This window comes from Devosia sp. 63-57 (genome assembly GCF_001899045.1).
Classification (GTDB): Bacteria; Pseudomonadota; Alphaproteobacteria; order Rhizobiales; family Devosiaceae; genus Devosia; species Devosia equisanguinis.
Map to the genome: position 1 here is coordinate 57,672 of NZ_MKUY01000003.1, position 56,868 is coordinate 114,539.

The 56,868-nt window shown below is 63.5% G+C and carries 52 protein-coding genes (2 of these 52 running past the window's edge); 21 read left to right on the forward strand and 31 right to left on the reverse strand.

The window, feature by feature from the left end:
* Positions 1 to 2,030, forward strand: partial view of an Rne/Rng family ribonuclease gene (locus BGO80_RS00300; protein WP_286717949.1) — the 3' portion only. Its footprint begins 694 nt before the window's first position; 2,030 of the gene's 2,724 nt are visible here — the last part of the coding sequence; the start codon falls outside the window, past its left edge; the stop codon is at positions 2,028 to 2,030.
* A 448-nt stretch (positions 2,031 to 2,478) separates the two neighbouring features.
* Here BGO80_RS00300 and BGO80_RS00305 read toward each other — a convergent pair whose 3' ends face one another.
* Entirely contained in the window at positions 2,479 to 3,639 is a 1,161-nt protein-coding gene (locus tag BGO80_RS00305) for a pyridoxal phosphate-dependent aminotransferase (RefSeq protein ID WP_286717950.1), read from the reverse strand.
* 153 nt (positions 3,640 to 3,792) lie between these two features.
* Between BGO80_RS00305 and BGO80_RS00310 the strand changes: the two genes are divergently transcribed.
* The 6 genes from BGO80_RS00310 (at position 3,793) to BGO80_RS00335 (ending at position 8,774) form a co-directional block, all read left to right on the forward strand.
* Complete coding sequence (locus BGO80_RS00310) at positions 3,793 to 4,641, forward strand: DsbA family protein (RefSeq protein WP_286717953.1); 849 nt, start codon at positions 3,793 to 3,795, stop codon at positions 4,639 to 4,641.
* 121 nt (positions 4,642 to 4,762) lie between these two features.
* Positions 4,763 to 5,200: a type II 3-dehydroquinate dehydratase gene (gene aroQ, locus BGO80_RS00315; protein ID WP_126152234.1), complete on the forward strand. Its 438-nt coding sequence runs from the start codon at positions 4,763 to 4,765 to the stop codon at positions 5,198 to 5,200.
* A 34-nt stretch (positions 5,201 to 5,234) separates the two neighbouring features.
* Entirely contained in the window at positions 5,235 to 5,735 is a 501-nt protein-coding gene (gene accB, locus BGO80_RS00320) for an acetyl-CoA carboxylase biotin carboxyl carrier protein (protein WP_126152233.1), read from the forward strand.
* 12 nt (positions 5,736 to 5,747) lie between these two features.
* Positions 5,748 to 7,094, forward strand: coding sequence for an acetyl-CoA carboxylase biotin carboxylase subunit (accC, locus tag BGO80_RS00325; protein WP_286717958.1), 1,347 nt, complete (start codon positions 5,748 to 5,750; stop codon positions 7,092 to 7,094).
* Between the two features lie 271 nt (positions 7,095 to 7,365).
* Positions 7,366 to 8,001, forward strand: coding sequence for a leucyl/phenylalanyl-tRNA--protein transferase (gene aat / locus BGO80_RS00330; RefSeq protein WP_286717961.1), 636 nt, complete (start codon positions 7,366 to 7,368; stop codon positions 7,999 to 8,001).
* Positions 7,998 to 8,774: an APH(3') family aminoglycoside O-phosphotransferase gene (locus tag BGO80_RS00335; protein WP_286717963.1), complete on the forward strand. Its 777-nt coding sequence runs from the start codon at positions 7,998 to 8,000 to the stop codon at positions 8,772 to 8,774. The genes aat and BGO80_RS00335 overlap by 4 nt, the downstream gene beginning before the upstream one ends.
* Before the next feature lie 10 nt (positions 8,775 to 8,784).
* Here the strand turns inward: BGO80_RS00335 and BGO80_RS00340 are convergent, their stop codons facing one another.
* The 3 genes from BGO80_RS00340 to BGO80_RS00350 form a co-directional block, all read right to left on the reverse strand.
* The gene (locus tag BGO80_RS00340) at positions 8,785 to 9,279 is read right to left on the reverse strand and encodes a GyrI-like domain-containing protein (RefSeq protein WP_286717965.1); all 495 of its coding nucleotides are present in this window, start codon (positions 9,277 to 9,279) and stop codon (positions 8,785 to 8,787) included.
* A gap of 89 nt (positions 9,280 to 9,368) precedes the next feature.
* On the reverse strand, positions 9,369 to 9,770 hold the full coding sequence (locus BGO80_RS00345; protein WP_286719577.1) for a DUF2155 domain-containing protein: 402 nt from the start codon (positions 9,768 to 9,770) through the stop codon (positions 9,369 to 9,371).
* A gap of 37 nt (positions 9,771 to 9,807) precedes the next feature.
* Positions 9,808 to 10,194 carry an NADH:ubiquinone oxidoreductase subunit NDUFA12 gene (locus BGO80_RS00350; RefSeq protein ID WP_286719579.1) on the reverse strand — a complete coding sequence of 129 codons (387 nt, stop codon included), beginning with the start codon at positions 10,192 to 10,194 and terminating at the stop codon, positions 9,808 to 9,810.
* Positions 10,195 to 11,025: 831 nt separating this feature from the next.
* On the opposite strand from BGO80_RS00350, the gene BGO80_RS00355 reads away from it, so the two are divergent.
* On the forward strand, positions 11,026 to 14,727 hold the full coding sequence (locus BGO80_RS00355; RefSeq protein ID WP_286717966.1) for a vitamin B12-dependent ribonucleotide reductase: 3,702 nt from the start codon (positions 11,026 to 11,028) through the stop codon (positions 14,725 to 14,727).
* A 462-nt stretch (positions 14,728 to 15,189) separates the two neighbouring features.
* On the opposite strand, the gene BGO80_RS00360 is transcribed toward BGO80_RS00355, so the two are convergent.
* The 8 genes from BGO80_RS00360 to BGO80_RS00395 form a co-directional block, all read right to left on the reverse strand.
* Complete coding sequence (locus BGO80_RS00360) at positions 15,190 to 16,770, reverse strand: alpha-L-fucosidase (RefSeq protein WP_286717969.1); 1,581 nt, start codon at positions 16,768 to 16,770, stop codon at positions 15,190 to 15,192.
* A 17-nt stretch (positions 16,771 to 16,787) separates the two neighbouring features.
* The gene (locus BGO80_RS00365) at positions 16,788 to 19,238 is read right to left on the reverse strand and encodes a hypothetical protein (protein ID WP_286717971.1); all 2,451 of its coding nucleotides are present in this window, start codon (positions 19,236 to 19,238) and stop codon (positions 16,788 to 16,790) included.
* Between the two features lie 24 nt (positions 19,239 to 19,262).
* On the reverse strand, positions 19,263 to 20,492 hold the full coding sequence (locus BGO80_RS00370) for an HAD family hydrolase (RefSeq protein ID WP_286717973.1): 1,230 nt from the start codon (positions 20,490 to 20,492) through the stop codon (positions 19,263 to 19,265).
* Positions 20,489 to 21,541, reverse strand: coding sequence for an ABC transporter ATP-binding protein (locus tag BGO80_RS00375; RefSeq protein ID WP_126152130.1), 1,053 nt, complete (start codon positions 21,539 to 21,541; stop codon positions 20,489 to 20,491). Before BGO80_RS00375 ends, BGO80_RS00370 begins: the two co-directional genes overlap by 4 nt.
* A complete protein-coding gene (locus tag BGO80_RS00380) occupies positions 21,534 to 22,571 on the reverse strand; it encodes an ABC transporter ATP-binding protein (RefSeq protein ID WP_126152129.1) in 1,038 nt (345 codons plus the stop codon). Before BGO80_RS00380 ends, BGO80_RS00375 begins: the two co-directional genes overlap by 8 nt.
* 4 nt (positions 22,572 to 22,575) lie before the next feature.
* Positions 22,576 to 23,706, reverse strand: a complete 1,131-nt coding sequence (locus BGO80_RS00385; protein WP_286717981.1) for an ABC transporter permease subunit — start codon at positions 23,704 to 23,706, stop codon at positions 22,576 to 22,578.
* A gap of 10 nt (positions 23,707 to 23,716) precedes the next feature.
* A complete protein-coding gene (locus BGO80_RS00390) occupies positions 23,717 to 24,703 on the reverse strand; it encodes an ABC transporter permease (protein WP_126152127.1) in 987 nt (328 codons plus the stop codon).
* A 162-nt stretch (positions 24,704 to 24,865) separates the two neighbouring features.
* Positions 24,866 to 26,770, reverse strand: a complete 1,905-nt coding sequence (locus BGO80_RS00395; RefSeq protein WP_286717985.1) for an ABC transporter substrate-binding protein — start codon at positions 26,768 to 26,770, stop codon at positions 24,866 to 24,868.
* Between the two features lie 380 nt (positions 26,771 to 27,150).
* Here BGO80_RS00395 and BGO80_RS00400 point away from each other — a divergent pair, with 380 nt between their 5' ends.
* A complete protein-coding gene (locus tag BGO80_RS00400) occupies positions 27,151 to 28,242 on the forward strand; it encodes an ROK family transcriptional regulator (protein WP_286717988.1) in 1,092 nt (363 codons plus the stop codon).
* Here BGO80_RS00400 and BGO80_RS00405 read toward each other — a convergent pair.
* Positions 28,239 to 29,273 carry a LacI family DNA-binding transcriptional regulator gene (locus BGO80_RS00405; RefSeq protein WP_502686533.1) on the reverse strand — a complete coding sequence of 345 codons (1,035 nt, stop codon included), beginning with the start codon at positions 29,271 to 29,273 and terminating at the stop codon, positions 28,239 to 28,241. The two genes, BGO80_RS00400 and BGO80_RS00405, sit on opposite strands and share 4 nt — an antisense overlap.
* 234 nt (positions 29,274 to 29,507) lie before the next feature.
* Here BGO80_RS00405 and BGO80_RS00410 point away from each other — a divergent pair, with 234 nt between their 5' ends.
* From BGO80_RS00410 to BGO80_RS00425, 4 genes are all read left to right on the forward strand, one after another.
* Positions 29,508 to 32,594 carry an alpha-mannosidase gene (locus BGO80_RS00410; protein WP_286717993.1) on the forward strand — a complete coding sequence of 1,029 codons (3,087 nt, stop codon included), beginning with the start codon at positions 29,508 to 29,510 and terminating at the stop codon, positions 32,592 to 32,594.
* Positions 32,595 to 32,681: 87 nt separating this feature from the next.
* Positions 32,682 to 33,791, forward strand: coding sequence for a CehA/McbA family metallohydrolase (locus BGO80_RS00415; protein ID WP_286717995.1), 1,110 nt, complete (start codon positions 32,682 to 32,684; stop codon positions 33,789 to 33,791).
* A gap of 92 nt (positions 33,792 to 33,883) precedes the next feature.
* Entirely contained in the window at positions 33,884 to 34,390 is a 507-nt protein-coding gene (locus tag BGO80_RS00420; RefSeq protein ID WP_286717997.1) for an AAA family ATPase, read from the forward strand.
* A gap of 120 nt (positions 34,391 to 34,510) precedes the next feature.
* A complete protein-coding gene (locus tag BGO80_RS00425) occupies positions 34,511 to 35,359 on the forward strand; it encodes an SMP-30/gluconolactonase/LRE family protein (protein ID WP_286717999.1) in 849 nt (282 codons plus the stop codon).
* Positions 35,360 to 35,398: 39 nt separating this feature from the next.
* Here BGO80_RS00425 and BGO80_RS00430 read toward each other — a convergent pair whose 3' ends face one another.
* Entirely contained in the window at positions 35,399 to 35,893 is a 495-nt protein-coding gene (locus BGO80_RS00430; protein WP_126152328.1) for a hypothetical protein, read from the reverse strand.
* Between the two features lie 142 nt (positions 35,894 to 36,035).
* Between BGO80_RS00430 and BGO80_RS00435 the strand changes: the two genes are divergently transcribed.
* Positions 36,036 to 36,404, forward strand: coding sequence for a hypothetical protein (locus BGO80_RS00435; protein ID WP_286718003.1), 369 nt, complete (start codon positions 36,036 to 36,038; stop codon positions 36,402 to 36,404).
* 139 nt (positions 36,405 to 36,543) lie between these two features.
* On the opposite strand, the gene BGO80_RS00440 is transcribed toward BGO80_RS00435, so the two are convergent.
* From BGO80_RS00440 to BGO80_RS00455, 4 genes are read right to left on the reverse strand one after another with little or no spacing between them, the layout of a single operon-like run.
* The gene (locus tag BGO80_RS00440; protein WP_286719580.1) at positions 36,544 to 36,918 is read right to left on the reverse strand and encodes a GFA family protein; all 375 of its coding nucleotides are present in this window, start codon (positions 36,916 to 36,918) and stop codon (positions 36,544 to 36,546) included.
* Positions 36,911 to 37,396: a transcription elongation factor GreA gene (gene greA, locus BGO80_RS00445; RefSeq protein ID WP_286718004.1), complete on the reverse strand. Its 486-nt coding sequence runs from the start codon at positions 37,394 to 37,396 to the stop codon at positions 36,911 to 36,913. The genes BGO80_RS00440 and greA overlap by 8 nt, the downstream gene beginning before the upstream one ends.
* Entirely contained in the window at positions 37,397 to 38,125 is a 729-nt protein-coding gene (locus BGO80_RS00450) for a DnaJ domain-containing protein (RefSeq protein ID WP_286718006.1), read from the reverse strand. It lies immediately after the preceding gene.
* Positions 38,122 to 38,844: a vWA domain-containing protein gene (locus tag BGO80_RS00455; RefSeq protein WP_286718008.1), complete on the reverse strand. Its 723-nt coding sequence runs from the start codon at positions 38,842 to 38,844 to the stop codon at positions 38,122 to 38,124. Before BGO80_RS00455 ends, BGO80_RS00450 begins: the two co-directional genes overlap by 4 nt.
* 123 nt (positions 38,845 to 38,967) lie before the next feature.
* Here BGO80_RS00455 and BGO80_RS00460 point away from each other — a divergent pair, with 123 nt between their 5' ends.
* On the forward strand, positions 38,968 to 40,191 hold the full coding sequence (locus BGO80_RS00460) for an MFS transporter (RefSeq protein WP_286718010.1): 1,224 nt from the start codon (positions 38,968 to 38,970) through the stop codon (positions 40,189 to 40,191).
* Between the two features lie 4 nt (positions 40,192 to 40,195).
* Here the strand turns inward: BGO80_RS00460 and BGO80_RS00465 are convergent, their stop codons facing one another.
* Both BGO80_RS00465 and BGO80_RS00470 read right to left on the reverse strand, forming a co-directional pair.
* Positions 40,196 to 41,548, reverse strand: coding sequence for an MFS transporter (locus BGO80_RS00465; RefSeq protein WP_286718012.1), 1,353 nt, complete (start codon positions 41,546 to 41,548; stop codon positions 40,196 to 40,198).
* Positions 41,549 to 41,717: 169 nt separating this feature from the next.
* On the reverse strand, positions 41,718 to 42,212 hold the full coding sequence (locus BGO80_RS00470) for a hypothetical protein (RefSeq protein ID WP_286718014.1): 495 nt from the start codon (positions 42,210 to 42,212) through the stop codon (positions 41,718 to 41,720).
* A gap of 306 nt (positions 42,213 to 42,518) precedes the next feature.
* Here BGO80_RS00470 and BGO80_RS00475 point away from each other — a divergent pair, with 306 nt between their 5' ends.
* The gene (locus BGO80_RS00475) at positions 42,519 to 42,692 is read left to right on the forward strand and encodes a DUF2934 domain-containing protein (RefSeq protein ID WP_286718016.1); all 174 of its coding nucleotides are present in this window, start codon (positions 42,519 to 42,521) and stop codon (positions 42,690 to 42,692) included.
* 35 nt (positions 42,693 to 42,727) lie between these two features.
* Here BGO80_RS00475 and BGO80_RS00480 read toward each other — a convergent pair whose 3' ends face one another.
* Entirely contained in the window at positions 42,728 to 43,015 is a 288-nt protein-coding gene (locus tag BGO80_RS00480; protein ID WP_126152319.1) for a hypothetical protein, read from the reverse strand.
* A 124-nt stretch (positions 43,016 to 43,139) separates the two neighbouring features.
* Between BGO80_RS00480 and BGO80_RS00485 the strand changes: the two genes are divergently transcribed.
* Positions 43,140 to 43,730 (forward strand): 5'-methylthioadenosine/S-adenosylhomocysteine nucleosidase, encoded by a 591-nt coding sequence (locus tag BGO80_RS00485; RefSeq protein ID WP_286718018.1) that lies wholly within the window; start codon positions 43,140 to 43,142, stop codon positions 43,728 to 43,730.
* A gap of 562 nt (positions 43,731 to 44,292) precedes the next feature.
* Here BGO80_RS00485 and BGO80_RS00490 read toward each other — a convergent pair.
* Entirely contained in the window at positions 44,293 to 44,616 is a 324-nt protein-coding gene (locus tag BGO80_RS00490) for a hypothetical protein (RefSeq protein WP_223214298.1), read from the reverse strand.
* A 145-nt stretch (positions 44,617 to 44,761) separates the two neighbouring features.
* Between BGO80_RS00490 and BGO80_RS00495 the strand changes: the two genes are divergently transcribed.
* Together BGO80_RS00495 and BGO80_RS00500 are read left to right on the forward strand one after the other, a co-directional pair.
* Positions 44,762 to 45,076 carry a hypothetical protein gene (locus BGO80_RS00495; protein WP_286718021.1) on the forward strand — a complete coding sequence of 105 codons (315 nt, stop codon included), beginning with the start codon at positions 44,762 to 44,764 and terminating at the stop codon, positions 45,074 to 45,076.
* A 95-nt stretch (positions 45,077 to 45,171) separates the two neighbouring features.
* Positions 45,172 to 45,645, forward strand: coding sequence for a cell wall hydrolase (locus BGO80_RS00500; RefSeq protein ID WP_386849514.1), 474 nt, complete (start codon positions 45,172 to 45,174; stop codon positions 45,643 to 45,645).
* A gap of 393 nt (positions 45,646 to 46,038) precedes the next feature.
* Here BGO80_RS00500 and BGO80_RS00505 read toward each other — a convergent pair whose 3' ends face one another.
* The 4 genes from BGO80_RS00505 to BGO80_RS00520 all read right to left on the reverse strand — a co-directional run bounded on the left by BGO80_RS00505 (position 46,039) and on the right by BGO80_RS00520 (position 49,260).
* The gene (locus BGO80_RS00505) at positions 46,039 to 46,509 is read right to left on the reverse strand and encodes a hypothetical protein (protein WP_286718023.1); all 471 of its coding nucleotides are present in this window, start codon (positions 46,507 to 46,509) and stop codon (positions 46,039 to 46,041) included.
* Between the two features lie 96 nt (positions 46,510 to 46,605).
* Complete coding sequence (locus tag BGO80_RS00510) at positions 46,606 to 46,875, reverse strand: EscU/YscU/HrcU family type III secretion system export apparatus switch protein (RefSeq protein WP_286718025.1); 270 nt, start codon at positions 46,873 to 46,875, stop codon at positions 46,606 to 46,608.
* Entirely contained in the window at positions 46,872 to 48,452 is a 1,581-nt protein-coding gene (gene fliK, locus BGO80_RS00515) for a flagellar hook-length control protein FliK (RefSeq protein WP_286718027.1), read from the reverse strand. The genes BGO80_RS00510 and fliK overlap by 4 nt, the downstream gene beginning before the upstream one ends.
* Positions 48,453 to 48,516: 64 nt before the next feature.
* A complete protein-coding gene (locus BGO80_RS00520; RefSeq protein ID WP_286718029.1) occupies positions 48,517 to 49,260 on the reverse strand; it encodes a glycosyltransferase family 2 protein in 744 nt (247 codons plus the stop codon).
* A 189-nt stretch (positions 49,261 to 49,449) separates the two neighbouring features.
* Here BGO80_RS00520 and BGO80_RS00525 point away from each other — a divergent pair, with 189 nt between their 5' ends.
* The gene (locus BGO80_RS00525; RefSeq protein WP_286718032.1) at positions 49,450 to 50,283 is read left to right on the forward strand and encodes a FecR family protein; all 834 of its coding nucleotides are present in this window, start codon (positions 49,450 to 49,452) and stop codon (positions 50,281 to 50,283) included.
* Between the two features lie 26 nt (positions 50,284 to 50,309).
* Here BGO80_RS00525 and BGO80_RS00530 read toward each other — a convergent pair whose 3' ends face one another.
* Positions 50,310 to 50,810 carry a DUF1993 domain-containing protein gene (locus BGO80_RS00530; protein WP_126152278.1) on the reverse strand — a complete coding sequence of 167 codons (501 nt, stop codon included), beginning with the start codon at positions 50,808 to 50,810 and terminating at the stop codon, positions 50,310 to 50,312.
* Between the two features lie 76 nt (positions 50,811 to 50,886).
* On the opposite strand from BGO80_RS00530, the gene BGO80_RS00535 reads away from it, so the two are divergent.
* Positions 50,887 to 51,705, forward strand: a complete 819-nt coding sequence (locus BGO80_RS00535) for a potassium channel family protein (protein WP_286718036.1) — start codon at positions 50,887 to 50,889, stop codon at positions 51,703 to 51,705.
* 137 nt (positions 51,706 to 51,842) lie between these two features.
* Here BGO80_RS00535 and BGO80_RS00540 read toward each other — a convergent pair whose 3' ends face one another.
* From BGO80_RS00540 to BGO80_RS00555, 4 genes are all read right to left on the reverse strand, one after another.
* Positions 51,843 to 54,551 carry a sensor histidine kinase gene (locus tag BGO80_RS00540; RefSeq protein WP_286718038.1) on the reverse strand — a complete coding sequence of 903 codons (2,709 nt, stop codon included), beginning with the start codon at positions 54,549 to 54,551 and terminating at the stop codon, positions 51,843 to 51,845.
* A complete protein-coding gene (locus BGO80_RS00545) occupies positions 54,552 to 54,794 on the reverse strand; it encodes a hypothetical protein (protein WP_286718040.1) in 243 nt (80 codons plus the stop codon). It lies immediately after the preceding gene.
* Positions 54,787 to 55,161 (reverse strand): response regulator transcription factor, encoded by a 375-nt coding sequence (locus BGO80_RS00550; RefSeq protein WP_286718043.1) that lies wholly within the window; start codon positions 55,159 to 55,161, stop codon positions 54,787 to 54,789. The genes BGO80_RS00545 and BGO80_RS00550 overlap by 8 nt, the downstream gene beginning before the upstream one ends.
* 82 nt (positions 55,162 to 55,243) lie before the next feature.
* Positions 55,244 to 56,868: the 3' portion of a helix-turn-helix domain-containing protein gene (locus tag BGO80_RS00555; protein ID WP_286718045.1), read on the reverse strand. It continues 1 nt past the right edge of the window; 1,625 of the gene's 1,626 nt are visible here — the last part of the coding sequence; its start codon straddles the right edge of the window (only 2 of its three bases are visible, at positions 56,867 to 56,868); it ends in the stop codon at positions 55,244 to 55,246.

The window sequence follows — 56,868 nt, forward strand, 5'->3', positions numbered from 1 at the left end:
TCAAGGAAATCACCTCGGACCTGGAAGTGCCGCAGGGCATGGGCGTCATCCTGCGCACCGCCGGCGCCTCGCGCACCAAGGCCGAGGTCAAGCGCGACTTCGAATATCTGATGCGCCTCTGGGAAAGCGTACGCACGCTGACACTGCAGAGCCAGGCGCCCTGCCTGGTCTATGAAGAAGGCAGCCTGATCAAGCGGACCATCCGCGATCTCTACAACAAGGACATCGACGAAGTTCTGGTCGCGGGCGACAACGCCTATCGCGAGGCCAAGGACTTCATGAAGATGATCATGCCGTCCCACGCCAAGAATGTGAAGCCTTATGGCGAAGAGCAGCCGCTCTTTTCCAAGTTCGGCGTCGAGAACCAGCTCGACCAGATGTTCTCGCCCGTGGTCACCCTGCCCTCCGGCGGTTACATCGTCATCAACCCGACCGAAGCGCTGGTTTCCATCGACGTGAACTCGGGCCGCTCCACCAAGGAGCACAATATCGAGGACACCGCGCTCCAGACCAATCTGGAAGCCGCCGATGAAGTGGCTCGCCAGCTGCGCCTGCGCGATCTCGCCGGTCTCATCGTCATCGACTTCATCGACATGATGGAGAACCGCTCCAACCGGGCCGTCGAGCGCAAGCTCAAGGATTGCCTCAAGGACGACCGCGCCCGCATCCAGGTGGGTCGCATCAGCCATTTCGGCCTCATGGAAATGAGCCGCCAGCGCATCCGTTTCGGCGTGGTCGAAAGCTCCACCCACAAGTGCCCGGTCTGCGAAGGCACCGGCCTCGTGCGCTCCACCGAATCCCTGGCGCTGATGATCATGCGTCACATCGAGGATCACGTGCTGCGCAAGCAGGGCCAGTCCATCAATGTGCGCGTGCCCACCGAAGTGGCGCTCTACATCCTCAACTACAAGCGCGACACCCTGACTGCGCTCGAGGCGCGCAACGCCCTCTCCATCACCATCACCGCCGACAGCAAGCTCACCGGCCAGCAGTTCGGCATCGAAAAGGGCGAAACCCGCGTCTCGTCCTATGTCGATCAGCGCGTGGCCGCCCATGTCCGCGTCGACAGTGCCGTCATTGAAGACGACGTCGAGGAAGAGATCGTCGATGACGCCGACGAGAGCGAAGAAACCGAAGCCCGCGCCGACAACGGCGAAGGTGAGGGCAATGGTCGTCGTCGTCGCCGCCGCCGCCGCCGTGGCGGCAATGGCGAGCGTTCGGAAGAGCGCGCACCGCAGCAGCAGCAGGCTCAGGACAATGATGCCGAAGCCGCTGGCGACACCGAAGAGGGTGATGAGGACGACGACAGCGCCGAGAACGGCGCGGCCCGCAATGCCGCCGAAGGTGATGGCGAAAACCGCCGTCGCCGCCGTCGCGGCCGCCGTGGCGGTCGTCGCAACCGTCGCGACCAGGATGGCGAGGCCAATGGCAACGAGGCCACCGAGAACGGTGATACCGTGACCGACGAAGCCGCAACGGCGGCCGCTCCGGCCGAGGCAGAGGCTGCTCCGGCTGTTGCCGAAACCACCCCTGCAGAAGCCGCTCCCGCTTCGGAAGAGGTCGCTGCCGAGCCGGTCGCCGAAGAAAAGCCCAAGCGTAAGCCCCGCGCCCGCAAGCCCAAGGCCGAAACCGCCGAAGCCGCCCCGGCTGAAGCTGCGCCCGCCACGGAAGAAGCTGCGAGCGAGCCCGCCGCCGAGGAAAAGCCCAAGCGCAAGCCTCGTGCCCGCAAGCCCAAGGCTGAAGCTGCCGAGGCGACGACCGAAGCTGCCGTCAGCGCCCCCGCTGCCATCGAGGCAGCACCGGCCGCCGAGCCGACCAGCGCAACTGCAGAGCCTGCGCCCGAGGCCAAGCCCGCCCGGACCCGTCGCGTGAAGAAGGAACTGCCGCCCGAGGGCGTCGTGGTCACCTCAAGTGCCGCGCCGGCCGAAGAAACCCCGGACAGCCCCGCCGAAAGCGAGGGCAACACCGATGGCGAGCCGGACAAGAAGAAAAAGGTCGGCTGGTGGCAGCGCCGCCTCGGTCTCGGCTAGAAAATAAGGGGCGGCCTCCGGGCCGCCCTTTTTCCATCCGTTTGCGCATACTGACCCATCTCGTTGAAGTCTGGGCCTCTCACCGCCCGCGCTTCCCTCGCCTTGACCGACAGCGCGGTCGCATACGGGTTCGAGCGTGTTGCACACCCCTCCCAACCGCCCCCTTGAGGGGAAGTGTTCACTTTGGGCTCATCGGGAGGCACCGAGGCTTAGGCTCCTGCTCTCCCTCCCCCTTCTAGGGGGAGGTTAGGTGGGGGTGCTGCAGGTTCAGCAAACTCCCATCAGCGAACGGATTCTCAGATGGTTCAGCACCCCACCCTCATTCCCTCCCCTCAAGGGGGAGGGAGGCGAAAGAGCCCTGACACTGGTTATCGACGCGCCCAAACTAAACACTCCCCCTGGCGGGAGGGCTGGGGTGGGGGCCGTGAGCCCGCGCAGTGGATCACGCCTAAAACGACCTGCCGGTGCCCAGAAACCCCTGCAACCGCTCCAGCGCCTCTTCCACGGTCTGCCTTGTTCCCGCAAAGCTGAAGCGCACATAGCCATCCCCGCCGACCCGGTCGAAATCCACGCCCGGCGTTGCCGCCACCCCCGCCTGGTCGAGCATGGTTTCGCAGAAGGCCAGCGAGTCGTTGGAAAAGCGGCTGATGCCGGCATAGGCGTAAAATGCCCCGTCCCCAGCCTCGGCCAGATCGAATCCCAGCCCCCGCAGCCCCTCGGTCAGCAGCACGCGGTTGCGCGCATAGCTCGCCTTTTGCTCCTCGGCATAGTCGCGCTCGCCCAGGGCCACCGTGGCGGCGATTTGGCTCAGCGTCGGCGCCGAAATGAACAGGTTTTGCTGCAGGATTTCCGCCCGCCGGATCAGCCGTTGCGGCAACACCATCCAGCCGATGCGCCAGCCGGTCATGCAGTAATATTTGGAAAAACTGTTAATGACCACGGCATCGCCTGTCAGCTCCAGCGCGCTCACCGATGGCCCGCGATAGTCCAGCCCATGATAAATCTCGTCGGAGATGAACTGCACCCCCAGCCGCGCACAGGTGGCGACGATATCGGTCAGCTGCGCCCTGTCCACGGCGGCCCCGGTGGGGTTGGCCGGGCTGGCGAACAGCAGCCCCTCGAAGGGCTGCTCCCGATACGCCGCCTCGATATCGGCGCCCGTCAGATGCCAGTTATTCTCCGCTCGCACCGTGATTTCGGCATAGTCGAAGCCGAGCCCGATCAGCGTGTTGATATAGGCAGGATAGCCCGGCCGGGTGATGGCGATCCGCGCTCCGGGCTGGAAGGCAGTGTGGAAGGCCAGGATGAAGCCCGCCGACGAACCCATTGTCGCCAATATCATTTCCGGATCGACCGCGACCCCGTGCTGATCCGCATAATAGCGTGCCAGCGCTTCGCGCAGTGCCGTCAGTCCCTTGGCATTGGTATAGCCCTGCGGCTGCGGCAAAGCCCGCGCGACCGCTTCGAGCACGCGCGGCGCCGGTGGCTGGCCGGGTTCGCCGACCTCGAGATGGCAGATGGTTCGCCCCTGCCCCTCCAGCACCTTGGCGCGCTTGAGAATGTCCATGGCGAGAAACGGCCTCAAACCGTCCGGCGAGGTCTGTGTCATATGCAGCTCCGTCTGTCGCCCTGGGGACTACAGCGAAAGCCCCGCCGATCTCAACAACAATTGATATCAGCCGTGCCGCTGCGCCGATAAGCCGGTGCTAACCTGCGGCCACCTCTGCTAGAAGACCGAAACGACTCATTCGGAGCCTGCCTGATGAACCGCATCGCTATCGTGCTTGCCGCTATTGCCGGAATCCTGGCCGGCGCCCTTGGATATTCCCAGCTGAACCAGCCGCAGCCGCAAACCGATGCCGTCGCCGTTCGCGCCATTGTCGAACAGGTTCTTGCCGAGCAACCCAAAGCCGAGCCGGTGCAAGCCGTCGCCCAACTCGATCCTGCAGAACTCAATCCGCTGATCGAGAAATTCCTGATGAGCGACCCCAAGCTTCTGCAGCGCCTGTCCATCGCCTTGGACGAGACCTTGTCCGCCGAGGAAAAGTCGCGCACCCAGACGGCGCTAGCGTCGATGCAGGACGCCATCTACAATCAGCCTGACCAGATCGTCCTCGGCAATCCCAATGGCGACGTCACCCTGGTCGAGTTCTTCGACTACAATTGCGGCTATTGCCGCAACGCCCTGCCCGACCTGGCGGCCCTCCTCGCCGAAGACACCAATCTGCGCGTCATCCTCAAAGAGTTCCCAATCCTGTCCAACGAATCCATCGATGCCGCCCGCGTCGGCGTGCTGGTTGGCCAGTCGGATGCCGATTACTGGACGTTCCACGAGGCGCTGTTCACCAGCCGTGGCAAGGTCGACAAGGCCGTGGCCCTTGCCGCAGCCACCGATCTGGGGCTGAGCAGCGTCGATCTCGAGCTGCGGATGAAGGACGAAAGCGTCGCCAAGACCATCCAGAATTCCTACGAGATCGCCCAGGCGCTCGGCATTTCCGGCACGCCGACCTATATCATCGGCAACGAAGTCATCCCCGGCGCCATCGGTGTCGACGAGTTGCGCACCCGCATCGCCAATATGCGGGCCTGTGGCGAGAGCCAGTGCAGCTGATCACCCCGACCAGAAAACCACCGGTTTGGGCGGCGTCGCACGGTCACGGCTGGTGTTTTCGGTGCATTTCGTGTAACCGCCCTTGCATCGCCGGAAATCACCGGTGCACAACGCTTGGATCATGGCAAAGCACGTTCTCGTCCTCAACGGCCCGAACCTCAACATGCTCGGCAAACGCGAGCCCGGTATCTATGGCGCGGAAACGCTGTCCGATGTCGAAGCGCTCTGCCGGGCAGCCGGCGAGGAATTTGGCCTCACCGTTGATTGCCGCCAGTCCAATTTCGAAGGCGAACTGGTCACCTGGATTCAGGAAGCACTCGGCACCGCCGATGGCATTCTGATCAACCCGGGCGCCTATTCGCATACATCCGTAGCCATTCACGATGCGCTCCGGGCCGTGGGCCTGCCGGTGGCGGAAGTCCACATCAGCAATATCCATCAGCGCGAAGCCTTCCGGCACCATTCTTACGTGTCGTCGGTTGCCTTCGGCGTCATTTGCGGCTTCGGCACGCTTGGATATAAGCTGGCCCTCCACGCTTTGGCCCAAAAACTCAAATAACGCTTCGACGCGAGAAGCCGGGAGACCGACAAGAATGACCAAGTCATCGCAGGTGGATCAGGACCTGATCCGTGCCATTGCCGAATTGCTCAACAAGGAAAATCTCGCCGAGATCGAGATCGAGCAGGAAGACCTTCGGGTCCGCGTCACCCGCTCCTATCCCAATGAGGCCCCGGCCTATGCGCCCGCGCCCATGCAGTATTACGCCCCGCCCGCCGGTGCGCCTGCTGCCCCCGCGCCCAGCGCCCCGGCCGGTTCGGTGGCCGCAGCCCCCGCTAAGGCCGAAGATCTGGCGTCCAATCCAGGCACCCTGACCTCGCCCATGGTCGGCACCGCCTATCGCTCTCCCGAACCCGGCAAACCCGCCTTTGCCGAGGTCGGCTCCAAGGTCACCGAAGGTCAGACCGTCCTCATCATCGAGGCGATGAAGACCATGAACCAGATCCCCGCGCACCGCTCGGGCACCGTCACCCGCATTCTGGTGGAAGACGCCCAGCCGGTCGAATATGGCGAGCCGCTCGTCGTCATCGAATAAAGGGGACGTTCCATGTTCCAGAAGGTCCTGATCGCCAATCGCGGCGAAATCGCTCTGCGCATCCTGCGCGCCTGCAAGGAAATGGGCATCCAGACCGTTGCCGTGCATTCCACGGCCGACGCCAATGCCATGCATGTGCGCCTGGCCGACGAGAGCGTCTGCATCGGTCCCAACGCCGCCAAGGATTCCTACCTCAACATTCCCTCGCTGCTTGCAGCCTGTGAGATCACCGGCGCCGACGCCGTGCATCCGGGCTATGGGTTCCTTTCGGAAAACGCCCGTTTCGCCAAGATTCTCGAGGAGCACAAGGTGACCTTTATCGGTCCCTCGGCTCATCACATTGAGATCATGGGCGACAAGATCACGGCCAAGAAGACGGCCGTGGAATTGGGCATCCCGGTAGTGCCCGGTTCCGCCGGAGCGGTGGAAACCGAACAGCAGGCGCTCAAGACCGCTCGCGACATCGGCTATCCCGTGCTGATCAAGGCCACGGCCGGCGGCGGCGGACGCGGCATGAAGGTCGCGCATTCCGAATCCGAGCTGCTGGTGGCCTGGTCGACAGCCCGTTCCGAGGCCAAGGCCGCTTTCGGCAATGACAGCGTCTATATGGAAAAATACCTCGGCAAGCCCCGCCACATCGAAGTCCAGGTGCTGGGCGACGGTCAGGGCAATGCCGTCCATCTGGGCGTGCGCGACTGCTCTCTGCAGCGCCGTCACCAGAAGGTCTGGGAAGAAGCTGGCGGCCCGACGATCCTGCCCGAAGAGCGTGATCGCATCGGCGAAATCTGCGCCGCGGCCATGCGCAAACTCAAATATTCCGGCGCCGGCACCGTCGAGTTCCTCTACGAAAACGGCGAGTTCTATTTCATCGAAATGAACACCCGCCTGCAGGTGGAGCACCCGGTCACCGAGCGCATCACCGGCATCGACATCGTCTACGAACAGATCCGCGTCGCCTCCGGCGAAGCCCTGTCGATGACACAGGACCAGGTGAGCTTTTATGGCCATGCCATCGAAGTGCGCATCAATGCCGAGGACCCGCAGACCTTCGCGCCTTCGCCGGGCACCATCACCTTCTATCACCCCGCCGGTGGCGTGGGCGTGCGCGTCGATTCCGCCGTCTATCAGGGCTATCGCATCCCGCCCTATTACGACTCGCTGATCGGCAAGCTCATCGTCTATGGCCGCACCCGCGAGGAATGCCTGAAACGCCTGGGCCGCGCCGTGGACGAGTTCGTCATCGACGGCGTCAAGACCACCCTGCCCCTGTTCCAGCGCCTGATGAAGGAGCCGGACATCCTGGCCGGCAATTACGACATCCACTGGCTGGAAAAATTCCTGGCCAACAACAAGGCCTAGCCGATCTTCCTTCTCCCCTTGCGGGGGAAGGTGGCGCTAAGCGCCGGATGAGGGGTTGGGGAGCGTCCGTAACCACGGCTATTGTTGGTGCGGAACCCCTCACCCGTCTCGGCCTTCGGCCGATCCCCCCTCGCCCGCAAGGGGAGAGGGAGATAGACCGGTGCTTTGGGCTGACTTGTGCCCAGGACGCGATGCCGCTCCTCCCCCTTCTTTAGGGGGAGGTTGGGAGGGGGTTCTTTCCTCCGCCACCTTTGTTCGGGTACAAGCAGCTATGGCTCGCCGATCTGATCCCTTCGCCGTCGACATTACGCCTGAGCTGATCATCCGTGCCTATCGCGCCGGCATCTTCCCCATGGCCGAGGATGCGGGCGACGAAAACCTGTTTTGGGTGAGCCCGGAAGAACGCGGCGTCATCCCGCTCAATGGCTTTCATCTCAGCCGCAGCCTGCGCAAGGCCATGCGCAAATCCGGCTGGACCATTCGCGTCGACACCGATTGGGACGGCATCATCGAGGGCTGCGCCACAGTGGGCGAAGATCGGCACTCGACCTGGATCAACGGCACCATTCGCGCTGTCTATGGCGAACTTTTCCGCCGCGGCGTGGCCCACACCGTTGAGGTCTGGGACGGCAGCGACCTTGTCGGCGGCCTCTACGGCCTCGCCATTGGCGCCGCCTTCTTCGGCGAGTCCATGTTCCATCGTCGCACCGATGCCTCCAAAATGGCCATGGCCCATCTGGTCGAACGCCTCAACGCCGGCGGCTTCGTGCTGCTCGACACCCAATTTCTCACCGATCACCTGGTCTCGCTCGGCGGCATCGAGATTTCCCGCGCCGATTATGAAGACCAGCTTGCCCGTGCCACCGCGCTTGACGCCGATTGGCACGCCTGGGACCGCAACCAATGACCAAGCCCCCCGACCTACCGGAAAGCTTTGGCCCGCTCGAAACCCTCGATTGGGCCGAGATCACTATCGGCCAATCCGACAGCACCGTCTGGCGCATTACCCTGGGCGACGGCAATGCCGTGTTCCTGAAAGCCGAGGGCCGTCACGAACTGGCAGAACTGCCGGGCGAGATCGAGCGTCTCAACTGGCTCACCCGCATGGGGTTCAAGGCGCCGCGCGTCGTCGATGCCGAACAGTCCGCCACCCGCACCTGGCTGCTGATGACCGCCGTGCCCGGCCAGGACCTCACCCACTACACCGATCGCCCCACCGATTTCGTGCGCACCTATGCCCAGGGCCTCAAGCGCATGCATGCGCTCGACCCGACCCATTGCCCCTTCGACCACGGCATCGATGCTCGCCTGGCCGAAGGCGCAGCGCGTTTGCAGGCGGGCCTGGTGGACGAGGACGATTTCGATAGCGACCGCAAGGGCTGGACCGGCCTTCAGGTGCTGGATTGGCTACACGCCAACTGCCCGGATACCGGCCCGATGATCGTCACCCATGGCGACGCCTCGACCCCGAGTATCCTGGCAGAGGATGGCCGTTTCTCCGGCATGATCGATTGCGGCCGCGTTGGCCGTGCCGATGTCTGGCAAGACCTCGCCATTGCCTGCCGCAGCATTGCCTACAATCTCGGCCGCGACCACGTCACGGCCTTCCTCAAGGCCTACGGCGCCGAATGGGACGAAGCCAAATACACCTTCTACTGCACGCTCGACGAGCTCTTCTGATCCGAGCACCCTAACGCAGCTTGAACGCCAGCACCGTCACCCAGTCGTTCATATCGGGCACTTCGGCGGGTTCGGACTCGTAAAGCTCCAGCCGGCAGGCGAAATGATCGCCATCCGGTCGTTCCTCCACGTCGAGCGCGGTGTCGGTCTCCTTGAGCCAGCCGATCAGCATGCCGGTCACCATCATCAGCCTGTCCGGATGCCCATGCCAGGTCAGCGTCACAAACCGCCCGGCGGGCAAGGTGCCGAACCGCACGCCATCCTCCTCCGGACCCACTGTCGCCACTGCGATTCCCGCTTCCACATCCAGCGTATCCGCCATGTCGATGCGCCGATAATTGTAGAAGGCCGGACCGACCGGCCTGATCCCATGCCTGGCAAGATGCGCGAACAATAGCGGAAACCCCTCATTGGCGGGTTTCTGCATCTGGTCCATCCGCACGGTGAAGGTCACATATGCATAGGCCTGCGCCGGCCGTTCGACGATTTCGGGTAAAGTCAGCATGGTTCTGTCCTCGCTCGCGTGCGCCCATCCGCCCGCACAGCTGCGACGGACGGGCTTTCCGCATCTCGACAGAGGAACTGCAAAAAAACCTAGCGCTGATCCGGTGGCGGGATATTGGTCGAGGTCTTGCACTCGATCAGCCACACGTCATAGACGGCGTGATCCACCGCGTTGAGCGCGGGACTATCGGCAAACATCCAGCCGGTGAACAGGCGCGTGCCAGTGCCGTCCAGGCTCATCTGGTTGACCTCGAGAAAGGCCGACGTGCGCTGCAGGGTATCATTGGCCGGCCTGTTGTAGCAGGCCCGTGGCGTGATCTCGAGCGCCCCGAACAGCACCGTCTCGTTGATATAGACGTCGAACCGCGTAATGCGGCCGGTGATCTTGTCGAGCCCGGCAAAGGTCGCCACCGGATTGGCGATCGGCTGCGCCATCGCTGGCGCTTGCCCGAATGCGCAGAACAAAACGGCCGCTGCCAGGAGCGGCCGCATTGCATGCGACAGACGAATGAACAATGCCGTCACGGCCTTATTCGGGGGACCAGGCCTGGTAGTCGCCGGTCACGCGCGGACGCTCGCCGGTGTTGAGCAGGCTGCCTTCCGGACGGTAGGCGGCTGCCGTACCGGTCAGGTTCGGCTGGTGCGGTTTTTCCCAGGCGCGCGGCTCATATTTGGCTTCGGCCGGCACCACATCGGTGCGGTGATGCATCCAGCCATGCCAACCGGGCGGAATCGCCGACGCATCAGCATAGCCACCGGCATAAGTCACATAACGGCGGTCATGCTTCTTGTCGTAATAGTAGCGATTGCCGAATTCATCCGAGCCGACATATTCGCCAAACCGACGGATCCAGAGGCGCGTGCCCCAGGTGTTGCCACCCCACCAGGAGAGGATTTCCGTCAGGAACTGCTTGATACCGGATTGGGCCACGGGACGATTCCGAATAAATGCGCGTCGAATTGCCTGCGGTTTAGCATGGCTGGCCGGGTGAGCCTAGCCAAAACCGCGCCCGCGCCCGCTGTGAATTGCCGCGCCCAAATGCTCCGGCGGCGGTCGCCCTGGCACAGCCCGCCTCCCATTAGGGCCCACGTCTATCGCAGATGGCGAATTGGCACCGGGCTCTCATCCCCCCACCCCAGCCCTCCCCGCAAGGGGGAGGGAGACGTACCGGTTCTTTTGACTGACTTTTGCCCACAACGCGATGCGGCTCCTCCCCCTTCTTCAGGGGGAGGTTGGGAGGGGGTGTGCAGCACGCTCAAGCCCATATTCGATAGCCCTGCCCTCAACGCCAGGGACCGGCCCTGCCCGTTTCGGCCCGGCACCTGCCCTGCCCATCGACCACGGGCCCCAAGGCGTTGAGGCCCGTCCTCGTCCCGTTCTACACCACTCTTACCAGCGGCAGTGCCGGTGGCGGCGCGCCACGACCTAGATATTGTGCCCACCCCCGGCTGTGGAAAATCTGCTGCCTGTCACAAAGCCGACGCAACAAAGGCTGTTGACTAGGATTTGTGGGCGATTCTCTGCCCTCCACCCCCTCGGGCGCAGAAACCCGCCGCCATGGTTTCCACATGGTTATTCCGCAAAAAGCCATTTGCCGCCAAGCGCTTGCACTTGATTGCACAGTTTTCGTGCATATCTACTACAGGTAGCCATGCCCGTCCGGCACAAACACCAGCCCTTGTGTTTGACCCGGAATCGGCGCGATGTTTGAGACAATTCCTGTCTATCGCCAATCAGAGACCATTCATGCGCATTGAACGTCGTTTCACGTCTGCAAACGCGGATCGCTACGGCTCCATCGAGTTTCGCGCCGCCACCAGCGAAATTCGCAATCCCGATGGGTCCGTTGTCTTCAAGCTTGAGGACATTGCCGTGCCGGCGACCTGGTCGCAGGTCGCCACCGACATCATCGCGCAGAAATATTTCCGCAAGGCCGGCGTTGCCAAGGTTCTGAAGAAGGTCGAAGAAAATTCCGTGCCGTCCTGGCTGTGGCGCTCCGTCCCCGACGAAGCTGCGCTCGCCAAGCTGCCGGAAGCCGAGCGCTATGGCTCGGAAATGGATTCGCGCCAGGTCTTTGATCGTCTCGCCGGCACCTGGACCTATTGGGGTTGGAAGGGCGGCTATTTCGACTCTGAAGACGACGCCCGCGCCTTCTTCGACGAACTGGCCTTCATGCTCGCGACCCAGCGCGTGGCGCCCAATTCCCCGCAATGGTTCAATACCGGCCTGCACTGGGCCTATGGCATCGACGGCCCCGGCCAGGGGCATTTTTATGTCGACCCCTTCACCCACAAGCTCGTCCAGTCCAAGTCGGCCTACGAGCATCCCCAGCCGCATGCCTGCTTCATCCAGTCCGTTGACGATGATCTCGTCAACGAAAACGGCATCATGGATCTCTGGGTCCGCGAAGCGCGCCTGTTCAAATATGGCTCCGGCACCGGCACCAATTTCTCCAAGCTGCGCGGCGAGGGCGAAAAGCTCTCCGGCGGCGGCAAGTCCTCGGGCCTCATGAGCTTTTTGAAGATCGGCGATCGCGCTGCCGGTGCCATCAAGTCCGGCGGCACCACCCGCCGCGCTGCCAAGATGGTGGTGATCGATATCGATCATCCCGATATCGAGCAGTACATCAACTGGAAGGTGAAGGAAGAGCAGAAGGTAGCGGCCCTCGTCACCGGCTCTAAGGTCGTCTCCAAGCATCTCAAGGCCATCATGAAGGCCGCCGTGAACTGTGAAGGTTCGGGCGATGACTGCTTCGACGTGGCCAAGAACCCCGCGCTGAAGCGCGAAGTCCGCGCTGCCAAGAAGGCCCTGGTCCCGGAAAACTACATTTTCCGCGTCATCCAGTTCGCCAAGCAGGGCTATACCGACCTCGAATTCCCCATCTACGACACCGATTGGGATTCCGAGGCCTATCTGACCGTCTCCGGCCAGAACTCGAACAATTCCGTCCGCGTCACCGACGATTTCCTCAACGCCGTCGAGAACGATGGCGACTGGAACCTCATCGGCCGCATCAAGGGCAATGTCACCAAGACGCTCAAGGCCAAGGACCTCTGGGAACAGATCGGTTACGCAGCCTGGGCCTCGGCCGATCCCGGCATCCAGTACCACACCACCATCAATGAGTGGCACACCTCGCCCGCCGCCGGCCCGATCGTGGCGTCCAATCCGTGCTCGGAATATATGTTCCTCGACGACACGGCTTGTAACCTGTGCTCGGTCAACCTGCTGCCCTATCGCAACAAGGACTCGTCCTTCGACACCGCCGCCTTCGAACACACCGTCCGCCTCTGGACCGTGGTGCTCGAAATCTCGGTGATGATGGCCCAGTTCCCGTCCCGCGCCATTGCCGAACGCTCGTTCGAATATCGCACGCTGGGCATCGGCTATGCCAATATCGGCGGCCTCTTGATGACCTCGGGCATTCCCTATGACAGCGAGCAGGGTCGTGCCATTGCCGGCGCCATCACCGCCGTCATGACCGGCGTCAGCTATGCCACCTCGGCCGAAATGGCCAAGGAACTCGGCCCCTTCAAGGACTATAAGCGCAACGCCAAGCACATGCTGCGCGTCATCCGCAACCATCGCAATGCCGCCCATGGCCATGCCGACGGCTATGAAGAGCTCAGCATCAACCCAGTGCCGCTCGACCATGCCAATGTCGGCGACGCCGCTCTGTCCGAGCGCGCTAAGCTCGCTTGGGACAATGCCCTCGCCCTCGGCGAAAAGCATGGCTACCGTAACGCCCAGGTTTCCGTTATCGCCCCCACCGGCACCATCGGCCTGGTGATGGATTGCGACACGACCGGCATCGAGCCCGATTTTGCACTCGTGAAATTCAAAAAACTCGCGGGCGGCGGCTATTTCAAGATCATCAACCGCGCCGTGCCCCCGGCCCTGCGCACCCTGGGCTATTCAGAAGACCAGATCGCCGAAATGGAAGCCTATGCGGTCGGCCACGGCAATTTGAACCAGGCCCCGGGCGTCAATCCGTCCACCCTGCGCCAGAAGGGTTTTTCCGACGAGAAGATCGAAGCGCTGAACAAGGCGCTGGCCTCGGCCTTCGACATCAAGTTCGTCTTCAACCAGTGGACGCTTGGCCCGGATTTCCTCAAGTCGCTCGGCGTCACCGACGAGCAGCTCAACGACTTCTCCTTCGAGCTGCTGCCCTTCCTCGGCTTCTCCCGGAAGGACATCGAGGCCGCCAACATCCACGTCTGCGGCGCCATGACGCTGGAAGGTGCACCGCATCTCAAGGCCGAGCACCTGCCGGTCTTCGATTGCGCCACCCCCTGTGGGAAGATCGGCAAGCGTTACCTTTCCGTGGAATCGCACATTCTGATGATGGCGGCCGCTCAGCCCTTCATTTCGGGCGCGATTTCCAAGACCATCAACATGCCCAACGACGCCACCGTCGAGGACGCCAAGAACGCCTATATGCTCTCCTGGCGCCTGGCGCTGAAGGCCAATGCACTCTATCGCGACGGCTCCAAGCTCAGCCAGCCGCTCAATTCCTCCGTGCTCGCCGCCGCTGACGACGAAGACGACGAGGATGTGGTCGAGGCTATTGCCGCCCTGCCCGCTGCCGCCCGCACCGAGGTCATCGTCGAAAAGATCGTCGAAAAGGTTTTTCGCGAGCGCGAAAAGATGCCGGATCGCCGCAAGGGTTACACCCAGAAGGCCGTGGTCGGTGGCCACAAGGTCTATGTGCGCACCGGCGAGTATGACGATGGTCGCCTGGGCGAAATCTTCATTGACATGCACAAGGAAGGCGCTGCCTTCCGCGCCATGATGAACAATTTCGCCATCGCCATCTCGCTGGGCCTGCAATATGGCGTGCCGCTGGACGAATATGTGGAGGCCTTCACCTTCACTCGCTTCGAGCCGGCCGGCATGGTCATGGGCAATGACCGCATCAAGAACGCGACCTCGATCCTCGACTACGTGTTCCGCGAGCTGGCCGTGTCCTATCTCGACCGCAACGATCTCGCCCACGTCAATCCGGATAGCCCGACCTCGCTCGGCAAGGGCGTCGCCGAAGACCATGGCGCGCGTCCCAGTGCGGCGTCGCCGGCCCCGGTGCCCGCCGAGCGCTTCGTCTCCCGCGGCATGACCCGTGGCAAGACGGCCAATGCCTCGCTAATGCTGGTTCCCACCGCCGACGCCGCCCGATACGCCCCCCAGGCCGCCGTGAGCACGTCGACCGTGACAGCCCTGCGCAGTGCCACGGCCCTCAAGATCGACCCCGCCGCGACGGCCCTCAACGCCGCCGAGCTCCACCCCATCCCGGCCCCGCCGCCCTCAAAAGACACCGGCCTCCTCCGCGCCGAAGCCCAGATGAAAGGCTATACCGGCGACCAATGCACCGAGTGTCACAACTTCACCATGGTCCGAAACGGCACCTGCCTGAAGTGCGATACGTGTGGGACAACGACCGGCTGTAGTTGAGCCGCCCTAGCCAGTGGTGATGTAGCGGCCCACATAAGTTGGTCCCAAACACCCGCATGCCGCCTGAATGGACCCAACAGTCCGCCTCAGGCTGAAGCAATCGATCAAAAGGCCCCGAAATCGGGGCCTTTTTCTTTTTCCCGGATTTCCTGGATAAGCAGATACCCCTTGCGCCGTCCTCCAGAACTGCGGCCCCCCATCGGGCTTCCCGCCAAACCAAAGCCGTAAATTTTTGGCGGTCAGCACAGCGGTTCTGCATGGTGGCCAGCACCGAACATGATAGGGCCGATCGCGGACCGTCCCGTTTTGTCGATCTACCAACTAAATTTGACTTTGTGAGTGTCCGCTGGAAATTGGACCAGTGACGGCCAGACAGCTTTGGGGCGATTAGAGGCGTCCCTGGGACAGGGATGAGTTCCAGATAGCCATGCACACCGCACGCTCGGCAATTCGGCGCCGCCATCACACCAAACCCCTGCCCGTAATGCGGAGCACCGCGCCAAAGGAGTGCCCGGCTCGGTCGGGGATGGCGAGGTGCAGGCCGCTATGGTCCTGGCGGAAATCGAGGGCGGCTTCTGACCCCACAACCTCCACCCGCTCCACCTGCCATGCCCCTGTTGCCGTCCCGGTGGCAAGCGCGGCCAGACACAGCTCGCCGGTTTTCGGTCCCAGGGTGGTGGCGTAAAGCATCCCACCTCTAGTGGTGTAGCGCACGTCATCGCCGGTGAACGGACGCGCCGCGGATTCGCCAAACAGCCCTTCGGGCAGCGTGGTGGGACCTTCGCCCGAGATCCGCCAGGGACGCGAGCCAAAAATCGCCTCCCCATGGCGCGCAGTCCAGTCCCCGATCTCTTCGACGATACGCCGTTCTTCGCTATCAATGCTGCCATCGCCCCTGATCGGCACGCTGAGCAGCAGATTGCCGTTTTTCGAGACCACGTCGCAGAGCCGATGGATGACCGAAGCCGCCGTCTTGTAGCGCTTGTTCTCGTAGAGATCGCGCCGGTAGTGCCAGTCGCCGATACAGGTGTCGGTCTGCCAGGGCTGCGGGACGATGTCCGAGCGGAAGCCGCGCTCGACATCTTCCACCAGCGCGCCGGCGCGCTCGCTGGGCAGGAGCTTGGTGTTCAGAACCACGTCCATCCGCCCGCCATGCCAGCCCAGCGACGCATTGTAGAAATGGGCGGCCATGTCGAGGCCCGCCTGCCCCAGGGGCAGGTCATGATTGTCGAAATACAGCAGGTCCGGCCGATAGCTGTCCACCAGGTCCTTGCAGCGCCGATACCAGCTGTCGACGAATGCCGGATTGGTCGCGGGCGGCGCTTCGTCCCAGACCCCATCATGGGCCTCGTGCCATTGGTCGGCCGCCTTGGCATTGGTGATGCCGCCGGGCAGCGGCATGATCGGGCCGCCATAGAGATCCTGCGGGTCCAGCCCCTCCCAGAACGTGCCGGCGCCGTCCTGCCGCGTCAGCGTCGAGGCATCATAGCGCTCCCCGGCGCGCTCGCCCTCCGGGTCGTAGCCATAGGCCGTCTGCCACCAGTGCCATACATGGGCGCCGTGATTGGACACGCCGAATTTGAGCCCACGCGCCCGGGCTTTCTCCGCCCAGATGCCGACAATATCGCGCATCGGTCCCATGCGGGTCGCGTTCCAGCCATGCCAACGCGACGCGTAGTTGTCGAAATTGTCGTGGTGATTGGCCATGGCGACGAAATATTTCGCGCCGGCCTTCACATAGAGGTCGAGCAGATCGTCCGGATTCCAGTTCTCGGCCTTCCAGTCGCCGATCACCTCGATAAAGCCGGCATCGGCAGGATGACCATAGGTCTTGCGGTGCACATCGGACTGCCAATGGCCCTGCATGTAAATGTGCCGCGCATACCAGTCCCCAGCCTCCGGCTGACATTGCGGCCCCCAATGCGCCCATATCCCGAATTTGGCGTCGCGGAACCAGTCCGGCGGGCGGTATTGGCTTTTCAGCGACGCCCAATTGGCCTCGAACGGCCCGGGGGCGATCGGCTCGATGCGGTCCTGCGGCATATCCGGTTCCTCCAGGGTCAGGGCGTGGCGCGCCAGGTGATCGATGGCTCGGCGCTCGCCTGAACGATGCGCGCCTCTTCCTCGGCCGATCGTGTCCAGTTGAGGCGAAGGTCCGATCGACCCGGCCCACCGAGAACCAGGCACGTTCCGTCATCCCCCAAATCCAGCCGCATCGCCGCAAGCTGCGCCTTGAACTGATCGAGATCCTGCCCGTTGGCCGTGATCACCGCCCAGCCCTGCTGTCGGCCGATCTGGCGATATTCGAGGCCTGCACCGGGCCCAGTGGTGACCGGGATCAGCGGCGACGTGGCCTTGTAGCCAACCAGCGCCTGCCCGGCCTTGAGGATCAGCGTGTCGCCATCAAGATGATGCTCCACGCCGCTGCGCGCGGCATAGATATGGGTGAAGTCGAGCCGCGCATCCGCGTCCAGACGATAGAGAACCAGTGCCGTGCCGCCGTCCTGGAGAACCCGCGGCAGATTGCCATTGCCGGCCCAGTAGGATGGCCGCTGATTGCCCCAGGGATCGTCCTCGCCAGGATGGTTGATCCAGCTGCGCGCCATGGGGTGGCTGGCAAAGCGCAGGTCGATGACGTGTTGCTGGTGCCCATAGCCGCCCGCCCGCGCACCGCTATTGGTGGAGAGTTGGATGCCTTCCGTCTTGTGGAGCGTCAGCAGCGCCGCCGGTCCAAATCCCTGGCGGTACTGCGCCGAGATGGTCTCGCCTCGCGCCGGCTGGGCATGGCGCCAGAGATCGGTGGGCGGCTCGTACCTGCCGGCAGCAAAGAGCGGCAGCGAGGCGACCCCACTATTCAGCCAGCCCTTGCCGAAGGCCACTGCGGCAAACGGGGCAAGCTCGGTCAGCGGGCCGGCGCGCAACTCCTTGTCATAGGCACGGCCTATCGAGCCGGCGGGAACCGCGTTGAGCGTATGCAGCGCCAGCATGGTGAAGATGCGGTCGCAGAGCCCCCTGGCGCGGCCGGAAATGGCTTCGGGCGCCAGTTCGGCAAGCGCCAGCAGGCCGATGAAGTCGACGGGGTAATATGCCGAGGAATTCCATTCGGCGAGCCCGTCCTCCTCGACGGCATCAAGCCACAATCCCAAGCGCTCAAGGGCGACTTCCGCCTGCTGGCGGCCGCTGCGACCCGAGGCCGAAAATATCGCATCGGGCCAGGCGAGGCCGGCAAGCAGCTGCGAGACGTGGAAGCAGAGCGCATGGTTTTCGCTCCAGAACCACATCACGTCATTGCCCGGCTCATCCACCCAATAGCGAAATCCCTGCAGGACAGTTTCTGTGCGCCGGCGCAAATCCTGCGGAAAATCTGGCGCGTGGCGGTGATAGGCCCACAGCAGAGGCACGGCGACAAAGTCGGCACAATCATGCCGTTCCTCGATCGATTGCAGCGTATCCTCGAGGATCGGCCGGATGCGCGGATCATCGCCCCGCCCGGTCTCGAGCAGCGCAACAACCGTACCCATGCGATTTTCGCCATGGCGGGCCGCATGCTCGAGCGCCAGCTGCTTGCGTCCAGCAAGATCCCCGGGGATATCGCCCGGCACGAGGGCGTGCAGAACAGCGCAGCCGATCACCCGCTCCACCCGCGACGGACCGATGCTGAACATCAGCGGAACATTGTAATAGCCATCCGGCACCTCGCGGCCATGGCAGACGAAGACTTCGGTCGCCCCGGCCTTGAGCGTTACACGGCGATTGAGCGCGTTGGCATGGCCATGCGACGTGCTGGCAACAGTGACCTCGATCTCGACATCCATGCTGGGCGCCGTATCGAAAATCAGCACAATGTCGTCATCCTCACTCACCACGTCGCCGCGGCAGCGGACCTGGGCGGCCAGCGCCTTGAGCGCCTCTGCCTGTTCGCCGACCTCGGCGCCGGGCAGGAAAATGTCCAGCCGCACCTGGTCGACAAGGCTGAGCTCGAAGAACCAATTGGTGTCCCGCTCGGCCATGTCCTCGCTCAGGACGATGACCTCGCTGCCCGCCGCCTTGATCGGCAGGTGGACCACGGTTTCCTGCGCCTGGTTGCGGGTAAAGGGCTCGAAGCGGGCGGCGAGCACCCCGTCGACCCAGATATGGATAGCCCCGCAGGTGGTCAGGCGGAACGAGCAATAGCGATCTTCGGGCGCTGCAATGCGCGTTCGGCACCAGCGGCTCAGCCGCGTCGGGCGATAGCGGAACTGGGTGAACTCGACCCGGCGATTGCTGCCCGGCAGGTTGAGGCTTTCCACCGGCCAGTCGGTTTGGAGCGCAACAGTGCGCGTGGCGACATCGCGCCAGGTGGCGACGCGGCAGGGCAGATCCCCGACATCAACGAAGCCGTTGATATAGTGATAGTTTTGCGGGTCACGCGCCGGTGCGGGCGTGCCCGGATAATAGATCGCGGTGGTGGGCGAAAGCTCCCAGGCGGTCACGCTGTCGCCGCGGGAAAGAGTAAGCAGGGGCGCGGACATGTTTAGCCTATCGGTCGCATGGCGTTAACGGTGAGCGTAGGGAACGCGGTACTTGATGAGCCCCTCGAGCCTTTCGAGAAGGCCGGGCAGTTCTCCCGGGGTCTCGATGCGGTAGTCGGGCACCTCTGAGGCATTGGCAGGCGCGTGCGTCCGCAGGTTCGACCAGGCCATGAAGATCGAGGTGATCCCCAGGGCATTGGCGCCGCAGATATCGCGCGACAGGTTATTGCCCACCATGACGGTGCGCCAGCCGTCCTCGCGGCTGAGACCGGCCGCCGCCAGTGCAGCATCGAACATGCGCGCATCGGGTTTGTGCACACCCACATCCTCGGAGATGATATGGGCATCAAAATGATCCCACAGGCCGTGATGGGTCAGCATGTTGACGAAGGTCTGGCGCGGGCCATCGGCGACAAGGATCAGCATGTGACCTTCAGCCTTGAGCGCATCCATCATTTCCCTGGCGCCAGGAATAAGGTCGGCGCGAATGACGACCTCGCTGCCCGGCAGTTTGACCTCGGTACTCTCGTCGATCAGCGTATCGCCGCAATCGAGGAAAATTGCGCCAAAATGCGGTTGAGCGGTTTCAAGCCCGACCATGATTTCGGTGATGCGCTGGGGAATGATGCATTCGAGTTCCGCCCATGGGAGCAGAGGCGGCGGTGCTGCCCGTTCCTCATAGCTGTGCCGAGGCACGAAGGCGTCGCCCTGCAGCTTGAGCCGCGCAAGTCGATGGGCCTTCGGGCTCGCGAGATAGGCGCCGCGCTCGGCAAAGAAATTGCCGCAATGAACCCCCTCGACACCCGCCAGCGCACCGCAAAGCGCGGTGAGCTTTTGGCGGTCCGCCGCGCTCATATGGTGCGGATGCGCCCAATGGGCATGCTTGCCAGCCTCGACATAGAGGACCGCATGGCGGTCAACCATTTCGGGAAGGCCGCTGCCGATATCCATGAACCGCCGACCGCCATGCGCCGAGGCCTCGACACGGATGACCTGTCCGGCGCTATCGACATGCACCCAGACATGCTCGAGATCATAGAGATGGCCGATATCCCAATCGTAATAGACGGCATATTCAAGCGTCAGGGCACCGGCGGGGTCGATTTCGAACCTGCTTGAGGGCGAGCGGCCGGGGCCGCGGAACACCGAATAACCCAATGCATGGGGAAAATACGGTTCGGCGCTGTCGAAGCGGAAATGCGGCGCATAGAGCGCCGCCAGATCAGCGTCGGCCTGCAACACGATTTCGCTCACGCCACTGCCCCGACCAGCGACAGCTCCTCGGCGAAATGGCAACGCACCTGGCGCCCGCCCTCGACATCACGCAGCGCCGGCACTTCCGCACTGCATTTGGGCTGCGCATAGGGGCAGCGCGGGTGAAAATTGCAGCCCGATGGCGGATTGGCCGCGTTGGCGATCTCGCCCTTGAGTGGCACGCGTTTGCGTGTACGGTTACCGCGCGGATCGGGCTGCGGCACGGCGGCCATAAGGGCTTCGGTATAGGGGTGGAGCGGCCTCGAAAACAGCGACCTGGTCGGCGCAACTTCCATCAACCGCCCCAGATACATCACCCCGACGCGGTCGGAGATGTGCTCCACCATGCCCAGATCGTGGGTAATGAACAGGTAGGTGAGCCCGAACTGCTCCTGCAGGTCCTGCAGCAGATTGATGTTCTGCGCCGCAACCGACACGTCGAGCGCCGACACCGCTTCGTCCGCGGCAATGAAGCTGGGATTGAGTGCCAGAGCGCGGGCAATGCCGATACGCTGGCGCTGGCCACCGGAGAATGCGTGGGGATAGCGATTGATGAATTCGGGGCGCAGCCCCACCACCTTCAACAGCTCGGCGACGCGATCCTTGATTTCGCCCGGCGAGCCGACGCCATGGATGACCATGGGTTCGCCGACCAGTTCGAGCAGGGTCATGCGCGGGTTGAGCGAGGAATAGGGATCCTGGAAGATCATCTGCATCTCGGCGCGCAACGGCCGCATCTCGCGATCGCTGAGTTTTGAGAGATCGACGATCTCATTATTGGCGCGGCGGAACAGAATCTGGCCATCGGTCAGCTCATAGGCACGCAGCATGAGCCGGGCGACGGTGGATTTGCCCGAGCCGCTTTCGCCGACGAGACCAAGCGTTTCACCCTTTCGGATATCGAGGGAGACGTCGTCGATCGCCTTGACGTCACCGACATGTTTCTTGAGCCAGCCGGCCTGGATCGGAAAATACTTCTTGAGGTTGCGAACCGAGAAGAGAACGTCATCCGGTAGGCTGGAATGGTCGAGGACCGGAAGCTCAGACATGGGCGGCCTCCCGGGCAGCAAACTGTTCGGCAAAGTGGCAGCGCGACATTTGCGAGCCAAAGATTTTCTCGGGCGGCACCTGCGTGTCGCATATACCCGCCACCGCATGGCTGCAGCGCGGATTGAAGGCGCAGCCGGATGGCACGCTGAACGGATCGGGCACCATGCCCGGAATGGTCGGCAGCCGCCGCCCCTGATCGACGCCGAGCCGCGGAATGGAACGCAGCAGCGCCTGGGTATAGGGGTGCTTGGCGGCGTAGAAGATGTCGTCGACCGTAGCGGTCTCGACGATCTTGCCCAGATACATCACCGAAACCCGGTCGGCGATATCGGCGACAACCCCAAAATTGTGGGTGATGAAGATGATGGCCATGCCCAATTCGGACTGCAGTTCCTTGAGCAGTTCCAGGATCTGCGCTTCCGTCGTCACGTCGAGAGCGGTGGTCGGTTCGTCGGCGATGAGCAGGCTCGGATTGCAGGAAATGGCCAGCGCGATCATCGCCCGCTGCCGCATGCCGCCCGAGAGCTGATGCGGGAAGGCATCGACCAATTCATTGGGCCGCGGCATCTGCACCTTGGCCAGAAGCTCGATGGCACGGGCGCGGGCGGCCTGGCGGCTGAGCCCCATATGCAGCTGGACAGTCCGCATGATCTGGGCGCCGATCGTGTGCACCGGCGACAGCGCGGTCATCGGCTCCTGGAAGATCATGCCGATATGCTGGCCGCGCACCTGGCGCATGGCCCGGCTGTTGCGGCCGAGCGCGGAAAGTTCATAGCTCTCGCCATTGCGCGGACGGAAGCTGATGCGCCCCTCCGGCGCCTCCGCCCGCTTGGGCAGCAGGCGCATGATGGCACGGGCAGTAATCGACTTGCCCGAGCCGGATTCCCCGACAATGCCGAGAACCTCGCCCTTGTTCACATGGTAGGAGACGCCGTTGACGGCTTTGACGAGCCCCTCGCGCAGCGGGAAATGCACATGCACATTGTCCAGCTCGAGCAGGCGTTCCGGAGCACTATTTTGATTGGTCATGGTCTTATTGCCCATAGGGATCGGCCGCATCGCGCAGACCATCGCCAAGGAAATTGAAGGCGAGGACGGTGAGGACCACGGCGCCACCTGGCGCGAGGAGCCAGGGCGCAAGCGAAATCGATCGCAGATTCTGCGCATCCTGCAGCAGCACGCCCCAGCTGACCACCGGCGGGCGCAGTCCGAGGCCAAGGAAGCTCAGTGCCGTCTCCCCCAGGATCATTTCCGGCACGGCCAGGGTCAGCGCCGCGATGATGTAGGACGTCATCGAGGGCAGCATATGCTTGGTAATGATCCGGTATTCGCTGGCGCCGGAGAGCCGCGCGGCCAACACATAGTCCTCATTGCGGAGCGCCAGGAACTGGCCTCGCACCACACGGGCAAGATAGGTCCAGCCGATCAGCGCCAGAATGAAAGTGATGAGGATATAGACGATGAGCGGGTCCCAGACGACGGGCAGCGCAGCCGCAAGTCCCATCCACAGCGGGATGGTGGGAATGGAGCGGATGAGCTCCATCAGCCGCTGGATCGAGCCATCGATCCAGCCACCGAAATAGCCCGAGATCGACCCCAGGGTCAGGCCGAGGACGAAGGCAAAGGCCACCCCGACCAGACCGGCTGACAACGAGACGCGCGCGCCGTGAATGAGGCGCGAAAACACGTCGCGGCCGAGATCGTCGGTGCCCAGCAGGTTGATCTGGTCGCGACGGCCACCCTCGATGCCAAACAGGTGAATATCGGTCTTGAACAGACCGAAGAACGAATAGTCGCTGCCGGCCACGAAGAAGCGAAGCGGCAAGGGCTCGGACGTGTCCGGCTGATAGGTGACGCGCGTCGTATCCGGGTCGCGACTGCGCTCCATCGCATAGACGAAGGGGCCGACAAACTGGCCGTCGTGGAAGAGGTGGACGCCTGTCGGTGGCGCCATGGTGCGCAGGCGCTCGACCTTGAATGGATCATAGGGTGCCACGAATTCGGCGAAGATCGCCGAAAGGGCGAGGATCACCAAAAACCATAGCGAGATAACGGCAAGGATATGCTTGGAAAACCTGCGCCATACCAGCTGCCACGGCTTGGCGGAATAGAGGTCTTCTTTCTTGGCATTGATCGGTTCGGCGGCAAGAGTTTGCTCTGTCATGACCCGCACCTCACGCGTAACGGATGCGCGGGTCGAACCACGCCAGGAGAATGTCTGAGATCAGCGTGCCGATGACGGTGAAGACGCTGAGGATGAGAATGAAGCTGCCGGCCAGATACATGTCCTGCATCTTGAGCGCCTGCAGCAGCAGCGGCCCGGTGGTGGGCAGGTTGAGGACGATGGCGGTGATGACATCGCCCGAAAACAGCGCCGGCAGGGCCCAGCCGACCGTCGAGATGAAGGGGTTGAGCGCGACGCGGACGGGATAGCCCCAGACGACCTGCCGCTCGGACAGGCCCTGTGCATAGGCGGTCTCGACATAGGGCTTGCCCAATTCGTCGAGCATATTGGCGCGCATGACGCGGATAAGGCCGGCCGCGCCGCCCGTGCCCAGCACGACAAGCGGTATCCACAGATGCTGCAACAGGTCGATGAACTTGCCCCAGGACCAGGGCGCATTCTGATATTGCGACGAAAACAGGCCCCCGACATCGAGCTGCATATAGACAAAGGCGATCCACATCAGGATCAGCGCCAGGAGGAAGTCCGGTGTGCCTTTGCCGAGGAAGCCGAACACGGTGAACACATAGTCGAGCACCGAATATTGGCGGGTGGCGGAATAGACGCCGACCGGAATGGCGATCAGCCAAGTGATGACGAGGCTGGCGGTCGAGAGCGCCAGCGTAATCGCCAGGCGATCCCAGATCAGGCTCGACACCGGCGCGTTCCAATCGAGCGAATAGCCGAAGTCGCCACGGAACACGATCGCCGTGATCCAGCGCCAATATTGCACGATCATCGGGTCGTTGAGACCCATGCGCTCGCGCATCGCCTCCTGCTGCGCTTGCGAGATGTATTCGCCGCCCTGCGCAAGCTGCGCGACATAGGCAGTGACATAGTCACCCGGCGGCAGCTGGATGATGACGAAGGAGATGAACGAAATGAAGATCAGCATCGGGATCGCCAGAAGCAACCGCCGAACAATAAAGGCGAGCATGACCTGTCTCCGGAGGCACCTGACGATCACGGGGCGCGGATCGGGCGCACATATTGAGCGGTATCATCCGAGGGAAGCGTCCGGCGCTTCGGGATGTCGTCGGTCACCGGCCCCGCAGGGCCGGTGGCGGGCGCGGTGGGAGGACCGCGCCCGAACGGGTGATCAGTTCTGTTCGAGCCAGTACTGCTGCGTGCGGGAGAGCCCCACTTCACGGAAGATATCGTCCATGACCAGGTCTGCCTGCACATTGTGCATGCGGTTGGACACCACATTCACCACAGTGCCTTCACCATGCACGCCGATGACATAGCCGCTTTCCACGAAAGTGCGGATCAGCTCGTTCATGGCGGCGTCGGCATCTTCCAGGGTTGCCGCGCTCGATGCGGTATCCCAGAGGTCGTAGATCTTCTGGAAATTGCTGCCTTCCGGCGGCGCGATGCCGCTGGCGCCATCGGTGCTGTACCAGACATAGGACTGGTTGGCGTAGCTTTCCGAACCCATCATGATGCGCGGATCGGCCGGCACATAGGTGAGGCGGTCGAACACCAGATACTGCATGTCGAAGTCGTTGTTCGTGCGGTTGGTATCGAACTGGGTACGATCCATGACGCGCGGCAGGATTTCGATGCCGATCTCGGAATAGCTTTCGGCGATCAGCTCGAGCTGCTTGGCAAGGATCGCGTCGCCGCCCTGCACGACAATGGTGAACCGCTTGCCGTCGGGACGCAGGCGGAAGCCTTCGGCATCGCGTTCGGCCAGGCCCGCTTCGTCGAGCAGTTGATCGGCCAGGTCGGGATCGTATTCGGTCCAGTGGTTCTGCAGGTCTTCCTGGTAATAGGGAGAGCCGCTGACCGGGGCCGCCTGGATCGGCTTGGCCAGCCCGGACTGGGTGAGCTCGATGATCAGTTCACGATCGAGACCAACCGAGAGCGCCTGGCGCACGCGTTCGTCCGCATAAAGCGCATGCAGCACTTCGTCGGTCGTGTTGAGGTTGGGAATGAGCGACCAGACGCCCGACCCCAGCCAGGGCACGATGCGGTAATCGCCGCGCTCTTCATTGTCCTTGTAGAAGTCGAAGGGCTGCGACATGCCGCGGTCCTGGGCGTCGATCTGGCCCTGCGCCACCATCAGCGCCAGGCTCTGCGGATCCTGGTAGAGCCGATGATTGATGCGGTCGATATAGGGCAGCTGATTGCCCTCCTGGTCGACGGCCCAGTAATAGGGGTTGCGGACCATGGTGACGTTCTCTGCCGGTGCCGGGGTCTCGATCTTCCAGGCGGTCAGCACGGGCAGTTCGGGATTGGCCCACCAGGCTGTGACCGCACCCTTGGAGCCCCAGAGATCGGTCCAGCTGGCCACGCCGAACTTGGCTGCAGCCGCGGCCAGGTCGGCCTCGCTGGCATATTTGTCGTTGAACTGGCTGAGATAGTGCTTGGGGAAGACGAAGCTGGCGCGATCCAGGCTGGGTTCGCCGGTGGAATCCTTGGCCAGGATCTGCAGGAAATACACATAGGGCTGGGCGAACTTGGCCGTGAAGGTGCGTTCGTCCTTGATCTCGATTTCCATCGGCACGCCACCGGGAGAAAAGGTCGGATCGATCGTGCCGATGATCTTGGGATTGAGGAACACGTCCTCGTACCAGAAGCGCACATCCTCGGTGGTCACCGGGGCGCCATCGGACCATTTGAGGCCATCGAGCAGGGTAAAGGTGAATTCGGTGGAATTGTCGTTGACCGAATAGCTTTCGATATAACCTGGGGTCAGCTCCGCCGTGCCATCGGGACCAGCGGCCCACTTGAGAACGCGCTCTTCCATGAGCTTGGTCGGACCCCAGCGGTCGCCCGGACCGCTATAGGCGCGACGCCAGGTGCCGCCATATTGACCAACTTCGATCGCATTGATCACCGTCGGGTTGGCCGGGAGCCGTTCTTCGACAGGCGGCAGGCTGCCGGCCTCGACCATCTCGGTCAGCATGGGCGATTCCTGGAACGCCCAGGCCGCGCTCGTCATCGCCGTAGCGGACAATGCCACTATCGCTGCGCGATTGAGCCACTTCTTCAAAGTCATGTTCTTCCCTCCCATTGCTCGGAACCTCCTTCCAAGCGGTCGAATTCACGCCCTACGTTATTAAAATATTTTCACTAACGATGCCGCGCAAACCCCGGATAGCTTTTCCTGCCTGCAGAAACGTCATGTAACCTGCCGTTTATAGCCTGCATGTTTCTACACTATGCATCGCCAACCCGATCAATCAAGATGAAAAAAATTTCACTTTGAGATTGTCTTGCGACGCATTTTGCGGCAAATCGAGAGGGGCCGAACGACCGTTGGGAGGGGATTTGATGGAAAATCAAAATGTTGCGGCGTCGCGCCCTCCGCGCCGACTTCCGCTTTCTGCACGAAAAAATTCACAAGCTGGTTACTTACGCCTGCTGTCCGAAGCCCTTTTGGTCGATGGACCAGCCCAGCGCGCGCTCCTGGCGCAGCGCGTCGGCCTGTCTCGCCTCGCCGTCTCCGAATTGCTGGCCGAGCTCGAGGAAAACGGCTTCGTTGAGGTCGAAGGCGCCCTGGGTGGCGCACCCGGTCGCTCGGAGAGACGCTACAGCATCAGATCCGATGCGGCGCTCACGGTCGGCCTCGACATTGGCGGCACCAAGATTGCCGGGGCTGTCGCCGATATGCGCGGCACCATCCTGGCCGAAATCAACGAACCGACCTCCCGGGGCGGCCTGGCCGACCTGGTCGATCAGGTATGCCGTCTGATCGATACGCTCTGCGAGAACGCGCAGGTCCCGCGCTATCGCGTGCGTGCGCTGGCGGTTGGTGTGCCGGCTGCGGTCCACCCCACCCATGCAGCCCTTAGCTTTGCCGACAACCTCCCCGGCCTGCAGGAGGGGCACTTTGCCGATGCCCTGCGGGCGGCGCTCGACATCGATGTCCTGATCGACAACGACGTGAACCTGGCCCTTCTGGGTGAGTTGGTGCACAGCGACATCGAACGGCGAGACAATGTCGCTTTCGTCGCGCTGGGCACAGGTATTGGCGGGGCGCTTGTCGTCAATGGCAAACTCCTGCGCGGCGCCCATGGCGGGGCTGGCGAAGTCGGCTATCTGCCGATCTGGACCGCAGACCAGCACGGTTCCATCATGGAAGACCGGGTCGGAGAAGCCGGCATCAGGCGCGCCTATGTCGCCGCCGGTGGCCCGACGGAGCATTCGGTCCGTGAAATCTTCGAGGCCGCCTGCCAGGGCAGCCAGGTGGCAACGGAAACGCTCGACACCACCGCCGACCATGTGGTGCGCGCCATCCTCGCGATCATGGCGCTGATCGATCCGGATCGTGTCGTGCTCGGCGGCAGCGTCGGATCGCGCATCGAGCTGATCGAACGCGTAAGCCGGCGCATTGCCGAGGCCTGGCCCCGGGACATTGCGCTCGAGCGCAGCCATAGCGGCCCGCGTGCCGGCCTCCTCGGTGCCCTGCAGCTGTCGCGTGAGCACATGCTCAAGGCTTTGTTCGGAGCCCATCCGGACCAAGCCTAGGGCAGGCTGCGCACGCTTTTGCGCACAATCAGGCGACACCCCAGTTCCAGGCGATGCGCAGGAGGGGACATCATGGCATTGACGATCCGCATCTCCAGCAGGTTGAGCGCCGATACGCCCATATGGTGGAGCGGTACGGCCACTGTCGTCAGCGGCGGATTGGTGAATTCGCCCAGGGCCACGCCGTCAAAGCCGACCACCGACACATCACCGGGCATGCTGATTCCCCGACGGGTAAGCGCCTCCATCACCCCCAGCGCCAGATTATCTGCGGCGCAAAAAATCGCCGTCACGCCATCCAGTCCGGAATTCGCGTCGAGCCAGGCCAGCATCGCCTGCTCGCCGAGCTGCGGCAGAAACCCGCCCGACAGGGCGATTCGCGCATGACTGGCGGGGATGCCATTGACGCGGAATGCTTCGAGAAAGCCATCCAGGCGCCGCCTTATGGTCGAGCGCCCTTCCCAGGTCATGTGAAGGATGGTGCGATGCCCCTGCCCGATCAGCCAGTTGGTGGCATGGCGGGCGGCAAAGCGATTGCCCGGCGTCACGCTATCGACCTGCATCTCATGGTCTTCGCCGTTCATCAGCACCGCCGGAATTTTCGAGCGGGCAATCTCGCGCAGAAGCTCCGAGCGATCGTCATTGAGCAGCAAGATGCCGTCGGCCTCGGCGGCCTGTGCCGCTTCGACGATGACGCTTCCGCTCAATGTCGGCTTGTCGACCTCGAACGGCACGATGCGGATGGCGCGGCGCTCGCACTCACGCGTCAAGGCGCTGAGAAGGCTCCAGGAATAGAGATTGTTGTCGCTGAGCGGCAGCGCGTCGGTTGGCACCGCCAACAGAACCGTGCGCAGCACGCTGATCGCCGCCTTGGTGCGGCGCTGCGCCAGATAGCCCAGGGCATTGGCGGCGTTGAGCACGCGCTCGCGCACCTCTGCCGAAATCGGCGCCGTGCCATTGAGCACGTGAGAGACCGTGGAAACCGAGACATCTGCCGCCCCGGCGACGTCCTTGATTCCGACTTTTCCCAAGCCTCGCGCCATCGATCCTCACATACCAGCTGCTCCGGCACAGCCTCGCCCGACGCGGTTTCGTCCGCATCCGGCCAGTGTCCGGCGCGCCCCTTATACCCTTGCCATGCCGGTTTGGGTCAATCATCGGGCCATCGCTTCTTTTTTGTTCAGCCCAGGCCTTGCCTCGTCCACCAGCTGAATCACTATGGCCTGCCCTCAATCAGCCTCTCACACGCCTCGAAGTGACAAGATATGCCCCGCATTGCCAAGCTCGACCGCCTGCTCTCCGTGCTCCGCGAGCGCATCTTCCTGCGCACCGGCATTGTCGTGCCGCTCAGATACCGGCAGGCTGGAAATGGCGAACGCGATCGCGCTGCGCTCGAAGACCGCAGCGGCTGGATTGATGTCGACCAGAATCTCGTCTGGGGCGAGCCCGATGGCTATTTTTGGTTCGGAGGCGCCGTCACCCTGCCGCACGAGCTCGCCGGAAAGCCCGTCTTCGGTCGCGTCGAAGCTCAATTTGGCTCGGTCATGGGCCGCAGCGATCCCCAGCTCCTCGTACGAATCAACGGCAGAATTGCGAGCGGCGGCGACGGCAATCACCGCGAATTCCGCATCACCTCTAAGGCCGCGGGCGGCGAAACGATCGACATCCTCATCGAGGCCGGCACCATCGAAAACCGCCGCCAGCTCGGCTTTGCCGTCGAAATAGTCACCCTCGATCGCCTCGCCGAAATCGTCTACTATGACCTCAAGGTCCCGCTAGACGTCGCCCGGCTTCTCAAACCCGACGACGCCCGCCGAGCCCGGCTCCTCCGCCATATCGACGAAGCAATCGACCTCATCGACCTGCGCCCAGGCAATCCCGAGCGCTTTGCCGCAAGTCTCGAAGCCGCCCGCACCCGCGCCGACGCCCTCTATGCCGAGGCCGACGCCGATGCCATGCCCGAGATCGTCGCCACCGGCCACACCCATATCGACGTTGCCTGGCTCTGGCGCGTCCGCGAAACCCGCCAGAAAATGGCGCGTTCCATGGCCAATGCCCTGTCCTTGATGGACGAATATGACGACTACCGCTTCATGTATAATCAGGGCGTGCTGCTCGATTATCTCGAAGAGGATTATCCCGAGCTGTTCACCCGCATCGGCGCCCAGGTTGAAGCCGGCCGGTTCGAAATCGAGGGCGCGCTCTGGCTCGAACCCGACGTCGTCATCGCCTCGGGCGAAAGCCTCGTCCGCCACATCACCAAGGGTGTCAAATACCACCAGGAGAAATTCGGCGTGACGCCCAGGATTGTCTGGCTTCCGGACACCTTTGGCTACACCGCCGCCCTGCCCCAGCTCATGGCTCTCTCCGGCCTAGACGTCTTCATCACCCACAAGATGAGCTGGAACGACACCAACCGCATGCCGCACGAAATCTTCTTCTGGCAGGGTTTGGATGGCACCAGGGTCCCGGCCTATTTCCTCACCACCCAGCGCTACGAATATGATGGGATCAACACCACCTATTGCCCCGATCTTGTCCCCAGCCACGTCATGGGCACTTGGAAACGCTTCAGCCAACAGGGCCTCCACGACGAACTTTTCCTCGTCTATGGCCATGGCGATGGCGGCGGCGGCCCGACCCGGGGCATGCTCGAAAATGTTCGCCGCATGGAGCGCGGCATTCCAGGCTGCCCAAAGATCCGCCACGAACCCATGGCGCCCTATTTCCAGCGCCTTGTCACCCGCATGAACCGTGAGCCAGAAGCCTTCCCGAGCTGGGTCGGCGAACTCTATCTCGAATATCACCGCGGCACATTGACCTCGGTGGCCAAGAACAAACGCAACAATCGCCTGGCCGAACAGACCCTCCACGATCTCGAAGTTCTGGCCGTCCTCGCGAGCAGGCACGGTATCGCCTACCCCAAGGCCACGCTGGAGCGCCTCTGGAAGACGGTCCTCCTCAACCAGTTCCACGACATCCTGCCGGGCACGTCCATTGGCTTCGTCTATGAAGACAGCGACCGCGACTACGCCGGCTTCTTCGCCGAAGCGGCAGCCCTTCGCGACCAGCTTGCCGCGCCCCTCGCGACAACCGACAGTTACGCGGTCCTCAATTCGACCAGCCTGACCCGCACCGATCTGTTGACCCTACCTGCGGGCACCACCGCGATCACCGTTTCCGGCCAGACCATTCCGTCCCAAACCATCACCCGCGCCGATAGCAGCACTGAAGCGGTCGCGCCTTCCATGGGCTTTGCCCCACTTTCCGCAACCGCCCTGACCTTCGCCGAGGCGACGGCATCCGCGCCTGAGACAACGCTCTCCGTCTCCACCACCCACCTGGAAAACGCCGCCCTCCGCGCCAGTTTCAACGCGCGCGGCCAGCTGACATCGCTCTTCGACAAGGCGCGCAACCGTGAGGCCCTTGAGCCCGGCAAGCTCGGAAATGCCTTCGTCGCGCATCGCGACATCCCGATCGATTTCGACGCCTGGGACATCGACGACTATGTCGAAGACCAGTCCTGGCCCGTCGACACCCTGGTCTCGGCCGAAGTGGTCGAAACCGGCCCCTGGCGCGCTGCCATCCGCTTCGAATGGACCTATGAGAACTCCCGCATCGTCCAGGTGATCTCCCTCGCCGCCAACGCGCCCCAGCTCGAATTCGACACCATGATCGATTGGCAAGAGCACCAGACGCTCCTCAAGACCGGCTTCCCGCTCGCCATCCGCACCGATGTCAGCCGCGCCGAAACCCAGTTCGGCCACCTGACCCGCCCGACCCACGCCAATACGTCCTGGGACAAGGCGCGCTTCGAAACTTCGATGCACCGCTGGGTCGATCTCAGCGAGGCCGGCTTCGGCGTCGCCGCTCTCAACGACTGCAAATATGGCTACGATGCCAAGGGCTCGACCCTGCGCCTGACACTGGTCAAATCCCCGATCTTCCCCTGGCCCGAAGCCGACCAGGGCGAACATCGCCTGCGCTACGCGCTCCTCGTCCACGCCGGCGACCTGCAAGCCGTCCACAATGCCGCCACCGCCTTCAACCAGCCGCTCCGTCTCCTTGCCGGCGCTGCCACGACCGCGCCAAGTCTCACCGCCCTCGCCACCCTCTCAAGCGACCAGATCGCCATCGAAACCGTCAAGCAAAGCGACGACGGCAAGCGCACGGTCCTTCGCCTTTGGGAAACCCAGAACCAGGCCGGCACGGTGACCCTGACCCTGCCCAACGCCACAAGGATCAGCGAAACCGATCTCTACGAGACGGACACGACCCTTCTGGCCGATAGCGCAAATACCATCGACCTGACCTTCAAACCCTTCGAAATCAAAACCATCGCCTTGGGCTAGACGCCCGCCCAACCTGAGCCCCGATCCATCCCTCCCCCTCCCGGGGGAGACTAAGTGGGGCTCTCCCCAACCCCCACGAGCCCCGCCATGATCCCACCTCTCCCCAGCACCCTCCCCCCGCTCCACGGCGTCGAGAACGGCGTCTGGCTGAAGGGCGATTGGCACATGCACTGCCGCCACTCGACGGACAGCTCCAACAACCCTCAATCTCGCATCATCGCCTTCGCCGAAAAGCTCGGCTTCGACTATCTCGCCATCACCGACCATGACGTTCACGTCCAAGGCGCCGTCGCCCAGAACACCTGGGCCGATCCCGAATACACGTCCGAGACCGTCCTTCTCTTCTACGGCGCCGAACTCACCGCCCCCCGCGGCCACGTCAACATTCTCTCGGCCGAGCCCTACGATCACCAGCGTATTTTTGACGCCCGAAACGCGCGGGACTGGGATCTTCTCAAACTCAAGCAGGAACTCGGCATCCACTGGTCGGCCAACCATCCGCACCACAAGAACCATTATGGGTTTTCGTTCGATCTCGCCGACAGCGTCGAAATCTGGAACACCAGCATCTGGCCCAAGAACATTCCCAGCGTCCGCATCTGGGACGATCAGCTGCTTTCCGGCCGAATGATCGGCGCCCGCGGCGGCAGCGATTCCCACCACGGCATTCCCGACGATCCGGCCCTGACCACGCCCCTCACCATCGAAGGCACCGGCAATTATGTCGGCACCCCCACCACCTGGATATTCGCCACCGACCGCAGCAAGCCCGCCATCCTTGCGGCCCTTGAACACGGCCGTGCCTCGATCAGCGCCAACCCCTATAATCCCCGCGTCGAACTCCGCGCCGACAGGGATGGCGACGGCCGGTTCGAGATGATGATGGGCGATAACGCCATTCCCACCGGCGCCCCCGTGACCTTCGAGGTGTGTCTCTCCGACGGCGGCATTCCCGGCGCCAATTACCGCGTCCGCGTCATCAAGAACCGCAGCGATTTCGCCACCCTGCTGACCGACGCCACCACCCGCACTGCCCGCTTCACCGATACCCCGTCGCCCACCGACCGCAGCTACTACCGCGTCGAGATCGAAGGCCCCCAGGCACCCTATCCCGAAGTGCCCAATTCCATGGCCCTGAGCCAGAACATGGTCGCCCTCTCCAACCCGATCTATTTCAATTTCGATCCGACGTTCTGACGCGACGCCCGGCACCGTCACTGGACAAAGCACCTCATCCGGGCATGATGGCGCCCCTCACCGTCGCCGGAACACCGCCCGGAGGTCCCCGCATGCCCCGCACCTACCTCATCGAAGGCATTTCCGGGTCCGGCAAGACCTCCGTCGCCACCGCCCTCGAAGCGCGTGGTTTTCATGTCATCCATGGCGATCGCGTCCTGGCCTTTCAGGGCGACCCCGAGACAGGCGCGCCGCTGCCGCCGGACCGTCGCTCAACCGACCCCGCCTTCATCAACGCCCATCACATCTGGGATGTCGCGCGGGTAAAAACCATCATCGCCGACCGCACGCGGCCAGTGACCTTCTTCTGCGGCGCCTCGCGCAATCGCCAGCATTTCGCCCATCTGTTCGACGCGATTTTCGTGCTCGAAGCCGATTGGCCCACCATTGAGGCGCGCCTGGCGGCCCGCCACGACGAATGGGGCTCCGACCCCGCCGAGCGGGCCCTGGTGGCCGAACTCCACGCCAGCCGTGTGGATTTGCCCGCCAACGCCATCGCCATCGACGCTACCCGCCCGCTGGATATCGTGGTCGACGACATCCTCGCCAGCTGCCGCTGACCCCACAAATCGCTCGGTTCCTGCACATTCCGTGCGCGCAATGGCCTACCTATCTTCCGATCAGCCTTGAAAAAACCGCCTTGGCCGATAGCATCGGGAGAGTTACGGAGGAGAACTGCAATGCGAAACCTGTTGAGCGCCACATCTGTGGCCTGTCTGCTGCTGGCCCCGATGAGCCTTTCGGCCATGGCTGCCGAGGCCTGGCGCACCGATGGCCTGTCCACCCCGGAATCGGTGGTCTATGATGAGGCCAATCAGCGCCTGATCGTCTCCAATATTATCGGCGAGGCCACCGAAGCCGATGGCAAGGGTTCGCTCTCCACCATCGCGCTCGATGGCACCATGATCGATGCCAATTGGGTCGAGGGTCTGGACGCGCCCAAGGGCTCGGCCATTGCCGGCGGCAAGCTCTATGTTGCCGACATCTCCAATATCCGCGTCGTCGATCTCGCCAGCGGCGCGGTCGAAACCATCGCCGTTGACGGCGCCACCTTCCTCAATGACGTGACTGCGGGCGACGATGGCGCCGTCTATGTCACCGATACCTTTGCCAACCGCATCTATCGCGTGGCCGACGGCGCTGCCGCGCTCTTCCTCGAAGATGCTGCTCTCGGCAGCCCCAATGGCATCCTCTTCGACCAGGGCGCGCTCGTGGTCGCCGGCTTCGGCCAACTGGCCGAAAAGCAGGAGGACATGGTCCCTGGCGGCCTCGTCTCCGTCGATATCGCCAGCAAGGCGATCACGCCCATGGCTGAAAAGGTCGGCTTCCTCGACGGCATCGTCCGCGTCGGCGAGGCCCTGGTGGTCAGCGACTTCTTCGGCGGCAAGATCATTTCGATCGCCGCCGACGGCACCCAGACCACCCTGGCCGAACTGGGCATGGGCACTGCCGATATCGGCACCGATGGTACCGCCATCTATGTGCCGCTGATGATGCAGAACCAGGTGGTCAAGCTCGAAATCGAGTAAGCCTCCCGGCCACGGCTCCGGCCGTGGCCACCTCCCGCCTCAGCCGCATTCCCCCAAAACCCGTCCGATCATCGTCTTCGAGCCCTTGGCCCCAAATATATTGGCGTCGATACCTTCGACCCCGCCGCCGCTTTTGACGCGGACAAAGGCCACGCCGATCGTGTCGCGCGCCTGCTGGGCAATGCGTGCCCACTGCCGCGCCACCGGCCCGCGCACGATCACCGAACTGCCATCGAGATGCACCATCGGCATGTCCTGGGCAAAGCTGGTATTGCCCGCTTGCGACACCGCGCTGCCCGCCGCCGCGTCAGGGGTGATGGCAACGCTGATGGCGCTGGCCCCAGCCAGCCGCGCATCCGGTTTGCGCACCCAGAACCCCATGGTCAGCGAGCCGCCGCGACAGGCGAACTGAAACTGCGCCGCGCCATTGTCGAACCAGGCAATGGGCGTCGCCCCGCCCTCATAGCGCCATTGCTCGGCAGTGGCAGGGGCGATCAGGGCAAGGCAGAAGGCGGCGGCGAGGGCGATGCGCATGGAAAAATCCGATAAAACTCAGCCCCGCACCCCACGCCAAAAGCCCTAAAATTCCCTTTCCGTCCTTCCCGCCTGACGCAATGGTGACCATTTCCGCTCAGGCAGATGCCTGCTAGCCTCAGCCAATCGGAGGAGTGATGCCATGGCCTATTTTCTTGCCGTCTATACGATGAAGCCTGAAAGCCTCGCCGGCTTCTACGCGCGTTCCAAGGCCGAACAGGACGCCATAGACGCCGAGGGCTTGCCCAAATGGGAGGCATGGGAGCAGCGCAACGCCCAGGCGCTGGTCAATCGCGGCGGCATGGTCGGCAAGACGTTGCGCGTCTCCAAAGCCGGCATCGCCCCCGCCAGCAACGATTTCTGCGGCTATGTGGTGGTCGAAGCCGAAACCATCGAGGCCGCCGCCGACCTCTTCCGCGACCATCCCCACTTCTCCGTCTTCCCCGGTGACACCGTCGACCTCATGCCCTTCCTCGCCGGCCCCGACCTGGAAAACAAACCCGCACGGTGACGCGATCGCCAAGCCCGACGACCCGTGGTCCTTGGCAAAACCTCGCCCGAAACACCAAGCTTCTCCTCCCCCTCCTTCAGGGGGAGGCCGGGTGGGTGCTGCCTTGGTGCATGCAAACCAAGGTGCGACAGCTCCCTCCCTACTCCTCCCGATCGTGCAAATACCGCCTGACCCCGGCAAACTCCGGCAGCATCGCCTCCCGCCGCACTGCCCACACTTCATATTCCGGCACGAACTGATCCGGCGCATCGAACGTGCCCAGATGCACCTCCACCTCGTCGCCGCTGCGTGCAAACACCGATGACCCGCAGAACCTGCAGAAATGCCGACCCTGGAACACACCGGTCTCGCCCGATACCTCCACCTGCCCCTCAGCAAAAATCGCCGCCGCATAGAACAGCGCGCCATGATGCTTGCGGCAATCGAGGCAATGGCAGATGCCGACGCGCAATGGCGTGCCGCGGGCCACAACCCGTACTGCGCCGCAAAGGCATCCGCCCGCCGCCTCACGCAATTCCAAGCACCTCGACCTCGCCGGCAGCCCCGGCTGTGGCCACGTCACCAACCCTTTTGCCCATCAGCGCCCGCGCCATGGGCGAAGCAAACGAGATCGTCCCCACCTTGGGATCGGCCTCGTCCTCGCCGACAATACGATAGCTCTGCACCCGCCCATCCGCGCGCTCGAAGGTGACGCTGCTGCCAAAGGCCACGACATCGGCCCGTTCGGGCGGCGGCACCAGTTGGGCGGTGCGCAGCCGCTCGGCAAAATAGCGCACATCCCGGAACGGATTGGCCGCCTGCCGGCGCCGTTCATTGACATCCTCGATGGCCATGGCCACCTCGTAAGCCGCCCGCGCCGCCTCCAACTGCCGCTCCAGCTCAAGACGGCCTGCCTCGGTGACGAGGTTCGGCCCTTCCGGCACCGGCCGCTCCGGCAGCATGGTTTCCGAGGCGGTCTCGGCGCTGTCTTCCTTGGTAAAGGCTACACTCATCTAGTCCTTGCCCATCCGCTCCAGCAGCAGGTCGCGTGCCTGGTTGATTTTTGCGGCCAGAAATTCCGAGCCACCCCGATCGGGATGCACGCCCTTCATCAGCTCGCGATGCGCTGCCTTGATGGCCTCGGCATCGGCCCCGGGCTTCAGCCCCAGCACCGCATATGCCTCGGCCACCGGATCAGCGCTACCGCCTCCCGCATGGCCAGCAGCACCCTGCCGGCCCCCGCCCGTATCCTGCTCGGCGAAATATTCGCGCCAGCCCGCCCGATTGGTATCGAGCCAGCTTTCCAGCAGATTGATGCTTTCCGCATCATCGGCAATCTCGGCAATCAGGGTGCGCGTCTCCGCTTCCCCCAGATCCAGCAGATCCCAGCCTGCAAAGGTCCCGTCCACGATCCGCCCGGACAGCGCGCCGGTGTCATGGTCCAGCTCCATGGCCAGATAGCGGCTGCGCACCTTGGAAATATTGCCGCCGCCACCGGAGACACTATCGAAGGAAAACCGCCCCAGCCGCCCGCGCAGCAAGATTGAAGCCGCTGCCGCACCCACGAAAAGCGCCAGGTCGAACCGGCGCAGAAACAGTGCCGCAACCGCCAGCAAGGCGGCAACGCCGCCCACCACCCAGCGCAGGCTGCGCACCAGCACGCGCCGATCCATGCCGCGCATGGCCTGGTAGAGCCAGAGCGTCGCCAGCACACCAAACCCGATCACCAAAATCCAGGTCATCTGCCCTCGATCTGCGCCAAGAGCGCCCGCGCCTCGCCACCGCTCTGCAAGCGGAGATGCGCCTTGCCACCGCTGGCATAGGCCGCAACTGCCTTGAGCAGCGCCGCCAGCTGGCCCGGCGCCGAATTGTCGAACCGGGCATAGGCGCCCTTGGTCAGCCGCGCGAATTCGCGGAACGCCGCTTCCACCCGCGCGTCACGTCCTTCCTGGAACACGAAAACCGGCAAGCCGAGCAGCCCCAATTCGCCCGCCTTGGCGCAGAGCGCATCGACATCTTCCTCGATGGCATCGCCGACGAATACCACCGCGTTGATCCGCCTGGTCTTGTGTTCGTCCCGGGCGTGGGAAAACACCTTGCCGATCTGGGTATTGCCGCCCTGGCAGGAAATCGAGCTCATCAGCTTGGCCAGCGCCGAGGCGTCGCGCACCCATTTCGAGGCGCGGCATTCCCCCAGCCCGCGAAAATACAGCAACTGCACCTGCAGCGCCGCATCCTTGGGAATGGCCTCGAACATGCCCGCCTGCAGCGAGATTGCCAGGTCCCAGGTGGGTTGCCGGCTCATCGTCGCATCCATGGCAAACAACAGCCGCCCGTCCTCGGCGGCATTGGGGCGCGCCAGCTTGCCCACTTTCTCGACGAAAGCGGCCACTTCGTCCCGGATTTCGCCCTGTCGCGGCACGACGCCATCGCGCCGCGCGGTTGGATTCTTTTCACTCATGGCTCGAATATGTGGCCCCCGCGCCGCCCCGGCAAGGGATGCACGAAATTCTGCTTGCCAGTGTCGAAACTCCGGCGCCTCATCCGTCATGCAGGTGACAATCCTGCACGGAGGAATTGCGGAATGGAACGGCATTACGGCTGGGTCATCGTCGCAGCAGGCGCGGTGATCACCTGTCTCGCCATGGGCGCCATGTTCGCCCTGCCCGTCTATCTTCAACCCATGGCCGACGAGACCGGTTGGTCCCGTGCCGGCATTTCCGGCGCCATGACCGTGGGCTTCATCGTCATGGGCGTCGGCGGCTTCGTCTGGGGCACGCTCACCGACCGCATCGGCGCCCGCCCGGTGGTGCTGATCGCCGCCGTGCTGCTCGGCCTCGGCCTGTTCATCGCCAGCCGTGCCAATGACCTTCTGGTCTTCCAGTTTGCCTATGGCGGGCTGGTCGGCGCCGCTGGCGGCGCCTTCTTCGCCCCGCTCATCGCCACCACTTTGGGCTGGTTCGACCGGCATCGCAGCCTCGCGGTCTCGCTGGTCTCCCTGGGCGGCGGCGTCGCCCCCATGACCATCACCCCGCTCGCCACGGTGCTGATCGAGAATTATGGCTGGCGCAGCGCTATGCTGATGACGTCTATCGCCGCCACCCTGCTCATCATCCCCGCCGCCTTCCTGATCCGCCGCGCCCCGACCGTGCAGCGGGAGGCGCCGAGCCCCGCCAGCGACATCGCCCCGGCCGAACCGCGCCCGGCCAATATGGCCGCCATTTTCCGCACGCCGCAATTCTTCATTCTGGCCGGCGTGTTCTTCCTCTGCTGCGCCGCCCATTCCGGGCCAATCTTCCACACCGTCAGCTATGCCATGCTCTGCGGCGCCTCGGCCCTGGCCGCCGCCAGCATCTATAGCGTCGAGGGCTTTGCCGGCCTCTTCGGCCGCGTCATCTTCGGCGTGCTGGCCGACCGCCTCGGCGTCAAGCGCGTCATCGTCGTCGGCCTGGTGCTGCAGGCGGCCGGCATCTACGCCTATATCTATGTCAGCGAGCTCCAGCACTTCTATCTGCTCGCTGCGGTGCTGGGCCTTGTCTATGGCGGGGTCATGCCGCTCTATTCGGTGCTGGCGCGCGACTATTTCGGACCCAATGTCATGGGCACGGTGCTGGGCGGTATCACCATGACCTCGTCCATCGGCATGGCCTTCGGCCCGGTCGGCGGCGGCTGGCTCTACGACACCTATGGCGACTACCACTGGCTCTATGTCGCCTCGGCCGGCGTCGGCCTCGCCGCAGCCGCTCTGGCACTGGCCTTCCCGCCCAAGCGCCGCGACCCGGCGCCCATCGACGCCGTGCCGGCCTGATCGATCAGGCCGGGCTGGTCACAGCCGCTCCGCCACCACTCTCGCCATCATCGTCCTTGCCGGCCGCATAGGCCGCCGACAGCTGCCGGTAATAGCGGGAGTTGATGGCGAGGATAGTGACCAACAGGCCGACAAACCCGGCCACGGTGAACACCAGCGCAATGCCCCGCTCCGGCCCGGTGCCGAACCAGCCGCCGATACTCCGCGCCCCCGCGCCATCGGTCATGAACGGGATGACCACGAACTGCGTCAGCGGCCCGATCAGAAATGCCGTGAGTGGCGAGGCCGATTGCTCCACCGACTGCGCGAAGCCGAACACCCGGCCCTGCCGTTCCAGCGGCACCACCTTCTGCAGCGTCGTCTGCTCGGCTGCCTCGGCATAGGGCCCGAGGAACATCCACACAAAGCAGCCCGCCGCCAGGAGCCAGATCGAGGATTGCAGCGTGAACACGCAGCACACCGCCCAGGTCACCATATTGACCATCAGCAGCGTCTTCAGCGGGTTCCGGCCCAGCCCGGTCTTGGAAATAATGATGCCGCTGGCGATGAACGCCATCGACAGCGCGCCGAACAACAGCCCCCACACCTCCACCGACACCAGCGACAACCCATAGGCGTCGAGCAGCGCCATGAAGATGCCGCCGAGAAAATTGTTGAAGCAGGCAAAAAAGATAAGCGCGAACAGTCCCGGCACCGCCGCGATCACCCTGATGGTTCCAGCCAGGTCCACGCGCTTGGGTTCGGCCGGCTCATCGGCACTCGGCGCCACCCGGCCCTCGTCCAGCTTGACCAGGCTCAAATGCACGAAGGCCAGCGTCGTCACGCTCAGCGCCATGATCAGCACGCCCAGCATGCCGGTATAGGCCACCAGAAAGCCCGAAATCACCGAAGTGGTGAGAAAGCCGATGCCGCTGACCATGCCCACCAATCCGTTCGCCTTGTCGCGCTCCGCCTCCGGAATGAGGATGGTCACCAGCGTCGGCAGCGCGATCGAGCGGATATTGCCCGCGATCACCCCCAGCATCACCAGCAGCACGAAGCTCCAGAGATAAGGCCCATAGGGGTCGGAAAACGCCCCCTCGGGCGCGAAGAGCACCATCAGCAGGCCCGGCAGATACAAGAGCCAGGAAACAAGGCTCGATCCCAGCATGGCCAGCCGCTTGGAATTGTGGTCGACGATCGAGCCAAACCAGATGCCGAAGGCGGCGGTGAACACCAGGTAGATGCCCGCAATCATGCCGGTGGCGAACACCGATTGCGTCTCGAGAAACACCCAGAACGTCACCGCGAACCACACGGTGAAATTGGTGACATTGGCGGCGAGATTGTTGACGAGGATATGGTGAAACGGGGTCATGGGAAGCGTCCAATGCATGCAGCACCCGCGCGACGCTATCGCTCGCGGGGTGAAAGCTCAATCTTTACGGCGCGGTCGTGACAGCTCGTGTCACCTGCGCATCGGAACCACTGTTTCGGATTGGGGTCATGGCAGGGCTCCTCGATGCGCTGCCATGGCGACGAACATCTCAGGGCGTATTCGACTCTGTCGGGCATTCCGCGGCCATTTTTTCGAGCACAGGGAACACATTGTCGGCCGAAAAGTGCCAGTCGCGCCCTTCAAAGCTGAAGCCGATGCTGGAATTGGCCCGCGCCATGGCCAACAGCACTTCGTCGACCCCCTCAGCCTCTAGGCTCGACGTATAGACCAGCAATTCCCCCTCATGCTCGTCATAAAAGGCCGTCACCTCGACCGACTTGCGGTCATCTATGCGCACCTTCATCACCCCGCTTTCGGGATAACTGGCCTTGGCGTCGTATTTCTCCGCCGTGTAGATGGTGATGTCCATGGCGTCGGGAAACCAGTCATCGCAAAAGATCTGCGCCTCGAGCTCCCCCGAAACATCCACCGCCCACCCCTTATAGGCCTTGCCGTCCTCGTCGCTCACATCGGAAAACTGCCAGGCAGCCTGGGCAGACGAAGCGATCAGGCAAAAGGCGGCAATCAACACGGCGCGACGCATGGCAAATCTCCAATTCTGCCGCACCATGCCGCCCATGCCTGTCCCTGTCACCCCCAGATCGCGGGGCACGGTCGGCGCTGAACGCCGGCACGCCGCATTCCAGGAAGGAAGTGGTCGGCTTCTGGCGCGACACCCCAGGCCAGCACGCGACGCGCTCCTCCCCCTTCTTCAGGGGGAGGCTGGGAGGGGGTGGACAACAAACTCAAGCCCGCATGCGGTAGCCTCCCAACGTTCCTGCGCCCCCTTCACCGCGAATTAACCCCGTTCTCGCAGGCTCTTTCCGAGTACAAGGAAGGACCACAGCCCATGCATAACGAAATCCAGCGCCGGGCCTACGCGCTCTGGCAGGCCGACAATTGTCCGGAAGGCCAGGATCAGGCCTATTGGTTCAAGGCCGTTGCTGAATTGACGGACGAAGCGGCCAAGACCATCAAGCCGCCGCGCAAGCGCGCTGCGCCCCGCACGAAAAAGGCCGCGTGAAGCGGCCTTTCTTTATCCAGCGTTTGGCCGCGAGCTCACCAGCAGCGCGGCCAATAGACGTCATTGCGGAAATCGCTCGGAATGGGCGATAGGCGCATCAGCGCCTGCGCGGCGAATTCGATCTGCTGGCAATAGTGGTCGATCCGGTCGGGGACAGGCACGCCGGTGACATATTCACGCATGCGCCACTCATCGATCCCCAGCGCCGCCTTGCGGCGCCATGCTTCCAGTTCGATATCCTCGGGATGCACCGCTATGCCGCCAGACCGTCTGGCGCTCGGTTCGCTCCATTCCCGCGTGTCACCAATTTCTGCAAAGCGCATTCTTGCCGTCCATGGGGCCATCCCGCCTTCTGCGGTGCCCGATTGCCCGAGGATGCGCGCAAGGCGTTACAAATCCGCAAAGATTTTTTAACCTCGCTATCACAGCCAAGTGACGAGCCATCCAATGACGATTCTCTATCTCATGGCCGCCGACGCCGAATATGGCCCGCACTTGCGGCGGCGGATCACCCCGCTCATGGTCGGGGTGGGTCCGGTCGAGGCGGCTATCGCCACCACCCGTGCCCTGACCGAGCGTCGCGACGCCCTGCCCCATCTTGTCGTCTCGCTGGGATCGGCCGGATCGCGTCGGCTCGAACAGTGCGGGGTCTATCAGGCGATCTCGGTATCCTACCGCGACATGGACGCATCGCCTCTCGGCTTCGCGCGCGGCGAGACCCCATTTCTCGGTCTGCCCGCTACCTTGCCCTTGGCGCCGCTGCTGCCGGGCCTTGCCCCCGCTACTCTTTCCACCGGCGCCAATATCGTCTCAGGCGCTGCCTATGACACCATTGCGGAGGACATGGTGGATATGGAGACCTACGCCATCCTGCGCGCCTGCCAAGGCTTCAACGTCCCCCTCCTCGCCCTGCGCGGCATTTCCGACGGTCGGGCCGAAGTCACCCGCATGGCTGACTGGACCAACTATCTGCACATCATCGACGAAAAGCTGGCCCATGCCGTCGATCTTATCGAAGCCCAACACCTGACCAACTAAGCCCCTGATCAGATAAGGACAGCCCTCACCCACCCACCGTTCCGCCCTCGGGCCCGACCCCGAGGGCCTGCCGGTTCACACGCCAAACAGCGAGAGGCCCAGCAAACCCAGATCATTTCAAAATGAAGTGAACTCTGCGCGCTTTCCCGCCCTCCCCCTTGAGGCAGGGCTATCGCATATGGGCTTGTGCGTGCTGCAACCCCCCTCCCAACCTCCCCCTGAAGAAGGGGGAGGAGCTGCATCCAGTTGTGGGCAAGAGTGGGTCAAAAGAACCGGTCCGTCTCCCTCCCCTTGCGGGGAGGGTTGGGTGGGGGATGAGAGCCCGGTGCCAATTCGTCATATGCGATAGCCCTGCCCCTTGAGGGATTTGTTCAGTTAGAGCGCGTTGGGAGGCGCTTAGGCTTAGGCTTAGGCTTAGGCTTAGGCTTAGGCTTAGGCTCCTGCGCTCCCTCCCCCTTCTACAGGGGGAGGCTAGGTGGGGGTGCAGCAGGTTCAGCACCCCCTCCCTCAGGCGTGAGGCACGATGGCGCCCCATCTAAAAAACGCAAAGCGCTTTAGCCGCTTATACTTGGCCGTTCTTCTTGTCGCGGCGCGACCGTTGCCAGGTGGTCCATTTGCGGCTCCCGCGCAAAATGGCCATGTTCACCGGTCCCTGCAGGAAGATCAGGTCAAGCGCCAGCAGCAGCAGCCCCAGCGGCAGCATCCAGATGCCGAGCACCGGCAGAAAGCTGAAAATGCCGCCCAGTACGAGCAGTATGCCGAGCGGAATGCGGACCCAGCGGGCCTCGGGCCGGCGCACATTGGCCAGCCATCCGGCGGCGGTTCTCGGCACACGGCGCTCCAGCCGGTCAAACAGTCGATTGAGGCGTTGGCCGCTCTTGCTCACTTCAGCATTCCTCCAGGCTGCACCTGCCAATGGGGCAGTCATGCTTGGTAGATGGCGACGCCGCGCGCCAGATCAAGGGGCCATGCACAAGTCCGGGAACCCTCCGCTGCCAAATGCCGTTTCTGCATCAAACACGGAGCGTCCTATGTCCCTAATCGATCTCTTTGCACCCCGCCGCCACACCCCCATGGATGCCATGGCCGACCAGCTCGACACCCTGCGCCGCGATATCCGCCGCGTCAGCCGCCAGGTCGCGAGCCGGGCCGGTGACACGGCCGACGATGTCGGCGAGGTCGCCGTTGAATTTGGCCGCGAGGCCGCTCGCCGAGGCGCCCATCTGGCTGGTGTGGCCAGCCGTCAGGCCATCAAGGGCGCCGAAGCTGTCCGCCGTGACCCTGTCCCCATCATTGCCCTCGTCGGCACCGCTCTCCTGCTCGCTCACCTGCTCAGCCGCCGCTAAGGCAAATTTAACCATTCGGGTCAGGCCTTCTTTAAGCCTGACGGCGCATTTTCGGGCTGAGCGGCAAAAAAGCCGCAGCCCGGAGTGCCGCCATCATGACCCGCCTTGCGCCCTTAGCCCTGCGCTTCCTCGCTCTCGGCATAATGGCCACCAGCCTCGGCGGCTGCTCGCTGTTCGGCATGAACTTCGCCTTCAATCGCATGAGCGAGAAGGAATGCATGATGCGGGCCATGTATTTCGAATCCAACCGCTCCAGCTCAGAAGGCATGTTGGCGGTGGGAACGGTGGTGATGAACCGCCTGGGCGATCCGCGCTATCCCAAATCGGTCTGCGAAGTCGTCGGCCAGAAGAACCAGTTCGCCCAGGGCGTGCTGACCAAGCCGATGACCGATAGCGGCGCCATCCTCGCCTCCCAGGTCGCTGACCAGGTGCTGCGTGGCCAGCGCCACCCCGGCGTCCAGAACGCCCAGCACTTCCACACTGCCGGCCTGCGCTTCCCCTACAACAACATGTTCTACGTCCTCGAAGCCGGCGGCAACGAGTTCTACGAAAAGCGCACCGTCCGCTAAGGCGGCGCTCGGCGCCACGCTCTCCCTGAGTGCTTTCCTGGCGCGTCCCCGGCACGCCAGATGCAACGCATACGATGCCGCCCTCGGGCTTAACCCGAGGGCCTGTCAGAGAGCCACCACATGGTACTGGTGAAGTGGGAAATTGGCCCTCGGGTTAAGCTCGAGGGCGGAACGGGGCATGTCAGGAAGCACGCCAACACCCAATGCGATAGTCCTGCCCGCAAAGGCGCGGCAGACAGGTCGGCGGTTTTAGCACCATCTCATCCCAAGAACGATGCGGCTCCTCCCCTTCCTACAGGGGGAGGCCGGGTGGGGGTCGGCGCTTAATCCCCCGCCATGCCTGAAAACCCGACACCACCCCTCTTGGACCAGGTCGTTTTCCGGTCTCTCGCCTCACCGCGCCTCGACCGAAGCCCGGCTCAGGAAAAATCCGTGGCCATCCTCGCGTGCGCAGGTCAGCCCCTTGCGCGTCGACAGGCATTGGAACGGGCCCAGTTCAACCACATGGTCGTAATGAAAGACCTGCTCGGCGCCGCAACAGCCGGGGTCGCCGACATCATCGAGAATAACCGCCTCGTCCTGCCCGCCCAGAACGGCGCGCACATAATGCGGCTGCACCCGATCGCACTGGATCTCCGCCAGGCCATCCCAGGTCTCGTAAAAACTGGTTCCACCCGCGGGCGTATAGATGCAGCCGATATTACCCGAGGGCAGCACGAACTCCACCTGCCCTTCGTCATTGGCATACATGTCCTGAAGCTCGAAGGCCTTGGCCGGCACGCCGAGCAACACCGCCACGATGGCGATGCCGGCGACGACGGCGGCGTTGCGGATGAATGCGCGGCGGTGACGAAGTGTATGCATGGCCATGTCCCTCATTGGCGTTGCTCTGTGAGGGTTTTGCCATGCCTGGTTTGAACCGCTGCTGGCCCCGGCGTTCAGAATGCGTTCACATCGCGGTCAGCTTCGGCTCTGCCGCAACACATAGCCGATCACCACCGCCACCGCGTCGAACAGCTCGACCGGGATGGTGTCGTCCAGCTCCACCCCGCTGAGCGCCTCCGCCAGCACCGGATTGCTTTCGATCACCACGCCGTTTTCCTCGGCCAGCGCCACGATCTTCTCGGCCACCAGCCCCCGCCCCTTGGCCACCACCTGCGGCGCTTCGCGCGACCCTTTTTCATAGTGCAACGCCACCGCCAGCGGCCGTTTTGCCTGGTCTTCGCTCATCGCACCGCATCCACGAAATGGCCGGATTGCGGCGGTTGCGGCGCCACTGGCGCGCCGGTTTTGACGATGACCGATCCGGCAACAAGGCCAACGGATTCAAGCTCTTGCTTCAAGTTGTCAACATGTCGCGCGAGGCTCTGAGCGGTCTCGGCATCGTCGGCCCACAACAGAACGCCGCTGATCTTGTGCCGCAGGGTGACCTGCGCGCCCACTTCGCCCGCCTCTGGCAGATTGATGGCAAAGCGCAGCTGCCAGCCGCGATCCTCGGCCCGTTCGGCACCGTCCTCGGGATCGCCATGAATGTGCAGATGCAACAGCATCTGCTGCCCCGCCACCATGACCGGCAGGTCCATGTTCCACTGCACGCCCGGACGATCCGCCGGATCCGGCAGCGACGCCGCCTGATGCAGGCGAACCCGGGACAAAGCCGCCTCCGTCCGCTCCTGTAGTATACGGCCAAGCTGTTCTGGTTCTTCAGGAATTTCTCCCGGCATCGCATCGCCCGCCCGGGCGCGCGGCACCAGCCCGCGCAGCGGTGGCGGCACGCTGGCCACCTGTTCCAGCGGCGCCTGCGCCCCCAGCCATTGCCCCAGGCTCTGCCGCAATCCCAGCAGCGCCGTCTTGAGGTCGCCGCCAGCAGCGCCCGCGCGCCCGGCGCCCAGCTTGGCCTCCTGAAAAATCCCGGAATTGCTCACCGCACTCTTCAGCGCCTGCCCGTTAAACTGTTGTCCATCCAATGAAAGTCGTTGCGCCAACACCTGTTGCACCGCCTTGGCCACCGGCTCCGGCAGGGCCACCGCACCCGCCACCGCCGCCAGCATGGTGGTGAGGCCGACAACGCTGTTCTGCCGCGGCACCGCCTGATGCACCATCTGCAGCACCGCCGCTTGCGGGCTCGTCGCCTGCGGCACAGCGGCAGTTGACCCCGCGGTCGCCCCCGCTGCACCTGCCAACCCCGCCCCCGCCGATGCCATCTGCTGGCCGAGCGCACCAGCCGCGTTCGCGCCGGTCACCGGCCCCGGCAAAGGACCTGCGCCCGCCGCCATAGACGCGGGCGCACTCGCATAAGGCACTGCAGGCGCTGGCATATGCGCATTGCCTTGGGGCGCCAGCACCGGACCTGCGCCAGCCGCCATTCCCGTTTGAACCCCAGCTAGCCCCCCGCCACTAACGCCTGCTGACCCGGTGATTGCCGCGCCAGACACCGTGCCCGCCACCGGCGGACCATTCGTCTGCCCCAGCGCCGCCGCCGATAGCTGCACCGTCGTTGCCGGAACAGGCGACTGCGCACTTTGCGCAAAAACCTGCGGAATTTCAGGCGCTTTCACCGCCATCAGCGTCAATTGCGTCTGCCCATTGGCCTGCTGCACGCCCAGCGTCAGCACCGTCCCCGGCGCCTGCAGCGTCGGCAAGGCCAACGCCAGGGTCTGCTGGCCGATCTGCACCTGCGTCGTGCCATTGCCCAGCAGGCCGACCACCCGCGCCTCAATCACCTGCCCCGGTGCGTGTTCGAGCGCACGCACCAGGCTGGAAGCCTGGTTGGCGGGAATGGGCGGAAGCTGGGTCGAAATGCTCATCTGCCGGCCGACTCCAGCCGCATCGCGCGGCTCGGCGTCAGCCTACAGCAAAAGCGGAGAAGCGTCAGCTTGGGCGAATATCGGTCGATTTCTTGGTGATCGGCTTGCCCCTGAAGGTCACCCAGAGGAAGTTGAGCGTATATGTGCCTGCCGTGCGGAACACGCCTTCCTGCTCCAGTCGACGGCCCGAAGTCTTCATTTTGAGCGCATAGGTCCACTTGACCCCACCGACCTTGGACAGGCGCACGGCAACGTCCGTATCCTCGCCGAAAAAGTCGATCGAGCGATCATAGCCGCCCACCGAGGCCCAGGCCTCGCGCTTGAACACGAAATTGCCGCCCTGCACAACCGACCCCACCCGCAGCACGAAACGGTTGAGCAGGTAGATGAAATAGGTCAGCCCATAAAACATGTCGATCAAGAAGCGATTGAACCCGCCCATGTCGTAATAGACATAGGGACCGCTAAGGCAGACCAGCTTGGAATCCTTGGCGAATTCGCGCATCACCACATCGAGCCAACCCTCCGGCACGATGGTGTCGCTATCGATATTGGCCACCAGCTCATAGCCTGCGCTGGCGGCAAAGCCGGCATCACGAGCATTGACCAGGCCCTTTTTCGGCTCGTCCACCACGGTCACGCCGGGAAAGCTGCGCGCGATTTCGCCGGTGCGGTCGGTTGAGGCATTATTGACCACGATGACATCGGCATCGCATCCCGACCGCTTGATTTCCGCCAGCACGGAGGCAAGACACTTGCCGATCAAAGCTTCTTCATTATAGGCGGGAATGACAAAGGCGAGCTTCATTGGGCCCCTTCTGTCGGACAGGCCGACGATGCAAGACAGCCTGCACATAGCGCGACGCCAAGCGTCCGGCAACCGCTCTGCAGGCCCGTTTCGTCTCCCGCTTTTCCTGGTGCACACAGTTCTGCTAGATTGCTTGGCAGCTTATAGTGTCTCAACCAGCCATCGCTCGCCCCTCGGGACAGGTCTGCCATGATCAAGAAACTTGCTTTCGCCGCCCTGCTGACCACCCTGCTGACCGGACCAAGCCTGGCCGCTGCTGAAGGCTCGGCGGTGGGGGTCGATCCCGATGCCGTAGCGCGCCGCGGCTCCAGCGATCGCGTGCTGGTGGTTGGCGCCGACATATCGGTGGGCGACCGTGTGGTCACCGGCGCCTCGGGCCGCGTGCAGATCGTCTTCCAGAACCAGACGCGCCTTGTGGTCGGCCCCGGCAGTTCGCTCGAGATCCAGAGCTATCTGCTCAATGGCAACCGCACCGACAAATTCGCGGTCAACGCCCTCGCCGGCACCTTCCGCTTCATTTCCGGCAACAGCCCGAAATCCGCCTATTCGATCAATACGCCGACCGCCTCGATTGCCGTGCGCGGCACCAAGTTCGACATCACCGTGCAGCGCGGTTCCACCCAGGTGCTGCTCTATGAGGGCGGATTACAATTGTGCAGCGGCCGCCAATGCGTGGAATTGACCGATCGCTGCGACTACGGCGTCGCCGATTCCAGCAGCAGCGCCCTCGTGACCTGGCGGGATAGCGCCCGCGCCAATCTGGTGCGCAATTTCCCGCTGGCCAATATCCAGCGCCCACTGCTGCAGGCCTTCCGGGTCGCCGGGGCCCAGTCCTGTCTGACCCCGCCGCCGCCGCCATCCACCGACAGCCTAAGTTCGCCGTCCAGCGGCAATCCTCCCTCGGGCAATACCACGCCCCCGACCAGCGGAGGAAACTTCACCACCACGACGCCAACCTTCGGCGGCAATTCCAACAGTGGAAACGTGACCTCCGGCAACACCACGCCGACCACCACTCCCTAGCAGGTCCGCGCGGCGCCCCTTGCAACTCAGCCGATGAAGTCACGCTTACCCAGCGGCACGCCATTGTGGCGGAGAATGGCGTAGGCCGTGGTGATGTGGAAATAAAAGTTCGGCATGGCGCGCAGCGTCACATAATCGAGCCCGGGCATGGTCACGTCGTTGCCACCCAGCTTGATGGTGATCTGGCGGCTTTCCGAACCGTCCAACTCTTCGCGCGTCACTGCGGCCAAGAGGTCGAGTGCCTTGCGCACGCGGGCGCGCAGTTCCTCGAACGTCTTCTCCTCGTCCGGCCAGGACGGCACCGGCTTGCCGGCCAGCCGGCTCACACAGCCCTTGACGTGATCGGTGGCGATCATCACCTGGCCGCGGAACGGGATCATGTCAGGCGCCAATCGGTCATTGACCAGCGTTTCCGCCGCATATTTGCGGGCTTCGGCGTCCGCTTCCGCCTTGTCCATGAACACAAGGAGGTTGTTCAGCATGCGGGTGAACACCGGTACGGTCACATCGTAAATCGACACACCCATCGAACACTCCTTGAATGTGGGGGCAGGATGGTCCCATCTGCAAGCGCCGGGCAGAGGCGACTCGAGGAACCACGTGATGGCGAACAGCACTAAACCATCGCCAGACGACGATAAAGCAAATAGCAGCGCCTTTGCGCGGCTGCGCTCGACGCTGCGCCTGCTCTATCATGGCCAATCACCCAAAGCGCAGCGCTTTCAGGCTGCAGTGCTGGTGGTCGATCTGTCGATCATCGCCTTCTTCGTCGCCGCCCCACTGCTGCGCGACAGTGAGAGCTTCCTGTGGATCGACTATTCGATCGCCGCCCTGCTTGCCGCCGATCTGGTGGCCCGCGCCCTTGCCTCCACCGATGTACGCCGGTGGCTGAAGCAACTGCCTGTCATCATCGACATCTTTATCCTCGCGACACTTCTGGCCCCGACCTGGCTGCTCAATCTCGGCTTTCTGCGCGTACTCCGCCTCTGGACGCTCACCCGATCCGGCGCCATCTGGCGGCCACTGCGCAAGCGCGGTTTTGGCGGCTATCAGGAAACCATCCAGGCGGTCATCAACCTTCTGGTCTTTCTCTTCGTGGTCACCGGCTTCGTCTACACTGCCTTCGCTCACCGCGATGCCGGCATTTCGGGCTATGTCGACGCGCTTTACTTCACCGTCGCCACCATGACCACCACCGGCTTCGGCGACATCACCCTCCCCGGCACCTTCGGCAAGCTGGTGTCGATCATCATCATGATCATCGGCATTTCGCTCTTCGTCCGCCTGGCACAGCTGATTTTCCGCCCCGCCAAGGTGGTGTTCCCCTGCCCGCAATGCGGCCTCACCAAGCACGACCCCGACGCCGTTCACTGCAAGGCCTGCGGCCACATCCTCAATATCCCCGATCACGGCGAGGACTAGGCCGGTCGATACCTGCTGAGCACCATGCCCCCCGAGAGGCACCCAAATCTGACAGGAACGATGCCACCCTCGGGCGAAGACCCGAGGGCCCCACACTTGCGCCCCCTCCGCCATAACAGGCTAAAGTCGCTCGCCCATCACCCCTGCCGGTTCACAGGCAATCTCACCCGGAAACACGCCCCCGGCAGCGGTCCTGGCACCAGCTCCAACGTGCCATTCATCCGGGTGACGATCTGCCGGCTGATCGCGAGCCCCAGCCCGGCGCCGCCCTGATCGCCCGCACCCTCGACCCCCCGCCAGAATTTTTCGAACACCATCTTGCGGTTGCGCTTGGAAATTCCCGGCCCGTTATCGGCGATCTCGACCACATAACTGCCCGAGCGCACCGTCGAGCTCACGCGCACCACCGGCTCCTCCGCCTCGTTATATTTGACCGCGTTGGACACCAGATTGATGAACACCTGGCACAGCCGATCGGCATCGCCCTGCACCATCGTGGTGCTGGCCCGCTCACCCATCTCCACCCGCATGCCGCGCTGCCGCAGCAGCGCATCGCAGACGGCGAGAGCCCTCGTCAGCGCGTCCTCAGCATCCACCGGCACGTTCTGCCAGGAGCGTTCGCCCCGCTCCAGCGCGCTCAGGTCGAGAATTTCGTCCAGCAGTTTTGTGAGCCGCAGGCTTTCCTGATGGATCGTTTTGACAAAACGCTGGCGCTGGCTTTCCTCCAGCTCGCCGGTTTCCAAGAGGATTTCAGAAAATGAGCGGATCGAGGTCATCGGCGTGCGCACTTCGTGGCTCACCTGGCTCAGGAATTCGTCCTTCTGGCTGTCGAGCTCGCGCAATTGCGCATTGGCATCCTCGAGCTTTTGCGCTGTCACCCGCAATTCGGCCGAGGTCTTTTCCAGCTGCTGAGAATATTCGATCACCTGCTGGGTCTCGTCGGCCATCTGCATCATCTCTTCGAGCGAGACGTCGCCGCCGGCCACCACTTTCGACAGCATCACATGCGCCGAGGATGCGCCGATCGAGCCCGCCAACTCTCGCTCCAGCCGCCCGATGAACTCCGGCGTCGGCTCCAGCAATGCCGGATCGACGCCGGTATCGCGCGCCTCCGTCTCGAACAAGGCCGCCGCCCGCCGCTCGCCCAACACCCGCTCGGCCACGAAGAACAGGTCATTGGCGGTGGTCGAGCCGGCAATGAAATTGCGCTGCGGCAGGCCGTGCCGACGAAACACATCGACGAAAGCCGTCGCCTGGATGCGCTCCAGCGCCGACGGGCGGGTCAGCAGCGATCCCAGCGTCAGGATCAGCACATTGGCCGACAGGCTCCAGAACGCGGCATGCGCCAGCGGGTCCCAGCCATCCAGCCCGAACATCGCCTCCGGCCGCAGCCAGCTGATGCCCCAGGGCCCTTCCGCTACCAGTGCCGACACCGCCGGCGACACCGATTCCAGCGACGGCAGAAAACAGCTCCAGGCCCAGAACACGAAGCCGACCAGGATCGCTGTGGTCACCGCCTTGAGCGAGGCATCGCGCCAGAAGATCGCCGCCAGCAGCGCCGGCAGGAACTGCGCGATGGCGGTAAACGAGATCAGCCCGATCGGCGCCAGCGCGTCGGAATCGCGGGTGAAGAGAAAATAGAAGAATCCCAGCGACAGGATCAGCACGATGGCGAAGCGCCGCGCCACCAAAAGCACGCTGCTCATCCCCTGCCCGTCGCCACCCTGCGAACCGGCGCTGAATTTCAGCACCAGCGGCATCATGATATGGTTGGACACCATGATCGACAGCGCGATGGATTCGAGGATGATCATTGATGTTGCAGATGAGAAACCTCCGATAAAGGCAAACAAAGCCAACGCATTTTGTCCGGCTGAAAGCGGCAGCGTCAGCGCGAACATGTCTGGGTTCGACCCGGCCGGCATCACCGTCAGCCCATAGATGGCAATGGGGATGATGAAGATGCTCATCAGCATCATATAGGCCGGAAAGGCCCAGCCGGCGACGCGCAGATGGTTCTCGTCGGAGTTCTCGACCACCGTCACCTGAAACTGGCGCGGCAGGCAGATGATGGCGGCAATGGACAGCACCAGCGTGGTGATCCAGCGGCTGTCGAAACTGGTGGAGGTATCGAAGGCGATGCCCTTTTCGGCTGCCTGAGTGAAGATCTGCTCGATGCCCCCCGCCAGATAGACGACGAACACCCCCACCGCCACCAGCGCTGCCAGCTTCACCACCGCCTCGAAAGCAATGGCTGCCACCACGCCGTGATGCTGCTCCTTGGCATCGACATGGCGGGTGCCGAACAGGATGGTGAACAGCGCCATGGCCGCCGCCACCCCCAGCGCCAGCCCCACATCGTCGATACCGGTCAGGCTCCCGCGCCCGAACTCCGACGCCCCTGCCACCGCCTGGATCGACGAGGTCACCGCCTTGAGCTGCAGCGCGATATAGGGCGCAATCCCGATCACCGCGATGCAGGTGACCAGCACGCCCAACCGGCTCGACTTGCCGAAGCGCGAGGAAAGGAGATCAGCCACCGAGGTGATGCGGTGCAGATGGCTGATCCGCACCAGCCGCCGCAAAAGGAAATACCAGCCGACGAAAACCAGTGTCGGCCCCAGGTAAATCGTGAGGAATTCCAAACCACTACGCGCCGCATTGCCCACGGCACCGTAAAAGGTCCAGCTGGTGCAATAGACCGAGATCGACAGCGTATAGACCGTCGGCGAATTGAGCCAACTGCGCTTGTTGGCCTTGGCCCGCCGGTCGCCGAAATAGGCGAGCACGAACAACAGGCCGACATAGACGATCGAGGTGGCGATGACGAAATCAGCCGACAACATCTAGCCGTCGCCCTCGTCCTGCCGTTCTGCGATATCGGGCGTATCCGGCGTCAGATTGCGCGTCAGCACCACCGTCCCCACGATCAGCAGCACCCAGACGCCGAAGATATAGACCACGATCTGCGGCATGCCCATGATGCTGATATCATGGTTGAACAGCGTCACCACCGGCGGCACCAGCAGCACCAGGCCCAACACCGTGAGCATGAACATGCCGCCGACGACCCGGCGCCTGTCAGCCATTTTCATCCAGCAGCTTGCGGACCGCCCCGACCACTTCGGCATTGGCATAGGGCTTGGTGACGAAGCCATCCGCCCCCAGCGCCTCGGCAATGCGCCGGTCCTGCTGCTGGCCCTTGGCAGTGAGGATCAGCACCGGCAGCGCCCTGGTATCGACATCGGCGCGCAATTGCTTGAGCACATCGAAACCGCTGCGTCGGGGCAACATCACGTCGAGCACCAGCATGCGCGGCCTCAGCCGTCGCACCCCTTCCAGCACCGCGTCCCCGTCGGTCACGGACGCAATTGTCCATCCCGCTCGGCGCAGGATGAAGTCGAGCGACTCCAGAATGCTCGGCTCGTCCTCCGCAACCAATATGTCGATGGCCAATGTCCCCCCCAGACCGTTTCGCAGGTGGTCTCCCCTCCGCCTGCTGTGTCAATAAACCGCAATCGATTGAAAACGCCAAGCGCTAATCCCGCTCCAGATGTGGAGCCCGCGGCACCAGCGGCGCCCGCCAGGCCGGACGCCCGGGTCCGGATGCTACCACCTCCTCCTGGCGGCTGGCACAATCGAGCCGCGGACAGAGCCTGCAGCTCGGTCCCACCAGCACATCGGCCTGCTGGTCGGTCAGGTCCAGCCCCTGCGCATAGACCGTCCGGTCGGCATGGAGCACGTCGCAGGCCAGCATGATCGAGGCTGTCACCGGCGGCTCCCGAAACGCCGCCACCCGCCGCTGCACCGTGCGCGCCACGAACAGATAGCGCGAGCCATCGGAGAATCGCACCACCTGCCGCAGCGGCATATCCGGCGTGCGAAAGGCCCCATAAATGGCCCAGAGCGGACAGGCATGGCCGGCATTGGGCAGCAGCAGCCCCGGCAGCGGGAAATGCTTGGTCAGCCGGCCCGAGGGATCGGACCGCAGGAAGCCGAACGGCACCCCCTCTTCGCCAGGACGGCGCAAAGTCACCAGCCGGTGCGCCACCTGTTCATAGCTGGCGTGATAGATCTGCCGCAGATTGTCGACGTCATAGGCATTGGCCTCGGCATCTGCGAGCACGCGCGAATAGGGAAAGACCATGGCCCCCGCCAGATACGAGCCCAATGCCCGCCGCGTCAGTTGCAGCGCCAGTTCCGAAGACGGCGCCACCTCCGCCAACACCGCAGCTATGGCCTCGGGGGCAGCGAGTTCGCCATAGAGCCGCGCCAGCTGGAACTGCCGCGTGGCCAGCGTGGTCGCGCCCTGGAACCACATCACCGCCTCGGCGGGGAAGAACCGATACTGTCCGGGAAACAGCACGCCGTCCTCGCGCAATTCCCTGCCGATCTCTACCCGCACGCCAAACCGTTGCGCCAGCATGTCGGTCAACGCCGCCACCCCGAACGGGGCTTGCCGCTCGATCTCGCTGCGCAGGTGCTGCGCCACATCCTCCAGCTCGGGAAAATGATTGGAGCGCTCGATGATCAGGTCATCCAGCTCCCGCGCCGGCGATACGGTGCGACGATCCGCACTGGCATTGTCGAACTGCCCGATCAGGCTGCGCGCCACCTCGCTCAGTCCGCGCGTTTCGCGGCTGATCGCCCCCAGAAAGCGCCTTCGCTCGGCATCGTCGAGATCAGGCACGTCCTCAAGGATTTCGGCGCTCGAGCGGATGGCGGTAATCCCTGAAAGGATCTGGTGCAGCAATTGCGCAAGCAGCGGATCGGAGCGCAGCCGGTCGGCATAGGCATCGGCGCTGCTTTGGGCGGACGTATAGGCCCGATGCAGCCGCGAGAGCGCCATGGCGCTGGCCGGATATTGCGCCACCAGTTCGCGCCGCTCCTCGGGTCGGAACGGCAACGATTCGACCATCGGATCGGCATAAGCCTCTTCGAGATCCTGCAGCAGTTTCTGCTCGGCCTCACCCGTCAGGTCGCCGATGTCGATCGAGAGATGGTGGGCGACACGCTGCAACAACGCCCCGCCAACATCACGCTTATTGTTCTCGATCAGGTTCAGATAGCTGGGCGATATTCCAACCAGTCGCGCCAGCGCCGCTTGGGAAATCTTCAGCGATTTCCGCCTGTTGCTGATGCGGAATCCGATCGGTGCGCGCA

Excerpts from the sequence above, each read along its gene's own strand:
- BGO80_RS00305 (WP_286717950.1), bottom strand. The coding sequence starts at position 3,639 with ATGACACAGACCTCGCCGGACGGTTTGAGGCCGTTTCTCGCCATGGAC.
- BGO80_RS00310 (WP_286717953.1), top strand. The coding sequence starts at position 3,793 with ATGAACCGCATCGCTATCGTGCTTGCCGCTATTGCCGGAATCCTGGCC.
- aroQ (WP_126152234.1), top strand. The coding sequence starts at position 4,763 with ATGGCAAAGCACGTTCTCGTCCTCAACGGCCCGAACCTCAACATGCTC.
- accB (WP_126152233.1), top strand. The coding sequence starts at position 5,235 with ATGACCAAGTCATCGCAGGTGGATCAGGACCTGATCCGTGCCATTGCC.
- accC (WP_286717958.1), top strand. The coding sequence starts at position 5,748 with ATGTTCCAGAAGGTCCTGATCGCCAATCGCGGCGAAATCGCTCTGCGC.
- aat (WP_286717961.1), top strand. The coding sequence starts at position 7,366 with ATGGCTCGCCGATCTGATCCCTTCGCCGTCGACATTACGCCTGAGCTG.
- BGO80_RS00335 (WP_286717963.1), top strand. The coding sequence starts at position 7,998 with ATGACCAAGCCCCCCGACCTACCGGAAAGCTTTGGCCCGCTCGAAACC.
- BGO80_RS00340 (WP_286717965.1), bottom strand. The coding sequence starts at position 9,279 with ATGCTGACTTTACCCGAAATCGTCGAACGGCCGGCGCAGGCCTATGCA.
- BGO80_RS00345 (WP_286719577.1), bottom strand. The coding sequence starts at position 9,770 with ATGCGGCCGCTCCTGGCAGCGGCCGTTTTGTTCTGCGCATTCGGGCAA.
- BGO80_RS00355 (WP_286717966.1), top strand. The coding sequence starts at position 11,026 with ATGCGCATTGAACGTCGTTTCACGTCTGCAAACGCGGATCGCTACGGC.
- BGO80_RS00360 (WP_286717969.1), bottom strand. The coding sequence starts at position 16,770 with ATGCCGCAGGACCGCATCGAGCCGATCGCCCCCGGGCCGTTCGAGGCC.
- BGO80_RS00365 (WP_286717971.1), bottom strand. The coding sequence starts at position 19,238 with ATGTCCGCGCCCCTGCTTACTCTTTCCCGCGGCGACAGCGTGACCGCC.
- BGO80_RS00375 (WP_126152130.1), bottom strand. The coding sequence starts at position 21,541 with ATGTCTGAGCTTCCGGTCCTCGACCATTCCAGCCTACCGGATGACGTT.
- BGO80_RS00380 (WP_126152129.1), bottom strand. The coding sequence starts at position 22,571 with ATGACCAATCAAAATAGTGCTCCGGAACGCCTGCTCGAGCTGGACAAT.
- BGO80_RS00385 (WP_286717981.1), bottom strand. The coding sequence starts at position 23,706 with ATGACAGAGCAAACTCTTGCCGCCGAACCGATCAATGCCAAGAAAGAA.
- BGO80_RS00390 (WP_126152127.1), bottom strand. The coding sequence starts at position 24,703 with ATGCTCGCCTTTATTGTTCGGCGGTTGCTTCTGGCGATCCCGATGCTG.
- BGO80_RS00395 (WP_286717985.1), bottom strand. The coding sequence starts at position 26,770 with ATGACTTTGAAGAAGTGGCTCAATCGCGCAGCGATAGTGGCATTGTCC.
- BGO80_RS00410 (WP_286717993.1), top strand. The coding sequence starts at position 29,508 with ATGCCCCGCATTGCCAAGCTCGACCGCCTGCTCTCCGTGCTCCGCGAG.
- BGO80_RS00415 (WP_286717995.1), top strand. The coding sequence starts at position 32,682 with ATGATCCCACCTCTCCCCAGCACCCTCCCCCCGCTCCACGGCGTCGAG.
- BGO80_RS00420 (WP_286717997.1), top strand. The coding sequence starts at position 33,884 with ATGCCCCGCACCTACCTCATCGAAGGCATTTCCGGGTCCGGCAAGACC.
- BGO80_RS00425 (WP_286717999.1), top strand. The coding sequence starts at position 34,511 with ATGCGAAACCTGTTGAGCGCCACATCTGTGGCCTGTCTGCTGCTGGCC.
- BGO80_RS00430 (WP_126152328.1), bottom strand. The coding sequence starts at position 35,893 with ATGCGCATCGCCCTCGCCGCCGCCTTCTGCCTTGCCCTGATCGCCCCT.
- BGO80_RS00435 (WP_286718003.1), top strand. The coding sequence starts at position 36,036 with ATGGCCTATTTTCTTGCCGTCTATACGATGAAGCCTGAAAGCCTCGCC.
- greA (WP_286718004.1), bottom strand. The coding sequence starts at position 37,396 with ATGAGTGTAGCCTTTACCAAGGAAGACAGCGCCGAGACCGCCTCGGAA.
- BGO80_RS00450 (WP_286718006.1), bottom strand. The coding sequence starts at position 38,125 with ATGACCTGGATTTTGGTGATCGGGTTTGGTGTGCTGGCGACGCTCTGG.
- BGO80_RS00455 (WP_286718008.1), bottom strand. The coding sequence starts at position 38,844 with ATGAGTGAAAAGAATCCAACCGCGCGGCGCGATGGCGTCGTGCCGCGA.
- BGO80_RS00460 (WP_286718010.1), top strand. The coding sequence starts at position 38,968 with ATGGAACGGCATTACGGCTGGGTCATCGTCGCAGCAGGCGCGGTGATC.
- BGO80_RS00465 (WP_286718012.1), bottom strand. The coding sequence starts at position 41,548 with ATGACCCCGTTTCACCATATCCTCGTCAACAATCTCGCCGCCAATGTC.
- BGO80_RS00470 (WP_286718014.1), bottom strand. The coding sequence starts at position 42,212 with ATGCGTCGCGCCGTGTTGATTGCCGCCTTTTGCCTGATCGCTTCGTCT.
- BGO80_RS00475 (WP_286718016.1), top strand. The coding sequence starts at position 42,519 with ATGCATAACGAAATCCAGCGCCGGGCCTACGCGCTCTGGCAGGCCGAC.
- BGO80_RS00480 (WP_126152319.1), bottom strand. The coding sequence starts at position 43,015 with ATGCGCTTTGCAGAAATTGGTGACACGCGGGAATGGAGCGAACCGAGC.
- BGO80_RS00485 (WP_286718018.1), top strand. The coding sequence starts at position 43,140 with ATGACGATTCTCTATCTCATGGCCGCCGACGCCGAATATGGCCCGCAC.
- BGO80_RS00495 (WP_286718021.1), top strand. The coding sequence starts at position 44,762 with ATGTCCCTAATCGATCTCTTTGCACCCCGCCGCCACACCCCCATGGAT.
- BGO80_RS00500 (WP_386849514.1), top strand. The coding sequence starts at position 45,172 with ATGACCCGCCTTGCGCCCTTAGCCCTGCGCTTCCTCGCTCTCGGCATA.
- BGO80_RS00505 (WP_286718023.1), bottom strand. The coding sequence starts at position 46,509 with ATGCATACACTTCGTCACCGCCGCGCATTCATCCGCAACGCCGCCGTC.
- BGO80_RS00510 (WP_286718025.1), bottom strand. The coding sequence starts at position 46,875 with ATGAGCGAAGACCAGGCAAAACGGCCGCTGGCGGTGGCGTTGCACTAT.
- fliK (WP_286718027.1), bottom strand. The coding sequence starts at position 48,452 with ATGAGCATTTCGACCCAGCTTCCGCCCATTCCCGCCAACCAGGCTTCC.
- BGO80_RS00520 (WP_286718029.1), bottom strand. The coding sequence starts at position 49,260 with ATGAAGCTCGCCTTTGTCATTCCCGCCTATAATGAAGAAGCTTTGATC.
- BGO80_RS00525 (WP_286718032.1), top strand. The coding sequence starts at position 49,450 with ATGATCAAGAAACTTGCTTTCGCCGCCCTGCTGACCACCCTGCTGACC.
- BGO80_RS00530 (WP_126152278.1), bottom strand. The coding sequence starts at position 50,810 with ATGGGTGTGTCGATTTACGATGTGACCGTACCGGTGTTCACCCGCATG.
- BGO80_RS00535 (WP_286718036.1), top strand. The coding sequence starts at position 50,887 with ATGGCGAACAGCACTAAACCATCGCCAGACGACGATAAAGCAAATAGC.
- BGO80_RS00540 (WP_286718038.1), bottom strand. The coding sequence starts at position 54,551 with ATGTTGTCGGCTGATTTCGTCATCGCCACCTCGATCGTCTATGTCGGC.
- BGO80_RS00545 (WP_286718040.1), bottom strand. The coding sequence starts at position 54,794 with ATGGCTGACAGGCGCCGGGTCGTCGGCGGCATGTTCATGCTCACGGTG.